Raw genomic sequence first — 57,126 nt, forward strand, 5'->3', positions numbered from 1 at the left:
TCCTCACCCTTGACCTGAGGAGCGAAAATCACTGACCATAAAGTGTCAATGATGTCCCCGCACGTCTGTCAACCATGTCCCCGGTCTATACACCGCCGCAAAGAGAAGTAAGCAAGAGAAAGCGGCTCAAACCGCTAATGCTAAGCGGGTCCCGTGGTCTGCTACGGGTAGTGGTGCATCTGGAATCCGTGCTCTCGCACATTCAGCGTTAGTGACAAAGGACTCATCAGCTCCCACTCCGCACTACGTGTGGCTCGGCCTTCGTCAAGGGGATGACGACGCTGTCGATCGCAGAGGCGATGGGTGTCAAGGAATCGACGGTTGAAACTTACGCCAAGCGCGCATTCGCGAAGCTTGGCCTGAGTTCACGCCGCGGGTTGTTGCATGGACATGAGGCGATCACGGCGGCGCAGTCACATCGAGCGTTGCGTTTCACGTTCGGGCAGGCGACCCACGACGGCCTCGCCCTCCTCTGCCGCAACCGTGCCGGACGTGACAACAGGTCTCGCCAACGCCACCTTCAGCTTGTCGCGATCTAGCTCCTTCTCCCACGCCGCAATCACGATCGATGCCACACCGTTGCCCATCGTATTGGTCAGCGCGCGGCACTCGGACATGAAACGGTCGATGCCGAGAATCAGCACCATCGCCGTCACCGGCACGGTCGGCACGACCGAAAGACTCGCGGCCAGCGTGATAAAGCCGGCCCCTGTAACGCCGGTCGAACCTTTCGACGTCAGCATCGTCACCGCCAGCAACGTGATCTCCTGAGCAATCGTCAAATGGGTATTCGTGGCCTGGGCGAGAAATAGCACCGCGAGCGTCATGTAGATATTGGTGCCGTCGAGGTTGAACGAGTAGCCCGTCGGCACGACCAGCCCGACGATCCCGCGTGAGCACCCGAGCCGTTCGAGCTTCTCCATCAACTGCGGCAACGCTGCTTCGGATGTCGACGTGCCGAGCACGATCAGCAGCTCGTCCTTGATGTACACGACGAAGCGCCACAAGCTGAAACCGCATGCCCGTGCAATCAGGCCGAGTCCGCACGAGACGAACAGGAATGCGGTCAGATAGAACGTACCGATCAGTTTCATCATCGGCAGCAAGGAGACGATGCCATATTTGCCGATCGTGAACGCGATGGCGCCGAACGCGCCGATTGGCGCGAGGCTCGTAATCATGCGCACGATACGGAAGAAAGTTTTCGACAGCAGTTCGATCAAACCGATGACGGGTTTCGCTGGTTCGCCCATCACCGCGAGCGCCGTGCCGAACAACATGGCAATCAGGAGCACCGGCAGAATATCGCCCTGCGTGAACGCGCCGACGAACGTCTCCGGGATGATGTGCATGAAGAAACCCGCCAGCCCCCCACCGTGCGCGGCTTGTGCGGCGTAACTGGATATTGCGCCTGCGTCGAGTGTAGTGGGATCGACGTTAAAGCCCACCCCGGGTTTCAGCACGTGCGCGGCCAGCAAACCGATGGCGAGCGCGAGCGTCGACACCACTTCGAAATACAGCAGTGCTTTGCCACCCACGCGGCCGACCTTGCGCATGTCGTGCATGCTGGCGATGCCGGTCACGACGGTGCAGAAGATCACGGGGCTGATGATCATGCGAACGAGTTTGATGAAAGCGTCGCCGAGCGGCTTCATCGCCACCGCGTCCGCCGGCAGGAAATGGCCCACGATCACACCGACAACGATCGCCACGATCACCTGCACGTACAGCACCTTATAAAGCGGTTTGCGCTTCATGTCTCCTCCGTTTTTAAAAGGCAAAGCGCGTCCCTTCCCTTCTGCCGGGGAATCGGTCACACGCGTTTCGGTTGAAAGGCGGCGCAAGTGCCGCCAGGGGATTTACAGCACGGCGGCCCAGGGATGCCGTTCGAAATGGGTACTCTCGAACGCGTCAATCGCGGGGAGTGAAGCGAGCGTGATATCGATGGTGTCCATGCCCTCGATCACCATCTGTTTGTGACGCGCGCCGAGCGGGAACGTAAACGTGCGGCCGGTGACCGTCGTCACCGTCTGCTGCTCGATGTCGATATGCAATCGTGCAGCCGGATGTGTCGCCGCGTCTTGCATTAGAACGTCGACTGCTTCGCGATCCAGCTGCACCAGCAGCAAGCGGTTATTCATCGCGTTCGAATAGAAAATCTCCGCGAAACTCGGCGCGATCACGGCTTCGAAACCGAATTGCTGCAGCCCCCACACAGCATGTTCACGACTCGAGCCGCAGCCGAAATTCGATCCCCCAATCAGGATGCGTGCGCCGCGATACGCCGTCTGATTCAACACGCAACCCGGGCGCGGCTCGCCTTCTGCATCGAAACGCAAGTCATACAGCAAGCCCTCGCTCAGTCCGGCCTTGTCGATGATGCGAAGAAACTGCTTCGGCATGATCTGATCGGTGTCGAGGTTTTCGATCGGCAATGGCGCGGCATTTCCGTCGATTTCGGTGAGTCTCGTCAGCATGATTGCGTCTCCAGCGTGCGGACGTCGGTGATGCGCCCGGTGAGTGCAGCGGCAGCGGCCATCGCCGGGCTCATCAGATGGGTGCGGCTGCCGCGCCCCTGACGTCCTTCGAAGTTGCGGTTGGTCGTGGATGCGCAGCGCTCGCCTACCGCGAGAATGTCGTCGTTCATCGCGAGACACATCGAACAGCCCGGCTCACGCCATTCGAAACCGGCATCGCGCAGCAGCGCCGCAATGCCCTCGGCCTCGGCCTGGCGGCGCACACTGCCCGAGCCCGGCACGACCATCGCGCGCACCCCTTGCGCGACGTGGCGCCCTCGCACAATCGCAGCGACCACGCGCAGATCTTCGATACGTCCATTGGTGCACGAGCCGATGAACACGCGATCGATCGGCGTGCCCGCAATCGGTTGGTCCGCATCGAGCCCGATATAGTCGAGCGCGCGACGCAGTGCGGCGGCAGCCTCCGGTGTTTTTTGCGCAGCCGCACTGGGAATGCGCTGATCGACTGCGATCGCCTGATCGGGGCTCGTGCCCCATGTGACGAACGGCGCGATATCGTGTGCCTCGAAATGATGTTCGGCATCGAAACTCGCACCGGCGTCCGATTTCAGTTCGCGCCAGTCGTTCATGGCAGCAGCCCATGCGGCATCGTCCAGTGATGTTGCATGCGCGCGGACATAGTCGAACGTGGTCGCATCGGGTGCGATCAACGCCGCTCGCGCGCCCGCTTCGACGGTCATGTTGCACAAGGTCATGCGCGCTTCCGCAGACAGCGAGGCGATCGTCGAGCCTGCGAACTCCACCGCGTAACCACGCGCGCCCTGTGCGCCGATGCGGCTGATGATCCACAGAATCACATCCTTCGACGATGTGCCGTAGGGCAACACCCCGTCGATCGTGATACGCATGGTTTGCGCGACGCGATAGACCAGTGTTTGCGTGGCAAGCACGTGCTCGACCTCCGAGGTGCCGATGCCGAAGCCCAATGCACCGAGCGCACCGTACGTAGTCGTGTGACTATCGCCGCATAGCACGACCATGCCTGGGCGAATCAAACCGCGTTCTGGCGCGACGATATGTTCGATGCCTTGCAGGGGATCATTCGCCGCATGCAGTTCGATACCGGCCTGCTCGCAGTTGCGTGCGAGATTATTCGCCTGCAACAGGGAAGCGGCATCGCGAATCACGCGCGGCGACTCCGCATGCGTTGGAATGATGTGGCTGACCACCGCCAACTGCTGCCGCGGACGACGCACGGGCCGCGCTTTCGCCGCGAGCACGCTGAACGCCTGTGGACTGGTGTATTCGTTCATCAGATGCAGATCGACATACAGCAGCACGTTTTGTTCGTCGATACGCGTGACGACGTGCGAATCGACGAGCTTCTGGTAAAGGGTTCGTTTTGACATGATGGGCCGACCGGCGACTAGGACTGCAAGAACGGCAGGACGCGTTCGAGTAACAACTCGGGCGCTTCCTCGGGAATATAGTGGCCGCACGGCAAAGCCTCGCCGCTCACGTGCGCCGACCACTGACGCCATTCGGCGAGCGGCTCGAAACATTGCTCGATGACGCCCTGCGCGCCCCACAACGCGAGGAAATCGCATTCGATCTTCTGCCCTTCGGCAAGCGACGCACGGTCGTGATCGAGATCGATCGTGATGCTCGCGCGGTAGTCCTCGCAGATGCCGTGCGCGGTGGCAGGGTCCGACAGACAGCGCAAATACTCGGCATAGGCGGCATCGATGAACGGTGCCAGCCCGGCGCTGCGTGCACCTATGGTCTGCTTCAGATAGAGATCGGGATCGGCGCGAATCAGCGTTTCGGGAAACGGCGCGGGACGCACGAGAAAAAACCAGTGCCAGTAAGCGCGCGCAAACTCGAACGACGTTTGCTCGTACATGGCGAGTGTCGGTGCGACGTCCAGCGTGACCAGCTTCGTCACGGCTTGCGGATGATCGAGCGCCATACGAGCCGCAACGCGTCCACCCCGGTCGTGGCCGACCACGGCAAATTGTGTGAAGCCCTGGGCGCGCATCAACGAAACCTGATCCGCGGCCATGCGGCGTTTCGAATAGTTGCTGTGGTCGGGCTCGCCTTGCGGCTTGCCGCTGTCGCCGTAGCCGCGCAGATCCGCAGCAATGACCGTGAAGTACTGCGCCAGCGTGGGCGCAACCTTATGCCAGATCGCATGGGTCTGCGGATGGCCGTGCAGCAGCAGTAAGGCCGGGCCGTTGCCGCCACGGATTGCGTGGATCTGGATGCCGTCGACGTGGATCGACGCGTCGGTGAAACCTCTAAACATCGTTGCCTCCCGTATCTGAATGCAGTCTAATTGATGCCTGCAGAGATATGGTTTCTATTAGTGCAATCCGGAATTAACTTTTGGGAACGAATCGATGGATGGTTTTTCCGACCTGAATCTGTTCGCGCTGGTGGCGCGCCACCGCAATCTGGCGGCCGCAGCGCGTGAGCTCGGCGTGACGCCGCCGTCGATCAGCAAGCGTCTCGCGCAACTCGAAAAGCGCCTGGGCGTGCGTCTCGTCAACCGGACCACCCGCCGCCTGAGCCTCACCGCCGAGGGCGAGATCTATCTGGCGAACGGCTCGCGTATCCTCGACGACCTCGCTGAACTGGAGCAACTGGTCACCAGCAGCCGCGCCGAGCCGACTGGGCTTTTGCGCGTGAACGCGTCGTTCGGTTTCGGCCGCGCGCACGTCGCGCCGGCCATTTCACGGTTCAGCGAGCGTTTTCCATCGATGAAAATTCAGTTGCATCTCACTGACCGGCCGGTCAGCTTGCAGGAAGAAGGCTTCGACTTGGGCATTCGCTTTGGCGAGGTGCCGGATGCACGTATCAATGCGCGTTTGCTGCTGAAAAACCAGCGGCTGGTGTGTGCCGCACCGGGCTACGTGAAACGGCATGGCGCACCGGCCATGCCACACGATTTGACGCACCATGCGTGCCTCGTCTTACGCGAAAACGAATCGGCGTACGGCACCTGGCATTTTGCGCGCGGCAAGAAGTCGGAGACGGTGAAGGTGGATGGTCCGTTGAGCAGCAACGACGGCAGCGCCGTGCTGAAGTGGGCGCTCGATGGGCGCGGTATTGCCGTGCGCTCCGCATGGGAGATTTCCCGCCACTTGCAACGTGGCGAGCTGGTGCCGTTGCTCACGGACTGGGCGCTGCCGAACGCGGACATTCACGCGATCTATCTGGAGCGGCATCGGCTGTCGGCGAAACTCAGGACGTTCATCGACTTTCTCGGCGACGAACTGCAAGCGAGTGTTCGATCGGCTTAGCACGCGTGCGGTGAGCCGGGCGCTGCAGGGCGATCACGCGGGTCGGACGAATACCCGGCGTGCGTGTTCAGCCGACGCGTTTGTTTCGCTGGGCGCGATTTGCTCGCCAGCGGATCAGGAAGCTGACCAATGCGGCGAAGGCCGCAGTGGCCGCGTAGCCTGCCAGACGAATGGCATCCTCACTCGGGAGACGCGAGACCAACACAATGACAATGGCGATTGCAAGCAGAGCTAGACATGCGATTGCCCATTTCATCTCCGTCTCCCCTGAAGTTTGATGTGCTGCCAGATGCACGGCTATCTCGCCGTTTTGTTAAGCATACCCGCGAGTGAGGCACCGGTGCTTCATTGCGACTCAAGCGGCCACCCCTCTGCCGCTTCCGTGCGCCTGCTCCAGGATGAACTCGATAAAACTCGCCGCCGCCCGCGTGTGATGCCGATTCGGCATATAGAGCAAGTACATGTTCGTACCGAAGATGCTTAGACACCATTCATCGAGCGCCGTCACCACGTCCCCGCGGCGCAGGTCGTCCTGCACCACGTAGTCGGGCACCAGGCCGACGCCCAGACCGGCCAGCACCGCCTGGCGCAAGAACAGGAAGTTCTCGGAAATAATCGTCGGCTCCAGCAGCACTTCGTGGCGTTCGTCGCGCAAATAAGCCGCCACCCGCAACTGCCTGCCGACCACCGCCGCCGTAATCAACGGCGCAGTGCGCAAATCGTCGAGACGCACCGGCATGCCGCGGCTTTCGGCAAAATCCGGCGACGCACACGCAACATATCGCACCGACCCCATGTCACGTGCGACGAGATTCTGCGGCGGCTCCGACATCACCCGAACCGCGATGTCGACCTCGTCGCGCATCAGATCCTCGACCCGATTCTCGAACATCACGTCCAGCACGATGCCCGGATACAGACGCTTGAACGCGATCAGCCAATCCGACATCACCAGTTGCCCATAACCGCTCGGCACACTCAACCGCACCCGCCCCTGCAAGCTCTGCCCGAGCGTGGTGACCGATTCGCGCGCGGCCAGCAGCGCATTCTGAATGGTGCGGCCATGCTCGTATAACTGCAGACCGATTTCAGTCGCTTCGACCCGGCGCGTGGTGCGCCTGACCAGTTGCAGCCCGATCGAGCGCTCCAACTGGTTCAGGTGGTAACTCACATTCGCGCGGCTCATCTTCAGCCGGCGCGCGGCCTCGCTCAGGTTGCCCGCATCAAGGATATCGACCAGCAAGGTCAGCGAATTGACGTCCATGGCATAGCCTTTGTCAAAGTATCTTTGACAGTCTGTCAACCGCCTATGTAATTGTCAATAAACCTTGACCAACCCACAATCGGAGAATTCGCCAGGCCCGGTATGCCAGATCTGCCCCGATATCAATCAGGAGACGACACGATGACCCTCAACCCTTCCGCCGACGTTGTGACGCGCGAATTGCGCGGCAAAGTCCTGCTGGTGACCATCGACCACGCACCGGTCAACGCCTTATCCGCCGACGTGCGGCGCGGCCTGCTCGCCGCCATCGAAGCCGCGGATGCCGACAAGGCCGTCGAAGCCGTGCTGATCGTCGGCGCCGGACGCAACTTCATCGCGGGCGCGGACATCCGCGAGTTCGGCAAGCCGCCGGTGCCGCCGTCGCTGCCGGATGTATGCAACCGTATCGAAGCGTGTGCGAAGCCGGTGGTGGCCGCCATTCACGGCGCCGCGCTCGGCGGTGGCCTGGAGGTGGCGCTCGCGGCGCACTACCGTCTCGCCGTGAACGGCGCGAAGCTCGGTTTGCCCGAAGTGCAACTCGGCCTGCTGCCGGGCGCAGGCGGCACACAGCGTACGCCGCGCCTGATCGGCGCGCAGGCCGCGCTCGACCTGATCCTGAGCGGCCGCCACGCCGGCGCGAAAGAAGCACTCGCGCTTGGCCTCATCGACCGGCTCGGCAGCAGCGACGACATCCTCGCTGAAGGACTCGCCTACGCACAGGAACTGCTGGCCGCTCATGCGCCAGTGCGCCGCACGCGCGATGCCGCTGCGCTAAGCGACCGCGCAGCAAGCCTCGCCGCCGTCGCCGCGGCGCGCGCGGAAACGGCGAAGAAATCGCGCGGCCTGTTCTCCCCGCTAAAAATCGTCGATGCCGTGGAAGCCGCCATCGAACAGCCTTTCGAAGAAGGCCTGCGGCTCGAACGCAAACTGTTCCTGGAATGCATCGACAGCCCGCAGCGTGCCGGCCTGATTCACGCGTTCTTTGCCGAACGCGAAGTGCTCAAGGCCCCGGAAACACGCGATGCGAAACCACGCACGCTGAATAAGATCGGCGTGGTGGGCGGCGGTACGATGGGCGCGGGCATTGCCGTCGCCGTGCTCGATGCCGGCCTGCCGGTGACGATGATCGAACGCGACGACGCGTCGCTCGCGCGCGGCCGCGCGCACATCGAAAAGGTCTACGACGGGATGATCGCCAAAGGCCGCATGAGCGCGGAAAAGAAAACCGACGTGATGACACGCTGGCAAGGCAGCACTTCATACGATGCACTCGCCGACGCCGATCTGGTGATCGAAGCGGTATTTGAAGACCTGTCGGTGAAAAAAGCCGTGTTCGCCGAACTCGATCGTGTCTGCAAAGCGGGCGCGGTGCTCGCCACCAACACGTCGTATCTCGACATCGATGCGATTGCGGCCAGTATTTCCCGTCCTGCGGATGTGATCGGCCTGCACTTCTTCTCCCCCGCCAACATCATGAAACTGCTGGAAGTGGTGGTGCCGAAGCAGGTCAGCGCCGACGTGGTCGCGACGGCGTTCGAACTTGCGAAGAAGCTGCGCAAGACGCCGGTGCGTGCTGGCGTGTGCGACGGCTTCATCGGCAATCGCGTGCTGGCGGTGTATCGCAACGCGGCCGACGCCATGATGGAAGACGGTGCGTCGCCGTATCAGATTGACGCGGCAGTGCGTGCATTCGGCTTCCCGATGGGCCCGTTCCAGGTGGTCGATCTGGCAGGCGGCGACATCGGTTGGGCTGCGCGAAAGCGGCGCGCGGCCACACGCAACCCCAACGCGCGCTACGTGCAGATCGCCGACCGTCTTTGCGAACGCGGCTGGTTCGGCCAGAAAACCGGTCGTGGGTTTTATCTGTACCCCGAAGGTTCGCGCAGCGGCGCACCCGACCCTGAAGTCGAGGCCATCATCGACGCCGAACGCGAGCGCGCCGGCATCACGCCGCGCACGTTCACCGACGAAGAAATCGTGCGCCGCTACATGGCCGCGATGATCAACGAAGGCGCCAATGTCGTGCACGAAGGCATCGCGCTGCGGCCACTCGATGTCGACGTGACCTTCCTCTATGGCTACGGCTTTCCGCGCTATCGCGGCGGTCCGATGAAATACGCCGATACGGTGGGCCTCGCCACGGTTCTCGCGGACATTCGCGAATTCGCCAAAGAAGACCCGCTGTTCTGGCGAGCGTCGCCGCTGCTGGTCGAACTGGTCGAGCGCGGCGCGGATTTTGCGAGCCTCAATCAGTCAGCTTGAGACCGCACGTTATTTGGAGCATTCTCGACCGGTAGGGGCCCACCTACCCGCCCATCCGCCGGTCCGGTAAATATCTAGGGAAGAACCCGCTATGGATCTGAACTTCACGCCTGAAGAAGAGGCTTTTCGCACTGACGTGCAGCGTTTTTTGCGCGACAAACTCCCACAACGTCTCGCCGACAAAGTACACGGCGGCCGCCGCCTCACGCGCGACGACATGGCTGAGTGGCACGCGATTCTCAACGCACAAGGCTGGCTCGCCAATCATTGGCCGAAGGAGTACGGCGGCCCGGGCTGGAATGCCGTGCAGAAATTTATCTTCGAGAATGAATGCGCATTGGCGGGCGCACCGCGCGTCGTGCCCTTCGGCGTCAACATGCTCGGCCCGGTGTTGATCAAGTACGGCAACGAAGCGCAAAAGCGCCACTGGTTGCCGCGCATTCTCGATGGTTCGGACTGGTGGTGCCAAGGCTATTCGGAACCGGGCGCGGGCTCGGACCTCGCGTCGGTCAAGACCACCGCGGTACGCGGCAGCGATGCGCAAGGTGAGCACTACATCGTCAACGGCCAGAAGACGTGGACCACGCTCGGCCACTACGCGAACATGATCTTCTGCCTCGTGCGCTCTGCCACCGACGTGCGCAAGCAGGAAGGCATCAGCTTCCTGCTGATCGACATGAATACGCCAGGCGTCGAAGTGCGGCCGATCATCACGCTCGATGGCGAGCACGAAGTCAACGAAGTCTTCTTCACGGATGTGCGTGTACCGGTTGAGAACCTCGTGGGCGAAGAGAACAAGGGCTGGACCTACGCCAAATACCTGCTCACGTATGAGCGCACCAATATCGCGGGCGTCGGCTTCTCAGTCGCCGCATTTAACCGGCTGCGCAAGATCGCCGCGAAGCAGCAGCGCAACGGCCGGCCGCTTGCGGAAGATCCGTCGTTTGCGGCACGCATGGCGCGAGTCGAGATCGATCTGGAGAACATGAAGACCACCAATCTGCGAGTGATCGCGGCGGTGGCCGGCGGCGGCGTGCCGGGCGCCGAGAGTTCGATGCTGAAGATTCGCGGCACTGAGATCCGCCAGGAGATCTCTTCGCTCACGCGCCGTGCGATGGGACCGTATGCGCAGCCGTTCGTCGAGGAAGCCTTGCACGATGGCTTCGAGGGTACGCCCGTCGGTCCGGACGAAGCCGCAAGCGCTGCCTCGCTCTACTTCAACAACCGCAAGCTGTCGATCTTCGGCGGCTCCAACGAAATCCAGAAGAACATCATTTCCAAAATGATCCTGGGACTGTAAGGGGCGCACTTCATGAATTTCCAGCACACCGAAGACCGCCGCATGCTGGCGGATACGCTCAACCGTTTTGTCACCGAGCAATACGCCTTCGAAACGCGTGACCGAATTGCAGGCTCGCCCGAAGGTTTCAGCGCCGACCTGTGGAATCGTTTCGCGGAACTCGGCATTATCGGCGCGTTGTTCGATGAGGCGCAGGGTGGGTTTGGCGGCGGCGGCTTCGATATCGCCGTCGTATTCGAGAGCCTGGGTCGCGGCCTCGTGGTCGAGCCGTTTCTCGATACGCTGATCGTCGGCCAGGCGATCGCGCGTGGCGGCAATGAAACGCAAAAGGCCGCGCTTGGCGAATTGATCGACGGATCCCGAATCGTTGCGCTCGCGCATGGCGAGCCGGACGGCCACTACGAGCTGTCGCGCGTCACAACACGTGCCCACCGTGCTGGCGACGCATGGCAGTTGAACGGCGCGAAGGCGGTGGTTCAACACGGCGAAAACGCTTCCCTTTTCCTGGTCTCCGCACGTACCGCAGGTGCCGACGACGCCGAAGCCGGCATCACGCTCTTTCTCGTCCCGCGCGACGCCTCGGGTGTCAGCGTGCATGGCTATCGCAAGATCGACGGCGGCCGCGCGGCCGAGGTCACGTTCGACAACGTCACGCTCGCAAACGATGCGGTGCTCGGCGCGGCCGGAGAAGGCTTCGCGACGCTCGAGTACGCGATCAGTTGTGGCGTGCTTGCGTTGTGTTCCGAAGCGGTCGGCGCGATGGATGTCGCGAAAGACTACACGCTCGAATACCTGCGCACGCGCAAGCAGTTCGGCGTACCAATCGGCAGCTTCCAGGCGTTGCAACATCGGATGGCGGATCTGCTGCTCGAGATCGAGCAGGCGCGATCGGCGGTGATCAATGCCGCGGCCGCGCTTGGCGCTGAGCGCACCGTGCGGGAACGCGCGGTGTCAGCGGCAAAATACAGCATCGGCAGGATAGGGACGATGGTCGCCGAGGAATGTATTCAGTTGCATGGCGGTATCGGCATGACGTGGGAGTTGCCGATGGCTCACTATGCGAAGCGGCTTGTGATGATCGACCATCAGTTGGGGGATGAGGATCATCATCTCGAGCGGTTTATCGCGCTCGGCAGAGGGTGAGAGCTGGTTTGCAGGCTTTCTTCGAATCAGCGCCGCTGTGATGGTTTGCCAGCGGCGCTGCCCTCGTCCGTTTGCCAACGACTCCCGCCCGACCTCCGAGCGTCCTCCATCACATCCGCGCGGTCACCGCCATGTGACAGTCCAAGCAGATGTTGTCGTTTCAGAATGACCGGCCTCGTGCCTGTTCTCCGAAGAGAACTCGACTGTCATTCGGCGACTCTGCAGGCTTTGCGCAGCGCTGCTCCGTCCGGCTCAGTGAACCGTGTCTCCAAGGCGTCGTCCTTGCTTGCTCGAAGCATTACTGCGACCAGCAGACCAAGGCACGCGCCAAAGGATCCCCCCACTCCAAAGCCAAGTAAGAATTCCATCGTTTTCCCCCGTTCGTATATTGTCTTTTTGCTGCTTGTGCAGCTGTATTGAATTCGCTTGATGCAGTGTCTTGATGGTCTGTAGTGTGTCAACGCAAAAAGCGAGCCATCCTTGAACTAACCAAGGCGTGCATTTGAATGCCGAGGTGCCGTGACTGTTTAAATGCTCTATACCGTCACAAATCGTTTCAATCTTGTAACGCGCCTGAGTGAAACCGGTGGCACCAGACCGGTCGCCTGGAACGCTCTACACAGTGCTTTTGATGCAGTGGGCGCGTGATCGCTGTGTTTATCCGCGAGATAGAAGCGAGCGCCGAAAACGTTGCAAAGATGAGAACAAGGCGCAGTGCCGCGATCGCTGATTTTCTGATCTGGCCCGGGCTGATACAAATCAATTGCGGGGCGGGTATTTACGACATGGACGCCGCGTTTCGGATTTGCTATGCGCAATTGGGTGGGGTGACCGCGATAAAAAGAACGCGCACGGGAAACGATGAACTATGACATCGTCGGCGGCATTCACGGGCAGGCTGAAAAACTACCCGCGCTGTTGCAGTGACTGGATGTGTCAGGATTTCTGTGTGCTGAGGTCGTTATAAAAAATCTCAGCTTGTGGCGCGGGTGAACCGCTCGTCGAACTGGTTGACGGCTTGCCGCCAGGCGATAGGCGATAGGCGATAGGCGGCACCTTCCAATCCTTTTCGATGTTGCGCAATGCCAGTCTCGAGTTCATGACGATCCGGTAACCAGACGGTAGCGAACGTCAGAATAGAAAAAGGCCTTATGGACGTGCATCCATAAGGCCTTGATTTCTTTGGTCGGGGCGAGAGGATTTGAACCTCCGACCACCTGCACCCCATGCAGGTACGCTACCAGGCTGCGCTACGCCCCGAACAGCTAAAAATTATAACAGACACTTCAATCGATTAGAACCGCTCTGCGCTAACAAAGAAAACTAGTGACCCAACAAGTCGATCACATGCAGCAATTCCTTGCGCAACTGCTCCACATCTACCGCAGCCGTTGCTGCGGCCGGCACCGCCGCGCCCTCGCCCTCCTCGACCAGATCAGCCGGCGCACCCTGCGCGCCACCGCCATGCGAATCGAGCCGATTGCGTGCCCCGTTGATCGTGAAGCCCTGCTCGTACAGCAACTCGCGAATCCGCCGGATCAACAGCACCTCATGATGCTGGTAGTACCGGCGATTGCCGCGCCGCTTGACCGGCCTCAACTGCGTGAACTCCTGTTCCCAATAGCGCAGCACATGCGGTTTCACGCCGCATAGTTCGCTGACCTCACCAATCGTGAAGTAGCGCTTCGCCGGAATCGGAGGCAAGACGACTTTTTCGATCGTCGCTGTCATCGTCAGTTAGCCGTCGTGGTGGGTTGCGCAGGGACGCGCCAGTCGATCAGCGCGCGAAGCTCGCCTCAGCGCCGTTCTCGACCAACGCTTTCAGCTTTTGACTCGCATGGAACGTCACAACGCGGCGCGCGGCGATCGGAATCGCCTCGCCGGTCTTCGGGTTTCTGCCGGGACGCTGGGGTTTGTCGCGCAACTGGAAGTTGCCGAACCCCGACAGCTTCACGCTATCGCCACTCTCCAGCGCATCGCGGATCACCTCGAAGAATGCTTCGACCATGTCTTTCGCTTCCCGCTTGTTGAGCCCGACATTGTCGAACAGCAACTCGGCAAGTTCAGCCTTGGTAAGCGTCGGCGTTTCGCTGGAAACGGCCGCGGGTGATGTCGGAATTTCGCGAATCATGGCGCTGCGTTGCGCCGTAAGAAGGGCTTCGAAATCACTCGAGTTCATTTCATTCATATCTATCAAATGGCGCGCCAAGCAGAAACGGAGGTTGCGAAAAATGCCGTGCAAATGTTAAATGCGGGTTATCCACGCAACCGTGCGCCATATACTCGAGCCAGACGTTCCACCAGAGTTTGAATGGCCAGATCGACCGTTTCATCCTGAAGGGTCCCGCCAGTATCTTGCAAGGTCACACGGAACGCAAGGCTTTTCTCGTGAGCAGCCAAACCACCGGAAGTGTTTGATTTTGGACGGAATTCGTCGAAAAGCACAACCTTCTGAACAGTCTTGCAAGCCTCTTCGGACTGAGCCTTCTGGAGCTCGTCCAGCAGCGCCTGCACCTCGATTTTCTGATCGACGACCACCGCGATATCGCGACGCACCGGCGGGAATTTAGACACATCCGCTGGAGTCGGCAATACGCGCTGCATTAATGCTTCCGCTTCGATTTCAAACAGAATCGGCGCATGCGGCAAATCATATTTCTGCATCCAGCGCGGATGCAATTCACCAATCCAGCCCACTGCGCGGCCATTCAGTTCAATACGCGCGCTGCGGCCCGGATGCAATGCCGGATGCTCCGCTTTCACGAAGCTCGCCACGGCCGGCGCGAGCACGGCTTCAAGATCGCCCTTCACGTCGAAGTAGTCGACCGTGCGCGTTTGCGCGCCCCACTGCTCTTCGAGCGCGGGACCGTAGGCGAGGCCACCGAACATCTTCGGCTGGGCAAAACCTTCGACGGTCAATTCGCCTGCCTTGATCGACGGATCGTGCAGGAACACGCGGCCGGCTTCGAACACGCGCACGCGATCGGCCGCGCGGCGGTTCAGGTTCGTGCGCAGAACGTTGATCAGGCTGCCGAACAGCGTGGTGCGCATGACCGACAACTGGCTCGCAATCGGATTCAACAGACGAACAGGCTTGTCGTTGCCGGCGAAGTCCGACTCCCACTCGGCATCCACAAAGCTGAAGTTGACCGTCTCCGCGTAATCGCGCGCGGCGAGCGCGTGACGGATCACGTGAATCGAGCGCTGCGTTTCGTTGGTCGGCAGCATTTCGCTGGTCGCGACCGGCGGACGTGCGGGGATCTTTTCGAAGCCGTAGATGCGCGCGACTTCTTCGATCAGGTCTTCTTCGATTTCGATATCGAAGCGGTACGACGGCGGGATCACTGAGAACGTATCGCCGTCGCGTTCGAACGTGAGGCCGAGGCGCGTGAAGATCTGCGCAATTTCGTCCGCGTCGATCTTGATGCCGATGATGCGGTTCGCACGCGAGACCCGCATCTTCACCGGCTCACGCTTCGGCACGTTGACGATCTGATCGTCGACCGGGCCGGCTTCGCCGCCGCAGATATCGAGGATCAATTGCGTGATGCGTTCGATGTGTTCGACGGTGGTCGCGTAATCGACGCCACGTTCGAAACGATGGCCTGCATCGGTCGAGAAGTTGTACTTGCGCGAGCGGCCACGAATGCTATCCGGCCACCAGAACGCGGCTTCGAGATAGATGTTGGTGGTGTCGAGCGTGACGGCCGTGCTGTCGCCGCCCATGATGCCGGCGAGGCTTTCGATGTGCTGTTCGTCTGCGATCACGCCGACGGTTTCATCGAGTTCAACGGTGTTGCCATTCAGCAGCTTGAGCGTTTCGCCCTTGCGGCCCCAACGCACGTCCATGCTGCCGTGGATCTTGTCCAGATCGAACACGTGCGACGGACGGCCGAGTTCGAGCATCACATAGTTCGAGATATCGACGAGCGCGGAAATGCTGCGCTGACCCGAACGCTCGAGACGCTGCACCATCCATTGCGGCGACTTCGCGCGCGCATTCACGCCGCGAATCACGCGACCCGAGAAGCGGCCGCACAGATCGGGTGCCGAAATTTTGACGGGCAACGTTTCGTTCAACTTGACTTCGACTGGCTTGATCTCGAGCGGACGCAGCGGCGCGCCGGTGATGGCCGACGTTTCGCGCGCCACGCCGAACACCGACAGGCAGTCCGCCTTATTCGGCGTCAGCTTGATTTCGAAAACCGTGTCGTCGAGATTGAGCGTTTCGCGGATGTCCTGGCCGATCGGCGTAGCTTCCGGCAGGATCATCAGACCGCTATGATCTTCCGAGAGCTTCAGTTCGCGTGCCGAGCACAGCATGCCCTGGCTTTCCACGCCGCGCAGCTTCGAGAGCTTGATCGCGAACGGCGTGCCACCCTCTTCGGCCGGCGGCAGTTGCGCGCCGACCAGCGCGACCGGCACCTTGATGCCCGGCGCGACATTCGGCGCACCGCACACGATGTTCAGCGTCGCGCCCGTGCCGGCGTCGACCTGACACACGTTGAGCTTGTCCGCGTCCGGGTGCTTGACGACTTCCAGCACCTGGCCGACGACGATCTTCGAGGTCGGCGGCGCGGCCGGCCGCAGGTCTTCGACTTCGAGACCCGCCATCGTCAACGCGTGCGACAGCTCATCGGTCGTCAGTTGCGGATCGACAAAGGTTCTCAGCCAGGATTCCGGGAATTGCATGGTTCTGTGTACGTTCTGATCAGGTTAGGTCCACGTCCGGCAGGCGGCCCATTGATTCACTGGACTCTGCCGGGGACGCTGCTGCGGCACTGCGTGCAGTGCCGCGCTCTATGCTTGTCGCGTTCGTACGCGCCGGTTCACGCGAATTGACGCAGGAAACGCAGGTCGTTTTCGAAGAACAGACGCAGGTCTTGCACGCCGTAACGCAACATTGTGAGCCGCTCAAGGCCGCTGCCGAAAGCAAAACCGATGTAGCGCTCGGGGTCGAGGCCCATGTTGCGGATCACCGTGGGGTGAACCTGGCCGGAACCCGAAATTTCGAGCCACTTGCCGGCGTTCTTGCCCGTTTCGAACAGCATGTCGATCTCAGCCGACGGTTCGGTGAACGGGAAGTACGACGGACGGAAGCGCACCTGAATATCGTCGCGCTCGAAGAATTTCTTGAGGAAATCGGAGTAGACGCCCTTCAGGTCCGCGAAGCTGATGTTCTCGTCGATCCACAGGCCTTCGACCTGGTTGAACATCGGCGAATGCGTTGCATCGCTGTCCACACGATACGTGCGGCCCGGCACGATCACCTTGATCGGCGGCGTGTTGGTGCGCGCGTAGCGCACCTGCATCGGGCTGGTGTGCGTGCGCAGCAGCAGTTGACGGCCGTCGGCATCTTTGCCGTCGACGTAGAAGGTGTCCTGCATCGAACGCGCCGGGTGGTTTTCCGGGCTGTTCAGCGAGGTAAAGTTGTACCAGTCGGTTTCGATCTCGGGGCCGTCGGCCACATCGAATCCAATCGTACGGAAAATCTGTTCGACGCGCTCCCATGTGCGCATCACCGGGTGCAGACTACCTGCGCCGGTGCCGCGGCCGGGCAACGTGACGTCAATGGCTTCAGCGGCGAGGCGCTGGTTCAGCAACGCGTCGGCGAGCGCCTGACGGCGGGCCGTCAACGCGGCCTCCACTTGTTGCTTGACGAGGTTGATCCGTGCGCCTTCGGTCTTGCGCGTTTCGGGATCGAGTTTGCCAAGGCCCTTCAATAGCTCGGTCAACGCACCCGATTTGCCGAGAAAGCGCGCTTTCTCGTTCTCGAGGGTGGTGACGTCGGAGGCTTCTGCGAAGGCTTTTTGCGCGTCGGCGACAATCTGGTCCAGATCCATTGATCCCATCATTTCAACGTCAGTGTTCAATCGATGCAAAACTGGTTCGACCAACAAAAACGGGGCTCGGTGAGGAGCCCCGTTTTTGCTGCAGCGTCACCGAGACTACCGGATGTTCGCTGCAACGAACCACGCAGTTTAATTGCCCAAAGCGCAATCAGGCTGCAACGGCGGCTTTCACCTGCTGAACGATCGCAGCAAAAGCAGCCTTGTCGAACACAGCCATGTCGGCCAGCACCTTGCGGTCGAGTTCGATCGAAGCCTTCTTCAGGCCGTTGATGAACACGCTGTACGTCATGTCGTGCTGACGCACCGCCGCGTTGATACGCGTGATCCACAATGCACGGAACACACGCTTCTTGTTGCGGCGATCGCGGTAGGCGTATTGGCCTGCGCGCATGACCGCCTGCTTGGCGATGCGATAGACGTTATTGCGACGGCCGCGGTAACCCTTGGCCAGCTTGATGATCTTCTTGTGACGGGCCCGTGCGGTAACCCCACGTTTTACTCGAGGCATATCTTGCTCCTATGAGTGTCGGTTAAGGGTTAAGCGAACGGCAGCATTGCGCGCACGGAGTTCATATCTGCTTCATGAACTGACGTCGAACCGCGCAAATGGCGTTTGTTCTTGGTGGTCTTCTTGGTAAGAATGTGGCGCTTGAAGGCTTGACCGCGCTTGACGGTACCGCCCGGACGCACCACGAAGCGCTTTGCAGCACTCTTCTTGGTCTTCATCTTCGGCATGACAACTCCATTATTAGATGGATATGGGTGTGCGGTCGGCCAGATGGCCATTACCCGCCCTTCGAAACCCATTCCACTTGGTATGCAGACCGCCGTTACTGCCGGCAGCCGCTTTTCAGGAAGCGGCGCACATTTGCACATGCGCCGTTCCGAAACCTGCCGATCCCGCACCGGACACCCGGCACAGCATCGTTTCAATCTTTCACAACCGGAGCGCGCACCACACGGTGCGCCGCTGCTCCAGCGGCTTACTTCTTTTTCTTCGGCGCGAGCACCATGATCATCTGGCGCCCTTCCATTTTCGGCATCTGCTCGACCTGACCGACTTCGTCGAGGTCCGTGCGCAGGCGCTCGAGCATGCGCATACCGATTTCCTGGTGAGCCATTTCGCGGCCACGGAAACGCAACGTGATTTTCGTCTTGTCGCCGTCGTCGAGGAAGCGGATGAGGTTGCGCAGCTTGACGTTGTAGTCGCCGTCATCGGTGCCCGGGCGGAATTTGACTTCCTTGACCTGGACGATCTTCTGCTTGAGCTTGGCCTCGTGTTGCTTCTTCGCTTCCGAGTACTTGAACTTGCCGTAGTCCATCAAACGGCAGACCGGAGGAACCGCTTGCGGAGCGATTTCAACCAGATCCACATCCTGCTGTTCCGACATGCGGAACGCATCAGCGAGTTTCACGATGCCGAGCGGTTCGTTCTCGACTCCGACCAGACGCACCTCGGGTGCTGTAATTTCACCGTTGATGCGGTGCGCAGACTTATCAGTAGCGATGTTACGTTTCCTCTAAAAATTAAAAAAACGAGCCGGGCTGCCAAGTGGCTCAGTTGAACGACTGCACATCCTGGCGCAGACGCTCAATGAAGGTATCGAGAGGCATCACACCCAGATCGACACCACCACGGGCACGCACGGCTACCGTTTGGGCTTCACGCTCTTTGTCGCCGACCACAAGCAGGTACGGCACCTTTTCCAGCGTGTGCTCCCGTATTTTATAGCTAATCTTCTCGTTGCGCAAATCGGCCTCTACTCTAACCCCTTGTTTTTGCAACGATTGGGCTAGCGACTGCGCATATTCGGTCTGACTTTCGGCGATATTCATCACCACAACCTGCATCGGCGCGAGCCACGACGGCATTGCACCAGCATGGTGCTCGATCAGAATGCCGAGGAAACGCTCCATTGATCCGACGATTGCCCGGTGCAGCATGATCGGGCGGCGGCGGCTATTGTCTTCGGCGACGTATTCGGCGCCCAGACGCTCCGGCAGCACCATATCGAGCTGCAACGTGCCGCACTGCCACGAGCGGCCGAGCGCGTCCTTGATGTGGTACTCCACCTTCGGGCCGTAGAACGCGCCCTCGCCCGCCAACTCTTCCCACGTCACGCCGCACGCCGTCAGCGCCTCACGCAGGCCCTGCTCCGCGCGATCCCATGTCTCATCCGTGCCGGCGCGAGCATCCGGGCGCAGCGACAGCTTGATCTCGACATTGTCGAAGCCGAAGTCCTTGTAGACGCTCATCGCCAGCGTGTTGAACGCGATCGATTCGCTGATGAACTGGTCTTCGGTACAGAAAATGTGCGCGTCGTCCTGCACGAAGCCACGCACGCGCATCAGACCATGCAGCGCGCCCGACGATTCGTTGCGGTGACACGAGCCGAATTCCGCGTAACGCAGCGGCAGATCGCGATACGAGCGCAGACCGTGGTTGAACACCTGCACGTGACCCGGGCAGTTCATCGGCTTGATCGCGTAGTCGCGCTTTTCCGATTCCGTCGTGAACATGTTTTCACGATAGTTCTGCCAGTGGCCCGACGCTTCCCAGAGCGAGCGGTCCATGATCATCGGCGTCTTGATTTCGAGGTAGCCGGCGTCGTTCACGCGCCGGCGCATGTACTGCTCGACCTGCTGCCACAGCGTCCAGCCACGCGGATGCCAGAACACCATGCCCGGCGACTCGTCCTGCATGTGGAACAGGTCGAGTTGTTTGCCGAGCTTGCGGTGATCGCGCTTTTCCGCCTCTTCAAGCATGTGCAGATACGCTTCCTGGTCTTCCTTCTTCGTCCAGGCCGTGCCATAGATACGCTGCAGTTGCTCGTTCTTCGAGTCGCCGCGCCAGTAAGCGCCCGCAAGCTTCATCAGCTTGAAAACCTTCAGCTTGCCGGTGGACGGCACGTGCGGGCCGCGGCACAGATCCGTGAAGCCGCCGTGCGAGTACAGCTTGATTTCGTCGGTGGCCGGAATCGATTCGATGATCTCGGCCTTGTACTTTTCGCCGATGCTCTTGAAGTAGTCCACGGCTTCGTCGCGCGAGACCACACGGCGCGAGACCGGCTCGTCTTTCTTCGCGAGTTCCTGCATGCGCTTTTCGATCTTCTCGAGATCTTCCGGCGTGAAAGGACGGCTATACGCGAAGTCGTAATAGAACCCGTTGTCGATGACGGGACCGATCGTAACCTGTGCTTCCGGGAACAGATCCTTCACCGCGTACGCGAGCAAGTGCGCCGTGGAGTGACGAATGATGTCGAGGCCGTCGGCGTCTTTCTCGGTGACGATGGCAAGCGCCACGTCGTGATCGATCAGCGTGGACGTATCGACGAGTTCACCGTCGATCTTGCCGCCGAGCGCAGCTTTCGCGAGGCCGGGGCCGATCGATGCGGCCACTTCGGCGACGGTCACCGGATGCTCGTACTGTCGAACAGAACCGTCAGGCAGACGTATCGAAACCATTGCGTTCTCCGTGGTGCCGACCGGCGGCGGCACATACAACCAGGTCAAAAAACCAAAAAAAATGCGGCCCCACTTTCGAGGGGCCGCATTCACATTTCCTGCTAACTACAGTGGCGAAAGTGGTCCTCGACTAGCGTCGCTCCGAAGTAGTTTCGGTCAACGTTCGCGGTGCCATAACCGTATTTGCCTTTTGCGCCGAAGCGCTTACTGCAGTTTGCGAAACCCCGGTAAAACCGGAATTTCTCTTTCGTTGGTAGGCTCGATTGGACTCGAACCAACGACCCCCACCATGTCAAGGTGGTGCTCTAACCAGCTGAGCTACGAGCCTGAAGAAACGAGATTATATGGAGCCCCACACCGCTTGGCAAGTACTTTTATGCACCGACTTTAAATTTCTACTCATGCGCGCGGGCACATCGAACCGATGCCTGCCGGGCACCTGCAGGCACCCACAGGCACCGTCCGCCGCGTGCGCGCATCAACTCTTGCGTGAAGCGCGCACCACGCCGATTACTTCACCGAGCAACGTACACGCGCGCTGAATTTGCGCGGCGCTCGATACTTCGACAGTAAATTGCATGAACGCCGCATTGCGACGCGACTGCGTTTTCACGCCGATCACATTCATCTTCTCGCGCGCGAAAACTTCGGAGATATCGCGCAGCAAACCCTGCCGATCTGTGGCCTCGATGCTGAGGTCGACGGGATAGACCGACTGCCCGCGGCCGCTCATGACATCCGCCGACCACGCGGTTTGCAACACACGCTCGGGTGCGCGATCGGCCATGCGCACGAAGGTCGGACAATCGCTGCGGTGGATCGACATACCCTTGCCGCGCGTGACGAAGCCGCTGATGTCGTCGGGCGGTGCGGGACGGCAACAGCGCGCGAGTTGCGTAAGCAACGCGTCGACGCCGACCACGAGTACACCCGTGGAAGCCCCGCGGGCGACGCTCGCGCCGCTACTGCGCTTCTCGAACTGTTCCGGCGCTTCGACTACCGGCTCGGGCGGCGGCGCATCGTGCAGCGCCTGCTCGACGAGCCGCAGACTAAATTCTTCCTTACCGACCACCGAGAACAGATCGTCGGTGGTCTTGAAGCCGAGCTTGGCGGCGAGCTGATCGAGATTGACCGACGTCTTGCCCTCGCGCTGCAGGGTCTTTTCGACCATCGCACGGCCGCTCGAGATGTGCTCCTGCACTTCGACCGCGTTGAACCACGCGCGCACTTTCTGCCGCGCCCGATGGCTCTGCAGATACCCGAGTTGCGGGTTGAGCCAGTCACGCGACGGACCGCCCTCTTTCACCGCGACGATCTCGACCGTCTGGCCGTTCTGCAACGCCGTGTTGAGCGGCACCATCGCGCCGTCGACACGCGCACCACGGCAGCGATGCCCCAGCTCGCTATGCAGGTGATACGCGAAGTCCACCGGTGTGGCGCCGTGCGGCAGCGGAATCACGCGTGCTTGCGGCGTGAGCACGTAGATGTGGTCGTCGTCGAGCGTAGCCTGGCGCAATTGCTCCCACGGCTGCGCGGCGCGCTTCTCGCCGTGCTCGCCTTCGGAGACGTCGTCTTTCCACGCGAGCAGTTGACGCAACCACGCGATCTTCTCGTCGTACTTCTCATTGGCGCTGAACTGGCCGCCGTAGCCACGCGTGCCCGCTTCCTTATAACGCCAGTGCGCCGCCACGCCATACTCGGCGAACTGATGCATTTCCTGCGTGCGGATCTGTACTTCGAACGCGCGACCGTCGTCGCCGATCACGACCGTGTGCAGCGATTTATAGCCGTTAGGCTTCGGGCGCGAGATGTAGTCGTCGAACTCTTTCGGCACCGGCTGCCACAGGTTGTGCACGATGCCGAGCACGGTGTAGCAATCCTTGATGTCCTGCACGATGACGCGAAACGCGCGCACATCGTACAGTTCGGCGAAGTCCAGCTCCTTGCCGTGCATCTTGCGCCAGATGCTGTAAATGTGTTTTGGCCGGCCGCTGACTTCAGCCTGAACATTCGCCGCAGCCAGTTCCTGCTGCAGCCGCTCGATTGCCTGCGCAACATAGCTCTCGCGCTCGACGCGCTTCTCGTCGAGCAGCTTGGCGATGCGCTTGTACGTGACCGGCTCTTCGAAGCGGAGCGCGAGATCCTCAAGCTCCCATTTCAGTTGCCAGATGCCGAGCCGGTTGGCGAGCGGCGCGTAAATATCGAGCGTTTCACGCGCGACGTCGGGCGAAGGCGTGATTTTCGCCGCCGCGTAATAACGCAGCGATTGCAAGCGCGACGCGAGCCGTATCAGCACGACGCGAATGTCCTGCGCGAACGCGAGCAGCATCTTGCGCAGCGCCTCGACCTGCGCGCGGCGCGCGGCCTGCGCATCGCGCCCGGCTTCGGGCATCGCATTCTGCGCGGCGCGCAAGCTCACCGTCCCCAGGCGCAGCAACTTGCGCACGTCGCCCACCAGTTGCGCGACTTCTTCGCCGAAGTTATCGGCGATCACGCGTTCCGGGTCTTGCAGATGCGGCGTCAGGGCAAACAAGGCCGCTGCCAGCACAGCCGGCGGATCGACATTGAGCGTGCGCATGATCGACGCCGTACCCGCCGCATGATCCGCCAGCAACTCGCCCGATGAGAGCCGCACTTCGCCCGCATGTTCGCGCACGAACGCCATCGCTTCGTCGAAGGAAGGGATGGGGGTTGGCGTGCTCGTAACGATTTCGGTAGTCATGGTGCGACGGCCCACCGGGCCAGACGGATCAACGGAATGTCAACAACAACTGCGAGACCAGGCGTAAACCAGGTCAGCCAGGCTCAATCGCGCTGCGCCGCGACCACGACGATTTCGACGAGGCACTTCGGGTTAGCGAGCTTCGCTTCGACGGTAGCGCGCGGCGGCGTGGCGCCTTGTGCGACCCACTCGTCCCACACTGCGTTCATGCCGGCGAAGTGCACCATGTCCGAGATGTAGATCTGCACGGACAGCAAGTGCGACTTGTCGCTGTTCACTTCTTCCAGCAGACGGTCGATGTGGCCGAGCACTTCGCGCGTCTGACCCGTGATGTCCTGATCCGCGTCTTCGGCGATCTGGCCGGCGAGGTACACGGTGCCGTTGTACACAGCAGTTTCCGAGAGGCGCTTGCCGACGTGGTGACGAATGACTGCCATGAAGAATCCTGAGGTTGGTTGAAAATTGATCGCAGATGCGTTCCGCATTGCTCCCGCGCATTGCTCCCAATAAAGGACGCCGCGCGGAACCCTACATTATGACGCGTCAGCGGCCGGCCCGATAAAGAACTGCCTCGCGAGGTCGATCTGATCAGCCGACAGAAACGCCGGCGCATGCCCGACGCCCGAGATTTCCGCGCTGGATACAGCGCGCCCTGTCTCGACCATCTTGGCGACGGTCTCACGCGAGAGCAGATCCGATTGCTCGCCTCGCACCACCAGCACCGGCCCCTGAAACGCAGCCAGCGAATGCCACAACGCGGCCTCGCCGAGTTTGGCCGCTTCTTCGGTTGTCGCGGTAAACGGCTGTGCGATTCGCGGGTCGTAGCGGAACAACCACGCGCCGTCCTGCTCGTGCAAAAGCGGCGTATTGATCTCGCGCCATTCCTCTGGTGTGAGCGGACCGAAAGTTTGCGCAAGCAACGCTGCGTAATCGATGCCCTGCTGCAGCGTTTCGAAACGCACGGGCTTGCCGAGGTAATCGCCGATGCGCTCTACGGCCACCGGCTCCAGATGCGGCCCGACGTCGTTCAGCAGCATTTTACGAATCGGCGTTCCCGGCAGGCCGGCCAGCGCGAGCCCGATCAGACCGCCCATCGAGGTACCGAACCAGTCGACCGTTTCGACGTTCAGGCGCGCGATCAGCGTAACCATGTCGGCGACGTACTGCGGGATGCTATAGAAGTTGGGGTTCGCGAGCCACGAAGACAAGCCCCGCCCCGCCACATCCGGACACACCACGCGGTAAGTGCCGGCGAATTCCGCCGCGAGGCGGTCGAAATCGCGCCCCGAGCGCGTCAAGCCGTGCACGCACAGCAGCACACGTGGATTAGCGGGGTCGCCCCACTCGGTGTAGGCGATCCGGTGCAGGCCACCGGCGCTCGCGCACTGCACATAACGTTGGCGCGGCGCGGGCCGCTCGGCGGTGGAAGCGGACGTCTCGGTCATCTGGGTTCCTTGCAAAAGCGCCATGGGCTCGACGCAGACCAAGCGGCGGGAAATGAACGTCGAATCTTCAAACGATTGTAAACCGCTTTGCCGCACGGCAAGGATCGGCCAAACGGCCTAAGAGTGACCAAGATGCCCCAGGGTCAAAGCCGCAGCGCAGGCGTCCCGATGCGGGCAGCGCAAAACGGCACGAAAGGACAGCACCAAAACAAAACGGGCGAGACTCGCGCCTCGCCCACTTACAACCTCGCTTCAATTCGCTTCGTAAGCCGCCCACGACCCACAAGGCAACTTGCGATGCCACCAACTACCGTCACAAAGACCGATGCGGGCGGCTCACACCACCATTCAGCTCACCGCGCTCACATCCAGCGGCGCGCCCGTCTTCGTCTGGATCTCCTCGACGCTGACGCCCGGCGCCAGCTCAGTCACCTTCAGACCGTCTTCCGTCACTTCGATCACGCCGAGATCGGTGATGATCTGATCGACCACGCCCACGCCCGTCAGCGGCAACGTGCATTCTTCGAGGATCTTGTGCTGGTCGCCCTTCGCGACATGCTCCATCAGCACGACCACGCGCTTGACGCCTGCGACCAGATCCATCGCGCCGCCCATGCCCTTGATCATCTTGCCCGGAATCATCCAGTTGGCCAGATCGCCCTTCTTGCTGATCTGCATCGCGCCCAGAATCGCCAGATTGATGTGGCCGCCGCGAATCATCGCGAACGAATCCGCCGACGAGAAAATCGACGAACCCGGCAGCGTGGTCACCGTCTGCTTGCCGGCGTTGATCAGGTCGGCATCCACTTCTTCTTCGGTCGGCGACGGGCCAATGCCGAGCAGGCCGTTTTCCGACTGCAGCCACACTTCGACGCCAGCCGGCACGTGGTTCGCCACCAGCGTTGGCAAGCCGATGCCGAGGTTCACGTAGAAGCCGTCCTGCAATTCCTTCGCCGCGCGTGCGGCCATTTCGTCACGAGTCCATGCCATGATCAGTCTCCTTTCGCGCGGACGACGCGTTGTTCGATGCGTTTTTCCGGATGCGCATTGAGTACAATGCGCTGCACGAAAATGCCCGGCGTGTGGATCGCGTCCGGATCGAGTTCGCCTACTTCAACGATTTCCTCGACTTCCGCGACGGTAATCTTGCCGGCCATCGCGCACATCGGGTTGAAGTTACGCGCGGTGCGGCGATAGATCAGGTTGCCCGATTTATCGGCTTTCCATGCCTTGACCAAAGCGACGTCGGCCGTCAGTGAATGTTCGAGCACGTAATGGTTTTCGCCGAACTGGCGGGTTTCCTTGCCTTCGGCGATCAGCGTGCCGTAGCCGGTGTTCGTGAAGAAGGCCGGAATGCCCGAGCCACCGGCGCGCAGCTTCTCGGCGAGCGTGCCTTGCGGCGTGAATTCGAGCTCGAGTTCGCCGGCGAGATATTGGCGTTCGAACTCCTTGTTCTCGCCCACGTACGAAGAAATCATCTTCTTGACCTGGCGCGTTTCGAGCAGCAAACCGAGGCCGAAACCGTCGACACCCGCATTGTTGCTGATGCAGGTGATGCCCTGCACCTTCGAATCGCGCAGCGCGCCGATCAGCGCTTCCGGAATGCCGCACAGCCCGAAACCACCGACGGCAAACGTCTGCCCGTCCTTGACGATGTCTTTCAGCGCTTCAGCCGCGCCTGGATAGACCTTGTTCATCGTTTGTCCCTTCCTTTATGGAAATCCGAAACCGGATCATTGCGACTTCGATATGACGCTTAGCGGGCGCAAGCCCGACACGTCATTCTAGTCATCCGTGGCCGGCTTTGCGCTCAGACTGTCAGGATTGCCTGATCACTTGCGCCAATGCCCGCCACGAACGGTTTCGCCGCGTTGTCATGTGCCCGAAAGAGTACGCTGGGCGCGCCATGCGGCACAATACGCAAAAATACATAAGTACTTGCCGCCAGCCCATGCCCGCACTGGATTACCAAACCGCGTTTCACCTCGCCCCGATCGGACTCGTGCTGTCACGCGAACGGATCATCGAAGACTGCAACGACGAGCTGGCGTCGATATTCGGCTGCACGCGCGAGGCGCTGCTCGGCCAGTCGTTCCAGGTGCTGTATCCGTCGACGGACGAATTCGAGCGGATCGGCGCGCGGATTCCGCCGATCATGACCGCGCAAGGCAGTTACGCGGACGACCGCATCATGAAGCGGGCCAACGGGGAATTGTTCTGGTGCCACGTGACGGGCCGCGCGCAGCAACGCATGGACCCGCACGCAGCCGGTGTGTGGACTTTCGAGGATTTGAGCGCGACACGGCGCGTGGCGGTCGAGTTAACGCCGCGCGAACGGGAAATCGCCGCGCAACTGGTGACGGGCAAAACCAGCAAGCAGATCGGACGGGCGCTGGATATCAGCCCGCGCACGGTCGATGTCTACCGCGCGCGGCTGATGCGCAAATACGATACGGGGAATGCAACCGAGCTGTTGCAGCGCTTGCTCGGGCATTGAGAAGGCGCTGAGAAGGCGCTGAGGAGGCGCTGAGGAGGCGCCGGGATATTAAGCCGCCTTGACCAGCGCCGCGCTCTCGATGGTCGCGCGCAGCATATCCGGAACCGGTACCGACTTGCCCGCGGCGTAGTCGATCCACACGCAGCGCGCAGCACCGCGCGCATAGACGGTGTTCGGATCATCGGCGCGCACGAGCTCGAATGCCGTGTCGAAACTGCTGCGCCCGGGCATGGCCACGGACATCCGGCCGATCACGTCGCCCGGATAGTGCAACTGCTTGAGAAACTCCATCGACGCATTGACGATCACCGGCCCTTGCCCGTCGGCGTTGCTGCCGGCCAGACCCAGTTGTTCGAACCAGGAAATCCGCACCTGCTCCATGTACCGGAAATAGACCGTGTTGTTCACATGGCCGAATGCGTCCATGTCGCCCCAGCGGATCGGCATCGACATCTCAAAAACTGCGTGAAAATCGCTCATCGTACTTCTTTAACGGGTTGAAACGAGGGTGAAACCGGCGCGTGGGCCGGGGTAAACGTGGCAAACAAGGAACGGCCGCCCAAAGCCGCGTTCAGACGAGAGCGAACCCATCGTCGGCGGCAATCACCGAGCCGTTGATGAACTGCGATTCGTCGGCCGCCAGCAGCAGCAACAGCCCGTCCAGATCCTCCGGCTTGCCGACACGATGACGCGGCAGCAGCGAGACCAGCTTCTGCCCCTGCTCAGTCGACCAGTGATGATGGTTGATCTCGGTATCGATATAGCCCGGGCAGATGGCGTTCACGTTGATGCCGTGCTTGCCCCACTCCAGCGCCATGGCTTTCGTCATATGGACGACGGCGGCCTTGCTCATCGAGTACAGGCCGATCTGCGGCAACACCCGCAGGCCCGCCATCGACGCGATATTGATGATCCGGTATGACGGCTTCTGCGCACTATTGCCACGCATGATCATGCGCTTGGCGACTTCCTGAGCGACAAAGAAAGCGCCGCGCGTGTTAGTGTCGAACACGTATTCGAAGTCGGCCGGCGTGACTTCTGTAAGCTTCTGCGTGGTCGACACACCAGAATTGTTCACCAGAATGTCGATCGTGCCCGCCTCGGTTTCCGCGTGAGCAACGGCTGACTTGATGCTTTGATAATCCGTGACGTCGAGCGAGACGACGTGCGCCGCGCCACCGGAGGCTTCGATCTCGGCGCGCAACTCCTTCAGGCGCTCGGTGCGGCGGCTTGCCAACACGACCTTGGCGCCAGCCTGCGACAATACTTGAGCAAAGCGCTTCCCCAACCCGCTCGAGGCGCCGGTGATCAGCGCGACCTTGCCTTCCAGATTGATCGAACGGCCCATTGTCGTTCCCTTATTCGGTTGTTGTTACAGACGCGGTTGACAGGTGCGGTAAGACCATCACTGCGGGTCATACCGTATCACAGAAATAGAACGATCGTGCTAATCTCTGCTCATCTGGTTGCAGTGGCGGAGACCATCGCCCACAATACGATCCCGAAAAAAGCATTCTAACGGTAAGAAGAGGAGCATCAATGACCCCCGCAAGTCTCATTGAGCAATACGGTCCACGCGAGTCGATGGAATACGACGTCGTGATCGTCGGCGGCGGCCCGGCTGGCCTGTCCGCGGCGATCCGCCTGAAGCAGCTGGCGGCGGAAAAAGGCGTCGAGCTTGGCGTGTGCGTACTGGAAAAAGGCTCGGAGATCGGGGCTCATATCCTGTCGGGCGCGGTGATGGATCCGCGCGCCATCACCGAACTGATCCCGGACTGGAAGGAAAAAGGCGCGCCGCTGACGGTGGACGTGACCGAAGACAAATTCCTGTTCCTGACGGAAACCGGCTCGAAGAGCGTGCCGACCTGGGCGCTGCCGGACAACTTCAAGAATCACGGCAACTACGTGATCAGCCTCGCGAATGTCACGCGCTGGCTGGGTCAGCAGGCTGAAGCGCTCGGTGTAGAGATTTTCCCGGGTTTTCCGGCTGCGGAAATCCTCTACAACGACGATGGCTCGGTTAAAGGCGTCGCGACCGGCAATCTGGGGATCGGCAAGGACGGCGAGCCGACCGAGAACTTCCAGCTCGGCATGGAGCTGCACGCAAAGTACACGCTCTTCTGCGAAGGCGCGCGTGGGCACCTCGGCCGTCAACTGAACGACAAGTTCAAGCTGCGTGAAGGCGTCGATCCGCAGGTCTACGGTATCGGCATCAAGGAACTGTGGGAAATCGATCCGGCGAAGCACCAGCCGGGTCTGGTGATGCACACCGCCGGCTGGCCGCTGGAGAACGACACGTACGGCGGCTCGTTCCTCTATCACATGGACAACAACCAGGTGGTGGTGGGCTTTGTGGTCGGCCTCGGCTACACGAATCCGTACCTGTCGCCGTTCGAGGAATTCCAGCGCTACAAGACGCATCCTGCGATCCGTGCGATTCTGGAAGGCGGCAAGCGGGTGTCGTACGGCGCGCGGGCGATCACCGCGGGCGGCCTGCTGTCGCTGCCGAAGCTGGTGTTCCCGGGTGGCGCGCTGGTGGGCGACGATGCGGGCTTCCTGAACGCGTCGCGGATCAAGGGTTCGCACGCGGCGATCAAGACGGGCATGCTGGCGGCTGAGGCTGCTTTTGAAGCCGTGCAGGCAGGCCGCACCAGCGATGAACTGACAGCGTATCCGGAGTCGTTCAAGACCTCGTGGCTGCACACGGAACTGCATCGTGCGCGCAACTTCAAGCAGTGGATGAGCAAGGGCCTGTTCCTCGGCACGCTGATGGTCGGCATCGAGCAGAAGCTGTTAGGCGGCAACGTGCCCTGGACGCTGCATCACCAGCATTCCGATCACGAGATGCTGAAACCTGCGTCGCAGTGCAAGCAGATCACGTATCCGAAGCCGGATGGGAAGCTGACGTTCGACCGTTTGTCTTCAGTGTTCATTTCGAACACCAACCACGAAGAAAATCAGCCGGCTCACCTGACGCTGAAGGACCCTTCGGTGCCGGTGAATGTGAACTGGCAGACCTATGCCGGTCCGGAGTCACGCTACTGCCCGGCCGCGGTGTATGAGTTCGTAAAGAACGACGACGGCAGCGAGCGTCTCGTGATCAACGCTCAGAACTGCGTGCATTGCAAGACCTGCGATATCAAGGACCCGACCCAGAACATCGTCTGGGTGACGCCTGAGGGTGGCGGCGGTCCGAACTATCCGAATATGTGATTCGGTGTTTGTTTGCCGTGCGCGGAGCTTGTTTGTCCGCGCACGGCATGCAGGCAAACAAGCTCCGCGCAGGTAAAAACAAAGCGGCATCCATTGCATACGTACTGCCAGCGTCGCCGCAAAGCAACAAGCTCAAACGCCCCGCATCATTTCAATCCGCTCTCGCACTTTAGCCAGCACCGGCGCCCACGCGCCAATCTCAGGCTGTCGGAAGAGCTCAATAGAATCGTACCAGGCCGTGGTGCCCGATTCGTCGCCCCAAAACCATGCCGACACATGGTCGATCATCAAACTCGTCGGCACACCGAGCGCCCCCGCCAGATGCGCGGGTCCGCTATCAATCGTGACGACCAGATCCAGATTCGCCAGTAGCGCAGCGACGTCGTCGAATCCGGATTGAAAATGGTGGGTCAGGTCGACAACATCGAGCCCCTTGGCCCGCCACTGTGCGACCGTCTCGCTGCGTCCAGGCGACAACGCAAACCAGGTCACGCCCGGCACGCTCAATAGCGGCTCGAGTTGCTCGACAGGCACCGACCGCCGCATATCGCGGATATGCTCAGGATTCCCGTTCCACACTAAACCGACGTTGCGATTGCCCGGCTTGCCGGCCGTGTGCGCATCAACCCGCTCGCGCCATGCCTGCATGCGCGCGGGCTCGGCGCTCAGATACGGCGCGCCCCACCCTGTTGCATCGAAGACGCCAAGCCGCAGCGGCAAGCTCATCAACCCGCAATGGAAATCCGGCCGCGTTTCAAGACTCGTTTCGAGCGGCAAGTCAGCAGGCAGCATCCGTTCGAATAGATGCCGCAACGGCCCGTCGTGACCGAAAATCACCCGGCCGCCTTCGCGTCGCGCCCGCTCGGCCAGCAGCGGCAGAAAGCGCACCGCCCAAAGGCAGTCGCCGTTACCTTGCTCGCCGTACACGACCAGCGTTTTGCCTTGCAGCGATTCGCCCTGCCAATGCGCGCTGATCGCAGCGAGCGCATGCTGCGCGTTATTCAAATCGTCGCCGAACGCGACGCGCGACTCGTAATGCGCCCAGCCTTCGGCGAAACGTCCCGTGCGGATTTCGAGTTCCGACAGATCGAACAGCGCATGCATGTTATCCGGCGACAACGCCAGCACTTGCCTGAGCAATGCTTCCGCTTCAGCCAGCCGCGCCTGCTCCTTGATGCACAACGCGAGCTTGTGAAGCGCCACCGGGTTGCCGGGCACGACACGTACCGCTTCGCGCAGTAGCCGCTCGGCCATGTCGAAGTCGTTGCGTTGTTGCACGGCTGCCGCACGCCAGATCAGCGCGTTGGCGTCTTCGGCGTTTTGCGCGAGCAGCAGCGCCGTGGCGGAGTCGACGAGCGACCAGTCGCGCACGATGAAGGCCGTCTGCGCGATGGTGTGAAGGAGCGTAGGTTCGCAGGAGGGATCAAGCTGGTAAGCGCGCACCAGCGCCGCGAGCGCCTCGCGCCGAAGAGCCTTGTCGCGACCGGCGCGTTCCAGCAACGAAAGTCCGAATGCGAGGCAGTCCGCGACGCCAGCGTGCGGCGCGGCGGCACGCGCGCGCAGGTCCGCGAGTTGGCTATCGGCCGGCCCGGTGTTCGTATCGGTCATTGAGACGAGGCCGCACGCAATACGAGGACGCTCAGAGAGCGCTCTTTACGGCGCGCTCGCCGCAATCTTCGGCGTGCTGACGGCGACATCGCCGCATTGCGCACGGTGGCGCAACGCATGGTCGATCAGCACCAGCGCGAGCATGGATTCGGCGATCGGCGTGGCACGGATGCCGACGCACGGGTCATGACGCCCGAACGTTTCGACGACAACGGGCTGCCCCGCCTTGTCGATCGAGCGGCGCGGTGTACGGATGCTCGAAGTCGGCTTGATCGCGATCGACACCGTGATGTCCTGTCCGGTCGAAATACCACCGAGCACACCACCCGCGTGATTGCCGACGAAGCCTTCCGGCGTCAATTCGTCGCCGTGCACCGAACCGCGTTGCGCGACGCTGGCGAAGCCCGCGCCGATCTCGACACCCTTCACCGCATTGATGCCCATCATGGCGTGCGCGATGTCCGCGTCAAGGCGGTCGAACAACGGCTCGCCGAGCCCAACCGGCACGCCGGAAGCCACGACGTTGATGCGTGCGCCGATCGAGTCGCCGTCTTTACGCAAGGCGTCCATATATGCTTCCAATTCCGGCACGATCTCCGCGTTCGGCACGAAGAACGGGTTCTCACGCACATGCGACCAGTCGACGAAGGGCACGTCGATCTCTCCGAGCGCCGCCATGTAGCCGCGGATCTCGGCACCGAATTTTTCACGCAGCCATTTCTTCGCAACCGCGCCGGCCGCTACCGTAGGTGCGGTCAGACGGGCCGACGAACGGCCGCCGCCGCGATAGTCGCGAATGCCGTATTTCTGCCAGTAGGTGTAGTCGGCGTGACCGGGACGGAAGGTGTCGGCGATGTTGCCGTAGTCCTTGCTGCGCTGGTCCGTATTGCGGATCAGCAGCGCGATCGGCGCGCCGGTGGTCTGGCCTTCGAACACGCCCGACAGGATCTCGACCTTGTCTTCTTCCTGGCGCTGCGTGACATGGCGCGACGTGCCGGGTTTGCGGCGATCGAGTTCGAGCTGGATGTCGGCTTCGCTAAGCGCCATGCCCGGCGGGCAGCCGTCGATCACGCAGCCGATCGCGGGGCCGTGCGATTCGCCGAAGGTCGTGACAGTGAAAAGCGTACCGAGCGTGTTGCCGGACATGGGCGTCGTCCAAAGAAATGCGGGGAAAGCACTATTATGCCAGCCCTGAAGAGGCTAGGTCCCGGCCGCCCTACTTCCGCGCCCCGCGCAACTCGGTGACGATCTGCTGCAGCACCTCAGGCGTCGCCTCGGCCGGATCGATCGGCTCACCCACCGCCAGCGTCAGCCGGCTCATCACGCCCTTCTGAATCGGTCGCGGCCAACGCGCGTCGTTGGCGCGTGAAAACACGCTGCCCCACAGCCCGCGCAGCGCCATCGGTATCACCGGCGCCGGCGTGCGGCGAATGATCTCGGTCACGCCGTGGCGGAACGGATTCATCTCACCGGTCTTCGTCAGCTTGCCTTCCGGGAAGATGCAGACCAGATCGCCCTCGGCGAGCGCCTCTGCGCAGCGCTCGTAGGCGCGCGTCAGCAGCTCAGGATCCTGATGGGCAGGCGCAATCGGAATAGCCTTCGCATGGCGGAACACCCAACCGGCAAACGGCGACTTGAAGATCTGATGGTCCATCACGAAGCGGATCGGCCGCGGGCTCTCGGCCATGATGACAATCGCGTCGACGAAGCTCACGTGGTTGCACACCAGCACAGCCGCGCCCTCTTCCGGAATCCGTTCGGCATGCACGAGGCGAATCCGGTAGAAGGTATGCACCAGCACCCAGGCGATAAAGCGCAGCAAAAACTCAGGCACAAGCGAATAAATGTACGTCGCGACGACAATGTTCAGCAGCGCGGTGACGAGGAAAATCGCCGGAATACTGAAGCCCGCCGCGGTCAGTCCCATTGCCATCAGCGCCGAGACGATCATGAACAGCGAATTCAGAATATTGTTCGCGGCGATGATGCGCGCGCGGTGGGTCGGCTGGCTGCGGCTCTGGATCAGCGCATAGAGCGGCACGCTATAGAAGCCGCCGAACATGGCCAGCAGGAACAGATCGGCCAGCACGCGCCAATGGGCGGGCCGCACGAGGAATTCGCCGACGCTCAGCAGATGCCCGGCGGCCGGCAACGCATGGCTCGCGAAGAACAGATCAATCGCGAACACGCTCATGCCGATCGAGCCGAGCGGCACGAGGCCGATTTCGATGCGCCGCTTCGAAAGCTTTTCGCACATCAGCGAACCGAGGCCGATGCCGATCGAGAACGTGCCGAGCAGCACGGTCACCACGTCCGGATCGGCGGACAGCACGTTTTTCGCAAAGCTGAAAAACGAAGACAGAAAAGTCGCACCGACGAACCACAGCCAGGAAATCCCCAAGAGGCTCAGAAACACCGTCCGGTTTTCGCGCGCGAGCTTCAGGTTGCGCCACGTCTCGCTGACCGGATTCCAGTTGACGCGCAGGTCGGGCTGCGGCGCCGCCGTGACAGGCACGAAGTTCGACACCAGCCGCCCCACCAGCGCAATCCCGACACAGGCGCAGGCCAGCACCACCGCGCCATGCTCGACGAAACCCGCGCCCACGCCGCCGACGATCGTACCGATCAGAATCGCGACGAAGGTGCCCATCTCGACCATGCCGTTACCGCCGACCAGTTCCGACTTCGACAGATGCTGCGGCAAATACGAATACTTGACCGGTCCGAACACGGTCGAATGGACGCCCATCAGAAACGTGCACAGATACAGCAACGGCGCGCTATGCAGCCAGAAACCCGTGCCGCCGATCAGCATCACGACGATTTCGAAGCTCTTGACGAAGCGCGTGAGCATCGCCTTGTCGTACTTGTCCGCGATCTGGCCGGAGGTGGCCGACAGCAGCACGAACGGCAGAATGAAGATCGCCGAGATCAGGAACGCCGCGGTTTTCGGATCGACGCCGGAAAAACGCGCCGCCTGGTATGTCACGAGCGACGTGAAGCCGATCTTGAAGACGTTGTCGTTCATCGCGCCGAGAAACTGGGTCCAGAAAAACGGCGCGAAGCGGCGCTGGCTGAGCAGGCGGAACTGGGACTCGTGCGTCTCGTGGGAGCGGGCGGCACGGCGGGCGGCAGGTAACGGGCGATCGCTCATGAGGTTCTGAGAACAGGCTAATAGAGCAGCAAAGGGGAAAGGGCCGGGCACAAAAAAAGCGCACGCTTTCGCGCGCGCCTTGATCGCATTTTCATACTCACGGCAACGGCGCAAGCGCCGCGGTGAGCCACCGCGCGTGAGTTAACGCGGCGCCGGTTGTTGATCCTGCGGTTCTTCCGGCCAGTCGCGGATATAGGCCTTGAGCATGCGGTTTTCGAAGCCCTGCTCTTCGACCACCGCCTTTGCGACGTCGTAGAACGAGATCACGCCCATCAGCGTGCGGCTTTCCAGCACCGGCAAATAGCGCACGTGATGCTCGAGCATCATGCGGCGAACCTCGTTGACGTCCGTTTCGGGCGTACAGGTGAGCGGATGGTCGTCCATCAACTTGCGGATCGTGGAGGTACCGAGGCTGCCGCCATGCTTGCTCAAGGTCAGAATAATTTCGCGAAACGTCAGCATGCCGACGAGGTCGCCGTATTCCATCACGACCAGCGAGCCGATATCGTGCTCGGCCATGGTATTGACTGCGTCGTGCAGCGTGGTATCCGGCGTGACCGTGAAAAGGGTGTTGCCTTTGACTTTAAGAATGTCGCTGACTCGCATAATCTGTCTCCGTGATACCCGCTAGGCTGATATTGCCTGAATGACTTTCGATCCTAGCGGAAAGGTCCATAAAAGGAAAGCGGCCCGCCCACCAAGGCGCCACGGGCGTTTGCAAGGTCGGCCCGGCGCCGTTCAGCGCGCCCACATTGGCCAACCCGCGGGAAAACCGCGCTTGAAGCGATCCATGCCGGTGATAGGATGGCCGCCACTTTCACCTTTCGCGAGGCCGTCCGTGGCCTCGCCGCCCAGGATGTCCGCCAACCGTTTCGATACGCTTGCGCTGCACGCCGGCGCCGCGCCCGACCCCACCACCGGCGCGCGCGCCACGCCTATTTACCAGACTACCTCGTTTTCGTTCCGCGACTCGGACCACGCCGCGGCGCTCTTCAATATGGAGCGCGCCGGCCACGTCTATTCGCGCATCTCGAATCCGACCGTGGCCGTGTTCGAGGAGCGCGTTGCCGCGCTGGAAAACGGCGCGGGCGCGATCGGCACGGCCAGCGGCCAGGCCGCGCTGCATCTGGCGATCGCCACCTTGATGGGCGCCGGCTCCCACATCGTCGCCTCCAGCGCGCTGTACGGCGGCTCGCACAACCTGCTGCACTACACGCTGCGTCGCTTCGGCATCGAGACGACCTTTGTCAAACCCGGTGACATCGACGCGTGGCGCGCCGCGCTGCGCCCGAACACGCGCCTGCTGTTCGGCGAGACGCTCGGCAACCCGGGCCTCGACGTGCTCGATATCGCCACGGTGGCGCAGCTCGCGCATGAGCACCGCGTACCGCTGCTCGTCGATTCGACCTTCACGACGCCCTATCTCCTCAAGCCATTCGAGCATGGCGCCGACTTCGTCTATCACTCGGCGACCAAATTCCTCGGCGGCCACGGCACCACGATCGGCGGCGTACTCGTGGACGGCGGCACTTTCGACTTCAACGCTTCCGGCCGTTTCCCCGAATTTACCGAACCGTACGAGGGCTTTCACGGCATGGTGTTCGCCGAGGAAAGCACGGTCGCGCCGTTCCTCCTGCGCGCACGCCGCGAGGGCTTGCGCGACTTCGGCGCGTGCCTGCATCCCCAGGCCGCCTGGCAACTGCTGCAAGGCATCGAGACGCTGCCGCTGCGCATGGAACGGCACGTCGCGAATACGCGCAAGGTGGTCGAATTCCTGAGCGCACACCCTGCCGTCGAAGCCGTCGCCTACCCGGAACTGCCGTCGCATCCGGACTATGCGCTCGCGAAGCGTCTGCTGCCGCGTGGCGCGGGCGCGGTGTTCAGCTTCAATCTGCGCGGCGACCGCGCCGCCGGGCGCAGCTTCATTGAAGCGCTTTCGCTGTTCTCCCATCTCGCGAACGTCGGCGACGCACGCTCGCTGGTCATCCATCCCGCATCGACGACGCACTTCCGCATGGACGCCGCCGCGCTCGCCGCAGCCGGCATCGCCGAAGGTACGATCCGTCTGTCGATCGGCCTTGAAGACCCCGACGATCTGATCGACGACCTCAAACGCGCACTGAAAGCCGCGCAGAAAGCGAGCGGGACGAGTGCGCCTGGGAGTGGGTCATCCAGTCCGTCAAGCACGGCAAAAACCGGCCCCGTCAGTTCATCCGCTGCTCCGGCAAACGGCAACCCATCCGTCCCGCCTGCCGATGCCGCCAAACCCCGCCCGGAGTCCGCATGATCCTCACCGTTCAAGGCAAGCCCGCCTACGCGTACACCGGCGGCAAACCCTTCGACCCCAACCTGCCGACCGCGGTGTTCATCCACGGCGCCGAGCATGACCATAGCGTGTGGGCATTGCAAACGCGTTACTTCGCCCATCACGGCTTCGGGGTGCTGGCGGTCGATCTGCCCGGTCACTGCCGCAGCGCCGGCCCGGCGCTCACCACCGTGACCGCAATGGCCGACTGGCTGGCCGCCCTGCTCGACGCCGCGGGCGTACAGCGCGCCTTCTTGGCCGGCCACAGCATGGGCTCGCTGATCGCCCTCGACTTCGCCGGCCGCTATCCGGAGCGCGTAACGCACCTGGCGCTGCTCGCCATCGCCGTGCCGATGGCTGTCTCCGACACCTTGCTCGACGCCGCCCTGCACCGCGAGCCCGATGCAATCGACATGGTCAATCAATGGTCGCATTCGACGCTCGCCGCCAAGCCGTCGTGCCCCGGCCCGGGCTTCTGGCTGCACGGCATGAACCAGCGGCTGATGGAGCGTGTCTCGGCCAGCGGCGAGCCGCACCTGTTCCACACCGACTTCACCGCCTGCAATAGCTACGCGGACGGCCTCACACGCGCCACGGAGGTCCGTTGCCCGACGCGCCTGATCGTGGGCCGGCGCGATGCGATGACGCCGCCGCGTGCGGCCAAAGCGCTCGCTGCCGCGCTCTCCCAAGCCGGCGCACGGGTCGACACTGTCACGCTCGAGGCCGGCCATGCCTTGATGACCGAGCAGCCCGATGCCACGCTCGACGCGCTGTTCAGCTTCGCCTCAAAGGCCGCAGGTGCTGTTCCAATCGGCGTTCGATAGTCACTGCGAGGCGTCACGATAACCGGGCACGTGGAGGCGCGCCATCGGCCGAATGGCCTGGTTGCGCGCATGGTCCGATAGCCGCACAATGGGTCAAGCCTGTCCCGTTTCGAGCGCGTTCCGAGCATGCCCGCGCGCGGCGAAGCAACTTGGGAGCGACGGGCACGGAATCGAGTAGCGTCGACATTCGGAGGCCGTGATGGCTCAAACCGCGCACACCGATCACTTCGCGAGTTTCGCGGAGTTCTACCCGTACTACCTGAGCGAGCATCGCAACACGGTATCGCGGCGGCTGCATTTCGTGGGTTCGCTCGGCGTGATCGGCTGCCTCGCCATGGCGCTCGCCACCGGTGACTGGCTATGGCTGCCGGCTGCCGTGATCTGCGGATATGGCTTTGCCTGGGTCGGGCATTTCTTCTTCGAGAAGAACCGGCCGGCTACCTTCCGGCATCCGCTTTATAGCCTGATGGGCGATTGGGTGATGTTCAAGGACATCTGCGTGGGGAAAATTTCGCTGTAGGTTTGCCGCAGCTTCAGGCGGCCTGTTCGTGCAGCCTGCTCACGCAGCCTGATGCGGCATTGAAGAAGTACCCTGCTCACTTTCCTGCGCGCGCGTTGCCCGTGCGGCGGCACGCGCCGCCAACAGCGTAGCAAGCGTCACTTTCAGCTTGTCGTTTTCCAGCGCAGCCAGAAGCGTCTGGCCATCCACGCGCGTAGAGTTCAGCTCAAGCTGATATTCGAGTTCCGCGCGGTCGATCACGAACAGGTCGAACAGACGCTCGACCGTGATCTGCGCCGGATTTGCCAGCAGCAAGAAGTGCGCACGCGTGTCGTCGTCCTGCAAGCGCGCGATCCACTCGATCTCCTCGAGTTTTTGCAGCAGCCTGATCGTGGTATCCATTTCCCGGCGAAGCATTCGCGAGAGCTCTGGCACTGTGTAGCCGCGCTTACCCGCATCGCGCGCTTCCGAAAGCCGCGCGAGGAGTTCAAGCGAATCGAACAGATCGCTGCCCTCGAAAGTCGGCCGGTGAAACTGGCCAATGCGGATCGCCGGCAACGCCGACGCGATCATCGCGCCGGCCAGCGCAATGAACCAGCATAGGTACATCCACAGCAGGAATAGCGGCACAGCGGCAAACGCACCGTAGACCGTGGTATAGGTCGGAATGCGGCGCACGTAGTAGCCAAAGCCGCGCTTGGCGAGTTCGAAGGCGATTGCGGCAGCAACCCCGCCGATCACCGCGTCGCGCCACTCCACACGGCAGTTCGGCAGAAACACGTAAAGCATCGTGAAGGCGAGCGCCGTCAACGGCAGCGCGGCACTGGTCAACGCCCAGTCGATCACCGGCGGAATATGCTGGACGGCCGTGGTGAACGCCATGGACCGCGTGAACAGATAAGAAGAAATCGACAGGCTCACGCCGATCAGAATCGGACCGAGCGTGATGATGGCCCAGTAGACCAGGATGCGCTGCGCGATCGGCCGCGCCTTGCGCACCCGCCAGATCACGTTGAAAGCAGATTCCACGGTCATCATCGTCATGACGGCGGTGACGAACAGAAAAATCATGCCGATGGTCGTGAGGCCTTTGGCCTTGGACGCGAACTGATTCAGATAATCGAAAATCTGACTGTTGAGCTGCGCGGGCATCAGATGGTCGGCGAGGAAAATCTGCAGCGACATCTGAAACGAGCTGAAAATTGGAAACGCGGTGAACAGTGCGAACGCGACCGTGGCGAGCGGCACGAGCGCGAGCATGGTGGTGAACGTGAGGCTGCCGGCCACCTGCGGAATGCGGTCTTCGCTACTGCGCTTCGCCGCAAACTGCGCGAGCCGTTTGAGCGTGTCGAGATCGAAACGCACCCTGGACAACAAACCCACCTCGCTACCTCCCTGCTTCATAAAACGGTGTTTCACGACCGTGCGCGAGGCCTGGCCGAATGGCTATGGATGGCCTGTCTGGCGGACCCAGCCCCTATAATACCCGCTCACCGATGAGGCCTATGAAAGACATTCTCGTGCTCTATTACAGCCGTCACGGCGCCACGCGCGAGCTTGCGCTGGCGATCGCGCACGGCGTCGACAGCGTCCCCGGCATGCAGGCGCGCGTGCGAACCGTGCCGGCGGTTTCCACCGTCTGCGAAGCGACCCAGCCGGACATTCCCGCTGAAGGACCGCCCTACGTCGAACTGCGCGACCTCGAAGAATGCGCCGGTCTCGCGCTCGGTTCGCCCACCCGCTTCGGCAACATGGCGGCGTCGCTGAAATATTTTCTCGACGGCACCACGCCGCAGTGGCTTTCGGGCGCGCTGTCCGGCAAACCGGCCTGCGTATTTACGTCCACCGGCAGCTTGCACGGCGGCCAGGAGTCGACGCTGCTGTCCATGATGCTGCCGCTTCTGCATCACGGCATGCTGATCGTCGGCATCCCGTACACCGAGAGCGCGCTGTCCACTACGCAAACCGGCGGCACGCCCTACGGCGCGTCACACTTCGCGCGCGCGGGCACGGCCGAACAGGGCATCTCCGCCGACGAAAAAACGCTCGCGATTGCCCTCGGCGCCCGCGTTGCCCGCACGGCGGCATCCATGAGCGAGCGGCCGTGAACGCAGCCGCCCTGCCTGTGCAGCAAAAACGCGCCGCCGCTTTCGGCGCCACTGCCGCCTTGCTCGCGCTGATCGCCTTGTCCGTCGCATGGGAATGGTGGCTCGCGCCGCTGCGTCCGGGCGGCTCGGCGCTGGTGCTCAAAGCCGTGCCGCTGCTGCTCGCCCTGCCCGGCGTGTGGCGGCACCGGCTTTACACGCTGCAATGGGCGTCGATGCTGATCCTGCTGTATTTTGCCGAGGGCGTCGTGCGCGGCTGGAGCGACCGTGGCCTGAGCGCCCGCCTCGGCTGGTTCGAAGCCGCTCTCGCCGTAGTTTTCTTCGTCTGCACGCTCGCGTATGTCGCACCGTTCAAGCGCGCGGCAAAACGGGCAGCGAAACGGGCCGCAAAGCAGGCGGCACAAGAGAACGCACAGCAAAACACCGGGCAGGCCGAGGGAGGCACACGATGAGAACAGCGCCTTTCGCGTCGCTTTTCACGTCACCTCCCGCGTAATCTATCCGCCGAACACCCTGACCGACCAACATGACTCAAGCCGCTTTCCTCACCGCTTGCCGCGATGCCATCGGCGCCGCCCAGGTGCTGACCGACCCGCACGACACCGCCCCCTACCTCACCGACTGGCGCCGCCGCTACACCGGCGCGGCCTGCGCGGTGCTCTGCCCGGCCACGCCTGACGAAGTCGCGGCGCTCGTCAAACTTGCCGTCGAACATCGCATCGCGCTGGTGCCGCAAGGCGGCAACACCGGCCTGGCCGGCGGCGCCACGCCGGATGCAAGCGGTGCGCAGGCGGTGATCAGTCTGCGGCGTCTGAATCGCGTGCGCGACATCGATCCGCACAACAATACGATCACCGTCGAAGCCGGTGTCATCCTCGCCGAAGTACAGAAGCATGCCGAAGAAGCCGGCCGCCTGTTTCCCCTCAGCCTCGCCGCGGAAGGCAGCTGCACGATCGGCGGCAATCTCGCCACCAACGCGGGTGGCACCGGCGTGCTGCGCTACGGCAACACGCGCGAGCTGTGCCTGGGCCTCGAAGTGGTCACCGCGCAAGGAGAACTGTGGGACGGCCTGCGAGGCCTGCGCAAGGACAACACCGGTTACGACCTGCGCGATCTGTTCATCGGCGCGGAAGGCACGCTCGGCATCATCACCGCCGCCGTGCTCAAGCTGCATCCGCAGCCGGCCGCTCGCGTCACGGCGCTCGCCGCGCTCGCGTCGCCGCATGCGGCGCTCGATTTCCTCTCGCTCACGCAACGCGTCGCCGGACCACTGCTGACCGGCTTCGAACTGATGTCGGATTTCTGTCTGCGGCTGGTGGGCCGGCATTTCGAACAGATGCGCTATCCGTTCGCCGAGCTGCATGCGCAAGTCGTGCTACTGGAACTGTCGGACAGCGAGAGCGAGGAACACGCGCGTGGGCTATTCGAGCGCCTGATGGAAACCGCGCTCGAAGACGGCCTGGTCGAAGACGCGGTAGTCGCGGAAAACCTCGCGCAGTCGCGGGCATTCTGGAATCTGCGCGAACATATCCCGCTCGCGCAGGCTGAGGAAGGGCTGAACATCAAGCACGATATCGCGGTGCCGATTTCGCGCATCGGCCACTTCATCGAGGAAACCGACGCGGCAATCGCGCAAGCCGTGCCGGGCGTGCGCATGGTCACGTTCGGGCATCTCGGCGACGGCAATCTGCATTACAACGTGCAGGCGCCCGAGGGCGTCGACGCAAAGGCGTTTCTCAAGACCTGGCAAAACCCGATCAACCAGCTCGTCTACGACAGCGTGCACCGGCATCGCGGCAGCATCAGCGCGGAACACGGTCTCGGCCAGTTGAAGATCGACGAGGCGATGCATTACAAGCAGGACGTCGAGGTGCAATTGATGCGCGCCGTCAAACGCGCGCTGGACCCGCTGAACCTGATGAATCCGGGCAAGGTGCTACGCTAGGGTTTGAAGCCTTCGCCGTTTGGTGCGAGGCCCATTGCAGGAGTTGTCGTCGTGAAGATTCGAGTGCTGTCCGATCTGCATCTGGAGAACGACGAGCCCGAACTGGTCCCGCATGCAGAAGCGGACCTGATCGTGCTGGCCGGCGACATCCACAATCACGCGGCCGGTCCGCGCTGGGCGGCGCAGACTTTCGACGGCGCCGTGCCGGTGGTCTACGTGCCCGGCAATCACGAGTACTACGACGGCGAATTCGGCGCGCTCGACACGGCGCTGTACGACGCAGCGGCACAAGTCGACAACGTGCACGTGCTGAACAATGCCGCGCTGATCGACCCGCAAGGCCGCTGGCGCGTGCTCGGCACCACCTTATGGACCGACTTCGCGTTATACGGCGCGGATCCAGACACGCTCGCCGAGTCCATCGACGCATCGCGCCGCGCGATGCTCGACTTCCGCGGCCTGATCCAGATGAACTGGCCGCACGACACTCAGGACTCGCCGCGCGACTTCACCCCTGACGATTCCCTCGCGCTGCACCGGCGGGCGCGCGCGTGGCTCGAAAGCGAGCTGGCGAAGCCGTTCGACGGCAAGACGATCGTCGTCACCCATCACGCGCCGCATCGGCTGAGCCTGGCCGCGCGCTATGCCGAGGACCGCGTGTCGGCCGGTTTCGTCAATCATTTGCCGGAACTGGTGCGCTCGCCCGTTGCACTGTGGATTCACGGACATACGCATACGCCGTTCGATTACACCGTGAACGGCACGCGCGTGGTCTGCAATCCACGCGGCTATCTCGACCGGCGCACCCGTCAACCGGAGAATCCGCAGTTCGCGTGGGATAAGGTCGTCGAGATATAGCGTCGGCTTGGGGCCGATCTGGGTAGCGCGGCCAGGCGCCACGCACTACGCTGTTGTTGTCGTTGGATTCGGGTCTTCGACTCGGCCAACCCCGCCAGCCCGGTCATCTCCGGAGGTCGCTCATGTGTGGTCGAATCAGCCAGTACCGCGATCCGCATCTGTACGCACGGCAGCTCGGCCTCGCCGATCCGCTCATGCTATTCGACGACGCCGACCGCCGCCCCGGCTACAACCTCGCGCCGGGCACGCATCCACTCGCGATTTACCCGGACCAGACGCTGCACGCAATCCACTGGGGTTATTGCCCGGATTGGGCACGCGAGCAGCATCTGCCGCAGACAATCAACGCGCGCGCCGAAACCGCGCCGCATACGCGCTACTTCAAAGATCTGTGGAAAACCGGGCGGGTATTGGTGCCGGCAGACGGCTGGTTCGAATGGCGCATGGAAGCGGCGCCCGGAACATCGCACGGGGATAACCCGGCGGAAGCCGAGGCAACGGTCCGCCAGCCCTACTTCGTGCACCTGAAAAGCGACGCGCCGATGTACCTCGCGGCGCTATCGAGCGTACGCGGCACGGAACCGCAAACGGAAGGCATGGGACTGGTGATCGTAACGGCCACCGCCGACGCGGGCCTGATCGACGTACACGGCCGCCGCCCGCTGGTATTCGCGCCGGAGGCGGCGCGCAGATGGCTGGATCCGGCCCTGCAGTTCGACGAACTCGAGCAGCTCGCTCGCAGCGCCTGCCTGCCCGCCGCGCGGTTCCGCTGGCACCGGGTGAGCCCGGAGGTAGACCGCACGCTCAATGACGAGCCGGGTCTGATTGAAGCGCTGCACTGAACGTGCGGAGCGCGGATCGAAACTAATCGGCAGCCGGACCGCAACCGCGCGGCAACGCACGCGCAGGGCACGCCGAAAAAATGCAACAGCAAGCTCAATTGCTGCGCGCCCAGTACCCCGGCGCGCCGGCCAGCCTCAACGATCGCGCCGTTGCCCCTGCAGATCAGAGCGCTCGACCTTGATCGGCACCAGTTGCGGCTGCTGGTCGCGCAGGCGGCGCAGCAGATCGCGCGATGCGGCGATTCCGATCAGTCCCAGCATGACGGCCACGCCGATCATCAGATGCGTATCCATGAATTCCTCGTCCTTCGATTGTTGCGATTGTTGCGGATCTTGCGATTTGCCGAACAGCGGCCAATTGAACGCGTCCGGCTGAATGCGGCAGCGCATGAACCACACGTTAGCAAATCGACCCCGGCGCAGAAGTAAGGAAATGTTGCGGCGCGGCACTTATGTAACAGACTGTCACGCCACTGCTCGCTGGAACCGTCAACAATGGTCAACCGCCGGCGTACCGCCGATTCAACTGCGCGCGAACTGGCGCAACTCTTCCTGATCGACGGCCAGCGTGACGGGCAGTTCTTCGCGCAGAAATTCGACCCAGGTACGAATTTTTGCGTCCAGATACTGCCGGGACGGATACAGCGCATACAGATTCATTTCCTGCGACGTGTATTCCGGCAACAGCCAGACGAGGTCACCGCTGCGCAGACCGCTAATCGCCGAGTAGATCGGAATCAATCCGACCCCCATGCCGCTACTCACCGCAACCGCCATCGCTTCGGCGACATTCACCTGAAAGGTGGCCGGGCCGAGGGCGATGGTTTCTTCGCCATTCGGGCCGTCGAAGATCCATTTGTCGGTCGGGAATATCGGCGTCACCATTTGCAGACAAGTGTGGCGCGCGAGGTCGGAGGGCGTTTGGGGCACGCCGTGCCGCTCCAGATAAGCCGGCGACGCGCACGCGATGCTGAACGCGCTGCCCAGCCGCTGCGACACCAGCCCCGAATCCGGCAGGCCGGTTGCCAGCGTCAGCGAAACATCAAAACCCTCGTCGAGCAGATCGGGCATGCGCTGCGCGAGCGTCAGCTCGATGTGCACGTCCGGATAGCGCTGCTGATAGCGGCCCACCGCCGGCACCACGTAGTGCTGGCCGAAGCTCGTCATCGCGTGGACCTTGAGCTTGCCGGACGGACGCGCGTGGGCATCGCCGGCCTCCGCTTCCGCCTGATCCACGTACGCGAGGATCTGTTCGCAGCGCTGCAGATAGCGCTCACCCGCCTCGGTCAGCGCGATACGGCGCGTGGTGCGGTTCAACAGACGCGTGCGCAGATGCGCTTCCAGATCGGAAACCGCGCGCGATGCGTACGCCGTGGTCGTGTTCAGGTGCTGCGCGGCACCCGTGAAGCTGCCCGCTTCGACGACGCGGACAAATACGCGCATGTTTTGAAGCGTATCCATACTTTTTCCTGTCGATCCGGAGTTAGTGCTTCAGCCCTTACTCCGGTCCCATGCAACATAAGTTGCAACATAGTTGCCAGTGATCCGCAGCGATTGTTACACGATTCGCAAAGGCGATTGTCTCATATTGCGTAAAAATCCCTTGCATCTTTACCGGTTATTCCCCAATCAATCAAAAAATATAATGACGCACATGCTTCTATAGCCAATTTTGGAGGAAATCGTGCAGTCTCCGGTACAGAAAGGGGTCGCCGCAGCCGCGGTTCTTACGATCTTATTAACAATCGCCGGCTGTGCCAGTACCGGAGGCATCGCGCCGCAGGACCGCGGAGTGGAGCCCTCTTCGCTCGACGTGGGCAACGCCATCCGGGCCGCCAACGCGGACGCCCAATGGCCTGCCACCGACTGGTGGCGCGCCTATAACGACCCGCAGCTCAATGAGTGGATCGAAGCCGCGCAGACGAGCAACCCGAGTCTCGCCGTCGCCCAGGCGCGCGTGCGCGAGGCCATGTCGATGGCGGGTGTCGCCCGTTCGGCGCTGTCGCCGCAGGTGAACGGCAGCCTGTCGATCCAGCGTCAGAAATGGGCCGACAACCTCTATTACGGCCCCGGCCCGCTCGCAGGCCAGCAGTCGTGGAACAACACCGGCACGCTGGGTCTGTCGTACAACCTCGATCTCTGGGGCAAGGACAAGAACGCCGCGGAACGTGCACTCGACGCCGCTCATGCAAGCGCGGCGGACTTCCGCGCCGCCCAGCTCGAACTGGAAGGCAACGTGGTGCGTACGTACATCGAGCTGTCGATGAACTACGCGCTGCTCGATATCGCCAAGTCCACGCTGCAGCAACAGCAGCAGATCGTCGACCTGGCGAACCGGCGTCTGAAAGGCGGCATCGGCACCCAGCTCGAAGTGAGCCAGGCCGAAACGCCGATGCCGGAATACGAACGCCAGATCGATGCGCTCGAGGAAAAGATCGCGCTCGGCCGCAACCAGTTAGCGGCACTGGCCGGCAAGGGTCCGGGCGCGGGCGATGCGATCCAGCGTCCGACGCTCTCGCTCGACAACGCACCCGCCAGTCTGCCAAGCGCGCTGCCCGCGGATCTGATCGGCCATCGGCCGGACGTGGTCGCGGCGCGCTGGACGGTTGCGGCGCAAGCGCGCGGCATCGACGTCGCCAAGGCCAACTTCTATCCGGACATCAACCTGCTGGCGTCGATCGGCGGCTATGCCGCAATGGGCCCGCTGTTCCAGTTCCTGAAGGACCCGTCGCATAGCTGGAGCGCGGGGCCGGCGCTGTCGCTGCCGATCTTCGACGGCGGGCGTCTGCGCTCGCAGCTCGGCGCGGCGTCGGCAGGGTACGACGAGGCGGTGGACAGCTATAACCAGTCGATCGTCGGCGCGCTGAAGGACATCTCCGACCAGGTGATCCGGATCCGTTCGCTCGCAACCCAGGCGCAAGACGCAGACCGCTCGGTCGCAGCGGCGCGCAAGAACTACGACCTCGCGCGCGAAGGCTATCGGCGCGGTTTGACCGACTATCTGAACGTGCTGATCGCGCAAAGCCAGTTGCTGCACGCGCAGGAAGGCGTCGCGAAGATTCAGGCGGAGCGGCTGGGCGCGCATGCGTCGCTGGTCACGGCTTTGGGTGGTGGACTCGACGAACCAGCCAACGGCCCACAGGCGAACGAGACGCTGCCGGCGCATGGGAAGGGTAAGGGCAACGCCGCGGCAAGCACGAGCCACCCTTCCGCCAACGTCAACGCCAGCGCGGCTGAGTAAGGGAGCCGACCATGTCAGCCTCCCCTTCTCCCGCCTCGCGCGCGTCATCGTTCGCCGCGCTCTACTCGGCCGCCGCCGACTGGGCGCGCACCGACGGCCTCACGTGGGTCTATCTGTTCAAGGCGCTCGCCGCCTGCTTCCTCGCGCTCGGCATCGCGATGAAACTCGACCTGCCGCAGCCGCGCACCGCGATGACCACCGTGTTCATCGTGATGCAGCCGCAAAGCGGGATGGTGTTCGCCAAGAGCTTCTACCGGATCTGCGGCACGCTGGTCGGCCTCGTCGTGATGCTCGCGTTGATCGGCCTGTTTGCGCAGCAGCCGGAACTGTTCATCGTCACGACCGCGATCTGGGTCGGCATCTGCACCGCTGGCGCCGCGCGTAATCGCAACTTCAAATCGTATGGGTTCGTACTGGCCGGCTATACCGCCGCGCTGATCGGCATCCCCGCCTCGCAGCATCCGGATGGCGCGTTTCTCAGCGCGCTCACGCGGGTGGCTGAAGTGGTGGTCGGCATCGTCTGCGCGGGCGCCGTCAGTGGTCTCGTGTTTCCGCAGTTCGCCGGCTTGCAGATGCGCGGCACCGTGCGGGCGCGTTTCTCGGCGTTCGTCGAGTATGTTTCGGCCTCGTTGGCCGGCCGCAACGACCGTGCGCAGATCGAAGCAACCAATGCAGGCTTTGTCGCCGACATCGTGGGTTTCGAAGCCGCGCGCAGTGTCGCCGTGTTCGAAGGTCCCGATTCGCGGATGCGCGGCGGCCGTCTGGCGCGTCTGAACAGCGAGTTCATGACCGCGTCGACGCGCTTTCACGCGCTGCATCAGTTGATGAACCGGCTGCGCGATACGCACACGAGCGGCGCGATGGTCGCGGTCGAAGCGCTCGAACCGTACTTCAAGGAAATCGCCCCGTTGCTCGCGAAATCCGGCGAACCGGTGTTGAGCGCCACGGATGCCGCCCACGCCGCCGCGCAACTCGACGCCTACAAAGCGGAGCTGCCCAAGCGCGTGCGCGAAACACGCGCCGCACTGGAAACGCAGCCGGACGCACCGCTGCTCGACTTCGACACCGGCGCCGAACTGCTGTATCGCTTCATCGACGACCTGCACGCGTACGCGGCCACCTATGCATCGCTTGCCGTCGACACGCACGAGCGGGAGCGCTGGATCGAGCGTTACGAACCGAAGACGAATGGAATTGCAGCGGGCGTCGCCGGCTTACGCGCGGCCATCGTCATGATCGTGCTCGGCGCGTTCTGGATCGCGACTGCCTGGCCGAGCGGCTCGACCTTGACACTGGATGCCGCGGCGGTCTGCGCGCTGGCGTCAGCATCGCCGAATCCGAAGCGCACGGCGTTCCAGATGGCCGCCGGCACGCTGGTCGCCTCGGTGATGGGGATGATCGCGGTGTACGGCGTGTATCCGCACATCGACGGTTTTCCGCTGCTGTGCGCTGCGCTCACGCCGTTCCTGCTGCTCGGCGTATTCATGACGACGCGGCCCGCGCTGGCCGGCTACGGCGTCGGCTACTGCATCTTCTTTTGTTTCCTCGCCGGCCCGGACAACCTGATTCACTACGACCCGAGCGGCACCATCAACGATGCGATTGCGCTGGTGCTGTCGATGCTGGTGTGCGCGATTGCCTTTGCCGTGCTGCTACCGCCGTCGACGCCCTGGCTGCGCAACCGTCTGCTGATGGACTTGCGCCGCCAGGTGACGCTGGCGAGCCGCGCGGGCATGCGCCGGGTGCGTTCACGCTTCGAGAGCGGTGCACGCGATCTGATGTCCCAGATCAACGCGCTCGCGCAGAACGAACCCGAGGTCAAACGCGACACCTTGCGCTGGCTCTTCTCGGTGCTCGAAGTGGGCAACGCGATGATCGACTTGCGCGGCGAAGTGGCGGCGTTGCCCCGCGACGCGCGCTACGCGAAGTCAATGCCGTGGCGCGTCACATTGCGTGCGATGCGCGATGCGGTGACCGCGCTGTTCGAACGGCCGCGTGCGGACCGCTTCGACCGCGCGCTCGCCGCCACCACCGATGCGATTGCCGCAGTCCAACTGATGCTCGCCACCTTCACGCCACCGCGTGAGGATCGGCATCGGCTGCAACGCATTCTGAGTCAACTGCATTTCATTCGTACCGCGCTGCTCGATCCGCAATCGCCGCTTGAACCGCTGATGAGCGGACGTGCCGACGCGTCAGAAGGAGTTCGTCATGCCACGTGATATCGCCGTTTTCGACGCCTACGTGCCGGCCATCGTGCTGCTGTTTGTCGCGGGCGCCGCGCTTACCTGGGTGCTGGACCGCGTGATCGCCTATACGGGCCTGTATCGCGTGGTGTGGCATCCGTCCTTGTTCCGGGCCAGCTTGCTCGTGTGTGTGTGCGGCGTGCTGGGTCTCGCCGTTTATCGTTGATCAGAGTCGAAACATGACCATCCGAAATGTTGTGGGCTTCGTCGCGACAACCGTTATTTTTATTGTCGCGATTTTGATTGGGCGTGTGTTGTGGGTTCATTACATGGATGAGCCGTGGACACGTGATGGGCGCGTGCGCGCTGAGATTGTGAATGTGGCGCCTGATGTTTCCGGCGCTGTTGTGGATTTGCCTGTTAAGGATAATCAACTGGTCAAGAAGGGGGATCTGTTGATGCAGATCGATCCTTCGCATTATCAGATTGCTGTTGAGCAGGCGGAAGCTGCTGTCGCTGCGCGGAAGGCGGAGTTGCAGATGAAGCGGGATGATGCGCAGCGGCGGGCGGATATGGATGCTTTGGTTGTGTCTAAAGAGAGTCGTGAGAATGCGACTCATACTGCTTCTGCTGCTGAGGCTTCTTATCAGCAGGCTTTGGCTTCGCTTGATGCTGCTAAGTTGAATCTTGAGCGCACTCGGGTGGTGTCGCCGGTTGATGGGTATGTCACTAATTTGAATGTGTTTCGTGGCGATTATGCTACTGCTGGGTCAGCTAAGCTGGCGATTGTTGATAGTCATTCTTTTTGGGTTTACGGCTACTTCGAAGAGACCAAGTTGCCTCATGTGCGTATCGGGGATAAGGCCGAAGTTCGGTTGATGAGCGGTGGCACCCTTCAAGGGCATGTCGAGAGCATCTCTCGTGGGATCTATGATCGGGATAATCCCGAAAGCCGTGAGCTGCTGGCTGATGTGAATCCGACTTTTAATTGGGTGAGGTTGGCACAGCGTGTGCCCGTGCGGGTGAAGATTGATTCTGTGCCTGATGGGGTTGTGTTGTCTGCTGGGATTACTTGTACTGTTGTTGTTAAGCCAAGCTGAGGGGGTTGCCTTCGCGGCGCTTTTTGTCAGCGTTCTTAGGGCTTTGGCCTTTCCTTGATATGTTAGTGGTCTATTAGCGTTGCCCCTGTGCGGGGCGGCACTTACTTCTCTTTGCCGGCCGCAAAGAGAAGTAAGCAAGAGAAAGCGGCTCAAACCGCTACTGCTAAGTGGGAACCGTGGCCTGCAAGTGGCAGTGGCTCCGTGGAATCCGGGCCCTCGCACATTCGGCGCTAGTGACAAAGAGCTCATCAGCTCCCACTCCGCACTGCGTGCGTCGCGGATGGGTCTGCCTGGGAAACCAGGGGTTCGGTTTTGCGCCCCGGGGAACCATCGGCTTCGCCTCGGCGGCGCTGTGCGCGCCGCCGAGGCGGTCGTTCAGTCTCGTTTCTTTATTCGCGGTGCTTCAGCGTTTTATAGCCTGAACTTTCCGACCATCTGCTTCAGGCCGCGAGCCTGATCGTCCAGGGATCTGGCGGCTGCGGTGGCCTGTTCCACTAGCGCGGCGTTCTGCTGCGTGCCTGAATCCATCTGCGTTACCGCGAGATTGATCTCTTCAATTCCCGCGCTCTGTTCCGATGATGCCGCCGAAATCTCGCCCATGATGTCGGTTACGCGCTTCACCGCCTTCACCACTTCATCCATCGTTTGTCCGGCATCCTGCGCCAGCGTCGAGCCGTTGCTCACTCGCTCCACCGACGTGCTGATCAAGCCCTTGATCTCCTTGGCGGCAGCCGCGCTGCGTTGAGCAAGGTTTCGCACTTCGGCAGCGACTACCGAAAATCCTCGGCCTTCTTCGCCGGCTCGTGCTGCTTCCACCGCCGCGTTCAACGCGAGAATGTTGGTCTGGAATGCAATCCCCTCAATCACGCCAATGATGTCGCCAATGCTCCGCGCGCTGTCGTTGATCTCGTTCATCGTCGCCACCACGCGACTTACTACGTCGCCGCCCTTCTCCGCAATTTCCGAGGCGTTGTTGGCCAGCGTGCTCGCCTGCTTGGCGTTGTCGGCGTTCTGACGAACCGTCGAAGTCAACTGCTCCATGCTGCTCGCGGTTCGCTCGAGCGCCATCGCCTGTTGCTCGGTGCGTTGCGACAAGTCCAGGTTGCCCATCGAGATTTCGCCCGATGCGGTCGCGATTGCGTCCGCGCTGGACGCGATGTCGGAGACCGTCGTCGCGAGGCCGCTTTGCATGTCGTGCAGCGCGTACAGCATGCTCGACTTGTCCTTGCGGCCCAATGCGATCTGGTTCGACAGGTCGCCCGCGGCAATCCGGCTGGCAATTTCCTTTGCGTACGCAGGCTCGCCGCCGAGTTGGCCGGCGAGGCGTCGGACTACCCACTCGCTAATGCCGAACGCCAGTGCGATCAGCGCGACCGTCATCGCAGCGAGCATCACGAACGACGAATGGAAGATGAAACCCGATGCATCGATGGTTGCCTTTGCGGCTGTGCCGCGCTGGGCAACGAGTTCGTCGACGAGTTTTTCGAGCTTGCCGGTCTCGACCAGCAACGAGACGTCCTGGGTGCCGACCTGCCAGTTCATCTGCGAAAGATCGAGCGGCTGCGCTTTTACAAGCGTCACGAAATCACGCAGGTGTCCGCTCCACGCCGCGACGGCAGCGGCGAATTTCTTTTGCTGGTCGACAGCCTTCGCGTCAGATGTGTCGACGTACTGTTGCAGCGTGCCGAGTTCACTCGCGAGGCCGCTCAATCCCTTGTCGATGTCGGCGCCGAGATCGTCGCGCTCCTTGGCGGTGGTCGCGGTCAGCAGCATCTTTTGCGCGCGGCTTGCGCGCAGCATGTGGCCACGCGCCTCTTCGGCAGCGCGGCTCGCGACGTGGCCCTGGTCGTAGATCGATTGTGCGGAAGCATTCAGGCGGCTGATCTGGGTCAGCGAAAACACGCCGATCGCGAGTGTGCCGATCAGCAGCACGGCAAACGCCAGCCGCAATGTCGCCTTCACCGACAAGCCCTTGAGCCGCACGGCCCGCGAGTGGTTGCCCTGGCCACGCGATGGCGACGGTTTGCCCGCCGCTTCCCCTTCCGGTACGAACCCCGCGCCCGTCTGGCCGCCCAGCGAAACTGCTTTCATATTTCTCGTCCCCACGTTTCGAACTGCCGGAAAGGTCGGTTCCGGCATTAATACTTATCTCTCCGGGTCTACGGCATAACCGTCTGCGATCTTTAACGTCGCTTGTCTGATGCCGACTGCCGCGCCCGGTCCTCGACGCGTCGCTTTGTAAGCTCCGCGCCCGCGATCGTTTTATACATGGCCAAAAATCCCCGAATCGCATTTATCAGACGACGTGCCAACCACACGTCACCATGCGCAACACGCTTGACACAGGCACCGCCGCGGTGCATCGCGGTTGGGGCTTCGGCACATCCATGACGTATGGAATGCGCAATTCGCGTCCGATTCTCGACAAAACTTGTCCTTACAATTCGTGCGAGCCACATTAAACTTAGACAAATAGCTGACAACGCCCGGCGCCGCGTCGAAATGCCGCGGCAACCCGGCAGGTTGCGCAAAGGCATGCGAACGCCGGAAATCGCGACGCGCCGGCGGCCTGAAATCATGACCGCACACCCTTTCTTCTCTCTCATCTAGCGTATGGAAACGAGCCTCGAAAAAAGCGCCCTCGCCGGCGCCTCAGCCTCCCCCGCGGGTTCAGCCAACCCCGCCGGCGCGCAGCCGGCCGCCAAGGTCCAGCGCACGGTCTACTCCGTGCTGGGCGCGATCAGCTTTTCGCACCTGCTCAACGACATGATCCAGTCGTTGATCCTGGCGATCTACCCGATGCTGAAAGACAACTTTTCGCTGTCGTTCGGGCAGATCGGCCTGATTACGCTGACTTACCAGATCACCGCGTCGCTGCTGCAACCGCTGGTCGGCAGCTATACCGACAAGCATCCGAAGCCGTATTCGCTGCCGGTCGGCATGGGCTTCACGCTCGCCGGCCTGCTGCTGATGTCGGTCGCGCCGAGTTTCGGCGTGCTGCTGGTCGCGGCGGCGCTGGTCGGCTGCGGCTCGTCGGTGTTCCATCCGGAATCGTCGCGGGTGGCGCGCATGGCCTCGGGCGGCCGCCACGGTCTGGCGCAGTCGCTGTTCCAGGTGGGCGGCAATGCGGGTTCGTCGCTCGGGCCCTTGCTCGCCGCGTTGATCGTGATTCCGCATGGCCAGCGCAGCATCGCGTGGTTCTCGGTGGCGGCGCTGGTCGCGATCGTCGTGCTCACGCAGATCGGCCGCTGGTACAAGCAGCATCCCGCCGTGAAGAAGGCGCGCAGCCAGACCGGTCACGCGACCCTGTCGCGCAACCAGGTCATGTTCGCGATGGGCGTGCTGATGCTGCTGGTGTTCTCGAAGTACTTCTACCTCGCCAGCATCAACAGCTACTTCACGTTCTATCTGATCGACAAGTTCCACCTGCCGGTGCAGGCCGCCCAGGTCCACCTGTTCGTGTTCCTCGCGGCGGTTGCGGCAGGCACGGTGATCGGTGGTCCGATCGGCGACCGGATCGGCCGCAAGTACGTGATCTGGGTGTCGATCCTCGGCGTCGCGCCGTTCACGCTGCTGCTGCCGTATGCCAACCTGTTCTGGACCGGCGTGCTGACGGTGATCATCGGTATCGTGCTGGCTTCGGCGTTCTCGGCGATCCTCGTCTATGCGCAGGAACTGATCCCCGGCAAGGTGGGGATGATCGCGGGCCTCTTCTTCGGTTTCGCGTTCGGCATGGGCGGGATCGGCGCTGCCGTGCTCGGACAGTTGGCCGACGCCACCAGCATTACCTATGTGTATAAGGTCTGCTCGTTCCTGCCGCTGATCGGCCTGTTGACGGTGTTTCTGCCGGATGTCGAAGGCAAACGCGCGAAAGCGTGACGGAGCCGCTTGCGGTTGCATGAAGAAAAAGGCGCTACGGCGCCTTTTTCCGTTGGGCCGCGCCCTCATGGTGAACCCGCGTTGTCCGCAAGGCGACGCCTGCTCTATGCTTGTGCGGATGTACGGCCTGCCCTCCCGCCGCGCCTCGCAGCCGTACGACTCGACATCCGTTCACTCACGCAGCAGAAGGATCGCCGCCGATGACCACCTACCGCGACTTCCACCGCCGTTCGATCGAGCAGCCCGAGGAATTCTGGCGTGATGAGGCGCAGCGGATTCATTGGCAAACGCCGTTCGATACCGTGCTCGACCGCTCGAATCCGCCGTTCGCGCGCTGGTTCGTCGGCGGGCGCACGAACCTGTGCCATAACGCAGTGGACCGGCATATGGCCGAGCGTCCGCAGCAGAACGCGCTGATCTACGTGTCGACGGAAACCGGTATCGAGAGACGCTACACCTACGCCGATCTGTACGCCGAAATCAACCGGATGGCCGCGGTGATGCGCTCGCTGGGCGTGAAGCGCGGCGACGTCGTGCTGCTCTATCTGCCGATGATCCCCGAAGCGCTGTTCGCGATGCTCGCGTGCGCGCGGCTCGGCGCGATTCACTCGGTGGTGTTCGGCGGCTTCGCGGCCCCCAATCTGGCGGCCCGCATCGACGATGCGAAACCTGTGCTGATCGTCACCGCCGACGCCGGCGCGCGTGGCGGCAAAGTGATCGACTACACGCCGCTGATGGACGAAGCCCTTGCGCGTGCGGCCCACAAGACACCGCACGTGCTGTTGATCGACCGGCAACTCGCACCCGAGCGCCTGAACGCGAGCTACCTCGTCGCCTACGAGCCGCTGCGCGAGAAATTTTTCGACGCCCACGTGCCGTGCGAATGGCTCGAATCGAACGAACCCTCGTATGTGCTGTACACCTCGGGCACCACCGGCAAGCCGAAGGGCGTGCAACGCGATGTCGGCGGTTATGCGGTGGCGCTGGCGGCATCGATGGAACACATCTTTCAGGGCAAGCCCGGCGATACGATGTTCACCGCGTCGGACGTGGGCTGGGTAGTCGGCCATAGCTACATCGTCTATGCACCGCTGATCGCGGGCCTCACTACCGTGATGTACGAAGGCACGCCGATTCGTCCGGACGGCGGCATCTGGTGGCGCCTCGTCGAACAGCACAAGATCAATCTGATGTTCACCGCACCGACAGCGTTGCGCGTGCTGAAAAAGCAGGATCCGGCGCTGCTGAAAAAATCCGATCTATCGAGCCTGCGCGCGCTGTTCCTCGCCGGCGAGCCGCTCGACGAACCGACCGCCGCATGGATCGCCGACGCGCTCGGCAAGCCCGTGATCGACAACTACTGGCAGACCGAAACCGGCTGGCCGATGCTGGCGATTCCGCGCGGCGTCGAAGCGCTGCCCACCAAGCTCGGCTCGCCGGGCGTGCCGTCGGCCGGCTTCAATCTGACCTTGCGTAACGAACTGACAGGCGAGCCCTGCCCGCCCGGCGAAAAAGGCGTGCTCACGCTGGGCTATCCGCTGCCGCCGGGCTGCATGTCGACGGTATGGGGCGACGACAAGCGCTTTGTCAGCACGTACTGGTCGAGTATTCCGAATCAGCAGGCCTACTCGACCT

Annotated in this window: 50 protein-coding genes, 2 tRNA genes and 1 pseudogene (1 of these 53 only partly in view); 22 read left to right on the forward strand and 31 right to left on the reverse strand. The window is 62.2% G+C overall.

The genetic code is table 11. From position 1 onward, the window contains the following. Nucleotides 1-272: 272 nt before the first annotated feature. A pseudogene (locus tag P3T25_RS42610) lies at nucleotides 273-371 on the forward strand (LuxR C-terminal-related transcriptional regulator); the annotation flags it as partial. A gap of 42 nt (nucleotides 372-413) precedes the next feature. Here P3T25_RS42610 and P3T25_RS42615 read toward each other — a convergent pair. From P3T25_RS42615 to P3T25_RS42630, 4 genes are all read right to left on the reverse strand, one after another. Then, nucleotides 414-1,757: a dicarboxylate/amino acid:cation symporter gene (locus P3T25_RS42615; protein ID WP_429363296.1), complete on the reverse strand. Its 1,344-nt coding sequence runs from the start codon at nucleotides 1,755-1,757 to the stop codon at nucleotides 414-416. 102 nt (nucleotides 1,758-1,859) lie between these two features. Continuing rightward, nucleotides 1,860-2,474 (reverse strand): 3-isopropylmalate dehydratase small subunit, encoded by a 615-nt coding sequence (gene leuD, locus P3T25_RS42620; RefSeq protein ID WP_429363340.1) that lies wholly within the window; start codon nucleotides 2,472-2,474, stop codon nucleotides 1,860-1,862. Further along, entirely contained in the window at nucleotides 2,471-3,889 is a 1,419-nt protein-coding gene (gene leuC / locus P3T25_RS42625; protein ID WP_429363298.1) for a 3-isopropylmalate dehydratase large subunit, read from the reverse strand. Before leuC ends, leuD begins: the two co-directional genes overlap by 4 nt. Nucleotides 3,890-3,906: 17 nt before the next feature. Further along, nucleotides 3,907-4,785: an alpha/beta fold hydrolase gene (locus P3T25_RS42630; protein WP_171927677.1), complete on the reverse strand. Its 879-nt coding sequence runs from the start codon at nucleotides 4,783-4,785 to the stop codon at nucleotides 3,907-3,909. A 94-nt stretch (nucleotides 4,786-4,879) separates the two neighbouring features. On the opposite strand from P3T25_RS42630, the gene P3T25_RS42635 reads away from it, so the two are divergent. Then, a complete protein-coding gene (locus P3T25_RS42635; RefSeq protein ID WP_154559045.1) occupies nucleotides 4,880-5,782 on the forward strand; it encodes a LysR family transcriptional regulator in 903 nt (300 codons plus the stop codon). A 67-nt stretch (nucleotides 5,783-5,849) separates the two neighbouring features. Here P3T25_RS42635 and P3T25_RS42640 read toward each other — a convergent pair whose 3' ends face one another. Then, a complete protein-coding gene (locus P3T25_RS42640) occupies nucleotides 5,850-6,038 on the reverse strand; it encodes a hypothetical protein (protein WP_154559044.1) in 189 nt (62 codons plus the stop codon). Between the two features lie 99 nt (nucleotides 6,039-6,137). Continuing rightward, nucleotides 6,138-7,046 (reverse strand): LysR family transcriptional regulator, encoded by a 909-nt coding sequence (locus P3T25_RS42645; RefSeq protein ID WP_429363301.1) that lies wholly within the window; start codon nucleotides 7,044-7,046, stop codon nucleotides 6,138-6,140. A 141-nt stretch (nucleotides 7,047-7,187) separates the two neighbouring features. Here P3T25_RS42645 and P3T25_RS42650 point away from each other — a divergent pair, with 141 nt between their 5' ends. The 4 genes from P3T25_RS42650 (at nucleotide 7,188) to P3T25_RS42665 (ending at nucleotide 12,623) form a co-directional block, all read left to right on the forward strand. Next, nucleotides 7,188-9,308, forward strand: a complete 2,121-nt coding sequence (locus P3T25_RS42650) for a 3-hydroxyacyl-CoA dehydrogenase NAD-binding domain-containing protein (protein WP_429363303.1) — start codon at nucleotides 7,188-7,190, stop codon at nucleotides 9,306-9,308. Between the two features lie 91 nt (nucleotides 9,309-9,399). After that, nucleotides 9,400-10,608, forward strand: a complete 1,209-nt coding sequence (locus P3T25_RS42655; protein ID WP_429363305.1) for an acyl-CoA dehydrogenase family protein — start codon at nucleotides 9,400-9,402, stop codon at nucleotides 10,606-10,608. A 12-nt stretch (nucleotides 10,609-10,620) separates the two neighbouring features. After that, nucleotides 10,621-11,751: an acyl-CoA dehydrogenase family protein gene (locus P3T25_RS42660; protein ID WP_429363307.1), complete on the forward strand. Its 1,131-nt coding sequence runs from the start codon at nucleotides 10,621-10,623 to the stop codon at nucleotides 11,749-11,751. Between the two features lie 644 nt (nucleotides 11,752-12,395). After that, complete coding sequence (locus tag P3T25_RS42665; protein ID WP_154559039.1) at nucleotides 12,396-12,623, forward strand: hypothetical protein; 228 nt, start codon at nucleotides 12,396-12,398, stop codon at nucleotides 12,621-12,623. 311 nt (nucleotides 12,624-12,934) lie between these two features. Here the strand turns inward: P3T25_RS42665 and P3T25_RS42670 are convergent. The 15 genes from P3T25_RS42670 to P3T25_RS42740 all read right to left on the reverse strand — a co-directional run bounded on the left by P3T25_RS42670 (nucleotide 12,935) and on the right by P3T25_RS42740 (nucleotide 26,932). After that, nucleotides 12,935-13,011, reverse strand: a tRNA-Pro gene (locus tag P3T25_RS42670). 63 nt (nucleotides 13,012-13,074) lie between these two features. After that, a complete protein-coding gene (locus P3T25_RS42675; RefSeq protein WP_154559038.1) occupies nucleotides 13,075-13,482 on the reverse strand; it encodes a MerR family transcriptional regulator in 408 nt (135 codons plus the stop codon). A 46-nt stretch (nucleotides 13,483-13,528) separates the two neighbouring features. After that, nucleotides 13,529-13,939, reverse strand: a complete 411-nt coding sequence (locus P3T25_RS42680; protein WP_154559037.1) for an integration host factor subunit alpha — start codon at nucleotides 13,937-13,939, stop codon at nucleotides 13,529-13,531. 68 nt (nucleotides 13,940-14,007) lie between these two features. Beyond that, nucleotides 14,008-16,443, reverse strand: coding sequence for a phenylalanine--tRNA ligase subunit beta (gene pheT / locus P3T25_RS42685; RefSeq protein ID WP_266239549.1), 2,436 nt, complete (start codon nucleotides 16,441-16,443; stop codon nucleotides 14,008-14,010). A gap of 137 nt (nucleotides 16,444-16,580) precedes the next feature. Next, complete coding sequence (pheS, locus tag P3T25_RS42690; RefSeq protein ID WP_028200200.1) at nucleotides 16,581-17,594, reverse strand: phenylalanine--tRNA ligase subunit alpha; 1,014 nt, start codon at nucleotides 17,592-17,594, stop codon at nucleotides 16,581-16,583. A 157-nt stretch (nucleotides 17,595-17,751) separates the two neighbouring features. Further along, complete coding sequence (gene rplT, locus P3T25_RS42695) at nucleotides 17,752-18,111, reverse strand: 50S ribosomal protein L20 (protein ID WP_006052502.1); 360 nt, start codon at nucleotides 18,109-18,111, stop codon at nucleotides 17,752-17,754. 29 nt (nucleotides 18,112-18,140) lie between these two features. Beyond that, nucleotides 18,141-18,338: a 50S ribosomal protein L35 gene (rpmI, locus tag P3T25_RS42700; RefSeq protein ID WP_097389908.1), complete on the reverse strand. Its 198-nt coding sequence runs from the start codon at nucleotides 18,336-18,338 to the stop codon at nucleotides 18,141-18,143. A gap of 248 nt (nucleotides 18,339-18,586) precedes the next feature. Beyond that, nucleotides 18,587-19,111, reverse strand: coding sequence for a translation initiation factor IF-3 (gene infC, locus P3T25_RS42705; protein WP_074263967.1), 525 nt, complete (start codon nucleotides 19,109-19,111; stop codon nucleotides 18,587-18,589). Between the two features lie 49 nt (nucleotides 19,112-19,160). Continuing rightward, nucleotides 19,161-21,068, reverse strand: a complete 1,908-nt coding sequence (gene thrS / locus P3T25_RS42710; protein ID WP_154559035.1) for a threonine--tRNA ligase — start codon at nucleotides 21,066-21,068, stop codon at nucleotides 19,161-19,163. A gap of 251 nt (nucleotides 21,069-21,319) precedes the next feature. Continuing rightward, nucleotides 21,320-21,396 (reverse strand) — tRNA-Val (locus P3T25_RS42715). A 150-nt stretch (nucleotides 21,397-21,546) separates the two neighbouring features. Beyond that, entirely contained in the window at nucleotides 21,547-23,790 is a 2,244-nt protein-coding gene (locus tag P3T25_RS42720) for a RelA/SpoT family protein (RefSeq protein WP_154559034.1), read from the reverse strand. Between the two features lie 83 nt (nucleotides 23,791-23,873). Then, the gene (locus tag P3T25_RS42725) at nucleotides 23,874-24,227 is read right to left on the reverse strand and encodes a RidA family protein (RefSeq protein ID WP_028200195.1); all 354 of its coding nucleotides are present in this window, start codon (nucleotides 24,225-24,227) and stop codon (nucleotides 23,874-23,876) included. A 96-nt stretch (nucleotides 24,228-24,323) separates the two neighbouring features. Then, nucleotides 24,324-25,235 (reverse strand): alpha/beta fold hydrolase, encoded by a 912-nt coding sequence (locus tag P3T25_RS42730; protein WP_154559033.1) that lies wholly within the window; start codon nucleotides 25,233-25,235, stop codon nucleotides 24,324-24,326. Nucleotides 25,236-25,583: 348 nt separating this feature from the next. Continuing rightward, entirely contained in the window at nucleotides 25,584-26,225 is a 642-nt protein-coding gene (locus P3T25_RS42735; RefSeq protein WP_097389913.1) for a CoA transferase subunit B, read from the reverse strand. A 2-nt stretch (nucleotides 26,226-26,227) separates the two neighbouring features. Beyond that, a complete protein-coding gene (locus P3T25_RS42740; protein ID WP_028200192.1) occupies nucleotides 26,228-26,932 on the reverse strand; it encodes a CoA transferase subunit A in 705 nt (234 codons plus the stop codon). Between the two features lie 254 nt (nucleotides 26,933-27,186). Here P3T25_RS42740 and P3T25_RS42745 point away from each other — a divergent pair, with 254 nt between their 5' ends. Next, a complete protein-coding gene (locus P3T25_RS42745) occupies nucleotides 27,187-27,732 on the forward strand; it encodes a LuxR C-terminal-related transcriptional regulator (protein ID WP_054040426.1) in 546 nt (181 codons plus the stop codon). Between the two features lie 48 nt (nucleotides 27,733-27,780). Here P3T25_RS42745 and P3T25_RS42750 read toward each other — a convergent pair whose 3' ends face one another. Then, a complete protein-coding gene (locus P3T25_RS42750; protein ID WP_154559031.1) occupies nucleotides 27,781-28,212 on the reverse strand; it encodes an acyl-CoA thioesterase in 432 nt (143 codons plus the stop codon). Between the two features lie 91 nt (nucleotides 28,213-28,303). Then, the gene (locus P3T25_RS42755; protein WP_154559030.1) at nucleotides 28,304-29,080 is read right to left on the reverse strand and encodes an SDR family oxidoreductase; all 777 of its coding nucleotides are present in this window, start codon (nucleotides 29,078-29,080) and stop codon (nucleotides 28,304-28,306) included. A gap of 191 nt (nucleotides 29,081-29,271) precedes the next feature. Here P3T25_RS42755 and P3T25_RS42760 point away from each other — a divergent pair, with 191 nt between their 5' ends. After that, complete coding sequence (locus P3T25_RS42760; RefSeq protein ID WP_429363315.1) at nucleotides 29,272-30,945, forward strand: electron transfer flavoprotein-ubiquinone oxidoreductase; 1,674 nt, start codon at nucleotides 29,272-29,274, stop codon at nucleotides 30,943-30,945. Between the two features lie 132 nt (nucleotides 30,946-31,077). Here the strand turns inward: P3T25_RS42760 and P3T25_RS42765 are convergent, their stop codons facing one another. The 4 genes from P3T25_RS42765 to P3T25_RS42780 all read right to left on the reverse strand — a co-directional run bounded on the left by P3T25_RS42765 (nucleotide 31,078) and on the right by P3T25_RS42780 (nucleotide 36,313). Beyond that, complete coding sequence (locus P3T25_RS42765) at nucleotides 31,078-32,553, reverse strand: tetratricopeptide repeat protein (protein WP_429363317.1); 1,476 nt, start codon at nucleotides 32,551-32,553, stop codon at nucleotides 31,078-31,080. A gap of 45 nt (nucleotides 32,554-32,598) precedes the next feature. Further along, a complete protein-coding gene (gene aroC / locus P3T25_RS42770) occupies nucleotides 32,599-33,699 on the reverse strand; it encodes a chorismate synthase (RefSeq protein WP_429363319.1) in 1,101 nt (366 codons plus the stop codon). A gap of 70 nt (nucleotides 33,700-33,769) precedes the next feature. Continuing rightward, nucleotides 33,770-35,707 carry an MFS transporter gene (locus tag P3T25_RS42775; RefSeq protein ID WP_429363321.1) on the reverse strand — a complete coding sequence of 646 codons (1,938 nt, stop codon included), beginning with the start codon at nucleotides 35,705-35,707 and terminating at the stop codon, nucleotides 33,770-33,772. Between the two features lie 141 nt (nucleotides 35,708-35,848). Beyond that, entirely contained in the window at nucleotides 35,849-36,313 is a 465-nt protein-coding gene (locus P3T25_RS42780; protein ID WP_054042287.1) for a CBS domain-containing protein, read from the reverse strand. Between the two features lie 250 nt (nucleotides 36,314-36,563). On the opposite strand from P3T25_RS42780, the gene P3T25_RS42785 reads away from it, so the two are divergent. The 3 genes from P3T25_RS42785 to P3T25_RS42795 all read left to right on the forward strand — a co-directional run bounded on the left by P3T25_RS42785 (nucleotide 36,564) and on the right by P3T25_RS42795 (nucleotide 39,356). Continuing rightward, the gene (locus P3T25_RS42785) at nucleotides 36,564-37,994 is read left to right on the forward strand and encodes an O-acetylhomoserine aminocarboxypropyltransferase (RefSeq protein ID WP_429363323.1); all 1,431 of its coding nucleotides are present in this window, start codon (nucleotides 36,564-36,566) and stop codon (nucleotides 37,992-37,994) included. After that, complete coding sequence (locus P3T25_RS42790) at nucleotides 37,991-38,836, forward strand: alpha/beta fold hydrolase (RefSeq protein WP_429363325.1); 846 nt, start codon at nucleotides 37,991-37,993, stop codon at nucleotides 38,834-38,836. Before P3T25_RS42785 ends, P3T25_RS42790 begins: the two co-directional genes overlap by 4 nt. A 199-nt stretch (nucleotides 38,837-39,035) precedes the next feature. Continuing rightward, complete coding sequence (locus P3T25_RS42795) at nucleotides 39,036-39,356, forward strand: Mpo1-like protein (RefSeq protein ID WP_012433756.1); 321 nt, start codon at nucleotides 39,036-39,038, stop codon at nucleotides 39,354-39,356. A 39-nt stretch (nucleotides 39,357-39,395) separates the two neighbouring features. On the opposite strand, the gene P3T25_RS42800 is transcribed toward P3T25_RS42795, so the two are convergent. Next, nucleotides 39,396-40,739 (reverse strand): YihY family inner membrane protein, encoded by a 1,344-nt coding sequence (locus tag P3T25_RS42800; RefSeq protein WP_429363342.1) that lies wholly within the window; start codon nucleotides 40,737-40,739, stop codon nucleotides 39,396-39,398. Between the two features lie 101 nt (nucleotides 40,740-40,840). Here P3T25_RS42800 and wrbA point away from each other — a divergent pair, with 101 nt between their 5' ends. From wrbA to P3T25_RS42825, 5 genes are all read left to right on the forward strand, one after another. Next, nucleotides 40,841-41,443 carry an NAD(P)H:quinone oxidoreductase gene (gene wrbA, locus P3T25_RS42805; RefSeq protein WP_115780521.1) on the forward strand — a complete coding sequence of 201 codons (603 nt, stop codon included), beginning with the start codon at nucleotides 40,841-40,843 and terminating at the stop codon, nucleotides 41,441-41,443. Next, nucleotides 41,440-41,892: a DUF2069 domain-containing protein gene (locus tag P3T25_RS42810; RefSeq protein WP_168435596.1), complete on the forward strand. Its 453-nt coding sequence runs from the start codon at nucleotides 41,440-41,442 to the stop codon at nucleotides 41,890-41,892. Before wrbA ends, P3T25_RS42810 begins: the two co-directional genes overlap by 4 nt. 74 nt (nucleotides 41,893-41,966) lie before the next feature. Next, a complete protein-coding gene (locus P3T25_RS42815; protein ID WP_429363328.1) occupies nucleotides 41,967-43,385 on the forward strand; it encodes an FAD-binding oxidoreductase in 1,419 nt (472 codons plus the stop codon). Nucleotides 43,386-43,436: 51 nt separating this feature from the next. Continuing rightward, complete coding sequence (locus tag P3T25_RS42820) at nucleotides 43,437-44,243, forward strand: metallophosphoesterase (RefSeq protein ID WP_171927664.1); 807 nt, start codon at nucleotides 43,437-43,439, stop codon at nucleotides 44,241-44,243. Nucleotides 44,244-44,365: 122 nt separating this feature from the next. Continuing rightward, a complete protein-coding gene (locus P3T25_RS42825) occupies nucleotides 44,366-45,085 on the forward strand; it encodes an SOS response-associated peptidase (protein WP_171927663.1) in 720 nt (239 codons plus the stop codon). A gap of 135 nt (nucleotides 45,086-45,220) precedes the next feature. Here P3T25_RS42825 and P3T25_RS42830 read toward each other — a convergent pair whose 3' ends face one another. After that, nucleotides 45,221-45,475: a hypothetical protein gene (locus P3T25_RS42830; RefSeq protein ID WP_154559020.1), complete on the reverse strand. Its 255-nt coding sequence runs from the start codon at nucleotides 45,473-45,475 to the stop codon at nucleotides 45,221-45,223. A 132-nt stretch (nucleotides 45,476-45,607) separates the two neighbouring features. Further along, a complete protein-coding gene (locus tag P3T25_RS42835; protein WP_154559019.1) occupies nucleotides 45,608-46,546 on the reverse strand; it encodes a LysR family transcriptional regulator in 939 nt (312 codons plus the stop codon). Nucleotides 46,547-46,769: 223 nt separating this feature from the next. On the opposite strand from P3T25_RS42835, the gene P3T25_RS42840 reads away from it, so the two are divergent. Genes P3T25_RS42840 through P3T25_RS42855 form a run of 4 tightly spaced genes read left to right on the forward strand, consistent with a single transcriptional unit; the run spans nucleotide 46,770 to nucleotide 51,612 of the window. After that, nucleotides 46,770-48,326 (forward strand): efflux transporter outer membrane subunit, encoded by a 1,557-nt coding sequence (locus P3T25_RS42840; RefSeq protein WP_168435594.1) that lies wholly within the window; start codon nucleotides 46,770-46,772, stop codon nucleotides 48,324-48,326. A gap of 11 nt (nucleotides 48,327-48,337) precedes the next feature. Continuing rightward, complete coding sequence (locus P3T25_RS42845) at nucleotides 48,338-50,548, forward strand: FUSC family protein (RefSeq protein ID WP_154559017.1); 2,211 nt, start codon at nucleotides 48,338-48,340, stop codon at nucleotides 50,546-50,548. Next, entirely contained in the window at nucleotides 50,538-50,738 is a 201-nt protein-coding gene (locus P3T25_RS42850) for a DUF1656 domain-containing protein (protein ID WP_054042269.1), read from the forward strand. Before P3T25_RS42845 ends, P3T25_RS42850 begins: the two co-directional genes overlap by 11 nt. Before the next feature lie 13 nt (nucleotides 50,739-50,751). Beyond that, nucleotides 50,752-51,612 (forward strand): efflux RND transporter periplasmic adaptor subunit, encoded by an 861-nt coding sequence (locus P3T25_RS42855; RefSeq protein WP_429363333.1) that lies wholly within the window; start codon nucleotides 50,752-50,754, stop codon nucleotides 51,610-51,612. Nucleotides 51,613-52,023: 411 nt separating this feature from the next. On the opposite strand, the gene P3T25_RS42860 is transcribed toward P3T25_RS42855, so the two are convergent. After that, nucleotides 52,024-53,703: a methyl-accepting chemotaxis protein gene (locus tag P3T25_RS42860; protein ID WP_429363335.1), complete on the reverse strand. Its 1,680-nt coding sequence runs from the start codon at nucleotides 53,701-53,703 to the stop codon at nucleotides 52,024-52,026. A gap of 522 nt (nucleotides 53,704-54,225) precedes the next feature. Between P3T25_RS42860 and P3T25_RS42865 the strand changes: the two genes are divergently transcribed. Continuing rightward, complete coding sequence (locus P3T25_RS42865; RefSeq protein ID WP_266243502.1) at nucleotides 54,226-55,491, forward strand: MFS transporter; 1,266 nt, start codon at nucleotides 54,226-54,228, stop codon at nucleotides 55,489-55,491. A 200-nt stretch (nucleotides 55,492-55,691) separates the two neighbouring features. Then, nucleotides 55,692-57,126 carry the 5' portion of a propionate--CoA ligase gene (locus tag P3T25_RS42870; RefSeq protein WP_266243500.1) on the forward strand. The gene runs 455 nt beyond the window's last position, so the window shows 1,435 of its 1,890 coding nt (coding positions 1-1,435); it begins with the start codon at nucleotides 55,692-55,694; its stop codon lies off the right edge, out of view.

It is taken from the genome of Paraburkholderia sp. GAS32 (assembly GCF_050434225.1).
Taxonomy (GTDB): Bacteria; Pseudomonadota; Gammaproteobacteria; order Burkholderiales; family Burkholderiaceae; genus Paraburkholderia; species Paraburkholderia madseniana.

Bases quoted from the DNA above. Each gene is read 5' to 3' on its own strand.
- P3T25_RS42825 (WP_171927663.1), top strand. From the start codon at position 44,366: ATGTGTGGTCGAATCAGCCAGTACCGCGATCCGCATCTGTACGCACGG.
- P3T25_RS42780 (WP_054042287.1), bottom strand. From the start codon at position 36,313: ATGCGAGTCAGCGACATTCTTAAAGTCAAAGGCAACACCCTTTTCACG.
- P3T25_RS42615 (WP_429363296.1), bottom strand. From the start codon at position 1,757: ATGAAGCGCAAACCGCTTTATAAGGTGCTGTACGTGCAGGTGATCGTG.
- P3T25_RS42660 (WP_429363307.1), top strand. From the start codon at position 10,621: ATGAATTTCCAGCACACCGAAGACCGCCGCATGCTGGCGGATACGCTC.
- P3T25_RS42785 (WP_429363323.1), top strand. From the start codon at position 36,564: ATGTCCGCCAACCGTTTCGATACGCTTGCGCTGCACGCCGGCGCCGCG.
- P3T25_RS42775 (WP_429363321.1), bottom strand. From the start codon at position 35,707: ATGAGCGATCGCCCGTTACCTGCCGCCCGCCGTGCCGCCCGCTCCCAC.
- P3T25_RS42765 (WP_429363317.1), bottom strand. From the start codon at position 32,553: ATGACCGATACGAACACCGGGCCGGCCGATAGCCAACTCGCGGACCTG.
- P3T25_RS42795 (WP_012433756.1), top strand. From the start codon at position 39,036: ATGGCTCAAACCGCGCACACCGATCACTTCGCGAGTTTCGCGGAGTTC.
- P3T25_RS42645 (WP_429363301.1), bottom strand. From the start codon at position 7,046: ATGGACGTCAATTCGCTGACCTTGCTGGTCGATATCCTTGATGCGGGC.
- P3T25_RS42860 (WP_429363335.1), bottom strand. From the start codon at position 53,703: ATGAAAGCAGTTTCGCTGGGCGGCCAGACGGGCGCGGGGTTCGTACCG.
- P3T25_RS42800 (WP_429363342.1), bottom strand. From the start codon at position 40,739: ATGAAGCAGGGAGGTAGCGAGGTGGGTTTGTTGTCCAGGGTGCGTTTC.
- P3T25_RS42635 (WP_154559045.1), top strand. From the start codon at position 4,880: ATGGATGGTTTTTCCGACCTGAATCTGTTCGCGCTGGTGGCGCGCCAC.
- P3T25_RS42730 (WP_154559033.1), bottom strand. From the start codon at position 25,235: ATGACCGAGACGTCCGCTTCCACCGCCGAGCGGCCCGCGCCGCGCCAA.
- rpmI (WP_097389908.1), bottom strand. From the start codon at position 18,338: ATGCCGAAGATGAAGACCAAGAAGAGTGCTGCAAAGCGCTTCGTGGTG.
- P3T25_RS42675 (WP_154559038.1), bottom strand. From the start codon at position 13,482: ATGACAGCGACGATCGAAAAAGTCGTCTTGCCTCCGATTCCGGCGAAG.
- P3T25_RS42855 (WP_429363333.1), top strand. From the start codon at position 50,752: ATGACCATCCGAAATGTTGTGGGCTTCGTCGCGACAACCGTTATTTTT.
- pheS (WP_028200200.1), bottom strand. From the start codon at position 17,594: ATGGATCTGGACCAGATTGTCGCCGACGCGCAAAAAGCCTTCGCAGAA.
- P3T25_RS42745 (WP_054040426.1), top strand. From the start codon at position 27,187: ATGCCCGCACTGGATTACCAAACCGCGTTTCACCTCGCCCCGATCGGA.
- P3T25_RS42735 (WP_097389913.1), bottom strand. From the start codon at position 26,225: ATGGCATGGACTCGTGACGAAATGGCCGCACGCGCGGCGAAGGAATTG.
- P3T25_RS42725 (WP_028200195.1), bottom strand. From the start codon at position 24,227: ATGGCAGTCATTCGTCACCACGTCGGCAAGCGCCTCTCGGAAACTGCT.
- P3T25_RS42760 (WP_429363315.1), top strand. From the start codon at position 29,272: ATGACCCCCGCAAGTCTCATTGAGCAATACGGTCCACGCGAGTCGATG.
- P3T25_RS42640 (WP_154559044.1), bottom strand. From the start codon at position 6,038: ATGAAATGGGCAATCGCATGTCTAGCTCTGCTTGCAATCGCCATTGTC.
- P3T25_RS42865 (WP_266243502.1), top strand. From the start codon at position 54,226: ATGGAAACGAGCCTCGAAAAAAGCGCCCTCGCCGGCGCCTCAGCCTCC.
- thrS (WP_154559035.1), bottom strand. From the start codon at position 21,068: ATGGTTTCGATACGTCTGCCTGACGGTTCTGTTCGACAGTACGAGCAT.
- P3T25_RS42830 (WP_154559020.1), bottom strand. From the start codon at position 45,475: ATGCGCTGCCGCATTCAGCCGGACGCGTTCAATTGGCCGCTGTTCGGC.
- P3T25_RS42790 (WP_429363325.1), top strand. From the start codon at position 37,991: ATGATCCTCACCGTTCAAGGCAAGCCCGCCTACGCGTACACCGGCGGC.
- P3T25_RS42740 (WP_028200192.1), bottom strand. From the start codon at position 26,932: ATGAACAAGGTCTATCCAGGCGCGGCTGAAGCGCTGAAAGACATCGTC.
- P3T25_RS42680 (WP_154559037.1), bottom strand. From the start codon at position 13,939: ATGAATGAAATGAACTCGAGTGATTTCGAAGCCCTTCTTACGGCGCAA.
- P3T25_RS42720 (WP_154559034.1), bottom strand. From the start codon at position 23,790: ATGACTACCGAAATCGTTACGAGCACGCCAACCCCCATCCCTTCCTTC.
- P3T25_RS42655 (WP_429363305.1), top strand. From the start codon at position 9,400: ATGGATCTGAACTTCACGCCTGAAGAAGAGGCTTTTCGCACTGACGTG.
- pheT (WP_266239549.1), bottom strand. From the start codon at position 16,443: ATGCAATTCCCGGAATCCTGGCTGAGAACCTTTGTCGATCCGCAACTG.
- P3T25_RS42845 (WP_154559017.1), top strand. From the start codon at position 48,338: ATGTCAGCCTCCCCTTCTCCCGCCTCGCGCGCGTCATCGTTCGCCGCG.
- P3T25_RS42650 (WP_429363303.1), top strand. From the start codon at position 7,188: ATGACCCTCAACCCTTCCGCCGACGTTGTGACGCGCGAATTGCGCGGC.
- wrbA (WP_115780521.1), top strand. From the start codon at position 40,841: ATGAAAGACATTCTCGTGCTCTATTACAGCCGTCACGGCGCCACGCGC.
- P3T25_RS42815 (WP_429363328.1), top strand. From the start codon at position 41,967: ATGACTCAAGCCGCTTTCCTCACCGCTTGCCGCGATGCCATCGGCGCC.
- P3T25_RS42835 (WP_154559019.1), bottom strand. From the start codon at position 46,546: ATGGATACGCTTCAAAACATGCGCGTATTTGTCCGCGTCGTCGAAGCG.
- P3T25_RS42755 (WP_154559030.1), bottom strand. From the start codon at position 29,080: ATGGGCCGTTCGATCAATCTGGAAGGCAAGGTCGCGCTGATCACCGGC.
- P3T25_RS42630 (WP_171927677.1), bottom strand. From the start codon at position 4,785: ATGTTTAGAGGTTTCACCGACGCGTCGATCCACGTCGACGGCATCCAG.
- rplT (WP_006052502.1), bottom strand. From the start codon at position 18,111: ATGCCTCGAGTAAAACGTGGGGTTACCGCACGGGCCCGTCACAAGAAG.
- aroC (WP_429363319.1), bottom strand. From the start codon at position 33,699: ATGTCCGGCAACACGCTCGGTACGCTTTTCACTGTCACGACCTTCGGC.
- P3T25_RS42850 (WP_054042269.1), top strand. From the start codon at position 50,538: ATGCCACGTGATATCGCCGTTTTCGACGCCTACGTGCCGGCCATCGTG.
- P3T25_RS42750 (WP_154559031.1), bottom strand. From the start codon at position 28,212: ATGAGCGATTTTCACGCAGTTTTTGAGATGTCGATGCCGATCCGCTGG.
- leuC (WP_429363298.1), bottom strand. From the start codon at position 3,889: ATGTCAAAACGAACCCTTTACCAGAAGCTCGTCGATTCGCACGTCGTC.